This is a genomic window from Pseudomonas sp. PME37.24/025 (assembly GCF_055556615.1).
Window position 1 is genome coordinate 456,729 of the sequence record NZ_JBVHNK010000003.1, and the last position, 56,528, is coordinate 513,256.

Here is a 56,528-nt window from a genome sequence, read left to right on the forward strand (position 1 = left end):
TGGCGAGGCGCAATGCACTGCGCAGCTCTTCGACACCGCTGACCGCCTCGGCCGCGCAGCCCAGGGCCTTGGCCACACCAATGAAGTCCGGGGTGTAGATGTCCACGCCAACCGGCTCGATGTCGCGGTTGACCATGTATTTCTTGATCTCTTCGTAGCCCTGGTTATTCCACAGCAGGACGATCACCGGGGTGCGTGCTTCCACCGCACTGGCCAGTTCCGGCAGGGTGAATTGCAGACCGCCGTCGCCGATCAGGCACACCACCGGAGGGCGTGCGCCGTCTTCGACGCGGCCACCAAGCCAGGCACCAATCGCCGCCGGCAAGGCGTAGCCGAGGGTGCCGTAACCGGTGGACGAGTTGAACCAGCGGCGCGGGCGTTCCGGGTTGAACGTGAGGTTGCCGGTGTACACCGGTTGGGTCGAATCGCCGACGAACACCGCGCTCGGCAATTCGTGCAAAACGGTTTCCAGGAAACGGGTCTGGGCCAGCGTCGGGGCGTCCCAGGTCGCGGCCAGTTCATCGCGCAAACGCGCGGCACGCACCTGGCCCCAATCGTTGCGACGCTCGGCCAGCGACTGGTGGGACAGCGCACTCAGCAAGGCCTGAGCGGCGTTGCGCGAATCGGCGACCAACGCGACTTTCGGCGGGTAATTACGCACGGTCTGGTCGGGGTCGATGTCCACGCGCAGCAGCACGCCGGGAATGTCGAAGCCGCCGGCGAAGGTGACGTCGTAATCGGTTTCGGCCAGTTCGGTGCCGATGGCCAGCACCACGTCGGCCTCGGCGACCAGCGCACGAGTGGCTACCAGGCTTTGGGTCGAGCCGATCAGCAGCGGGTGACTGGATTCGAGCATGCCTTTGGCATTGATGGTCAGGGCCACTGGCGCGTCCAGCAGTTCCGCCAGTTCGGTCAGCTCGGCCGCGGCATCGATGGCGCCGCCACCGGCGAGAATCAATGGGCGCTTGGCACCGGCCAACAAGTCGGTCATGCGGCTGATCGCGCTTGGCGAAGCACCGGCGCGGTCGATGTTCACTGGCACGCTGGCGAGCAAGTCATCGGCCTCTTCGACCAACACGTCCAACGGAATTTCGATATGCACCGGACGCGGACGGCCAGCCTGGAACAGCGCAAAGGCGCGGGCCAACACGCCCGGCAATTCAGCCGCCGACATCAAGGTGTGGGAGAACGCCGCCACGCCGCCGACCAGCGCGCTCTGGTTCGGCAACTCATGCAACTTGCCGCGCCCGCCGCCCAATTGGCTGCGCGATTGCACGCTGGAAATCACCAGCATCGGGATCGAGTCGGCGTAAGCCTGGCCCATGGCGGTGGTGATGTTGGTCATGCCAGGGCCGGTGATGATGAAGCACACGCCCGGTTTGCCGCTGGTGCGCGCATAACCGTCGGCCATGAAACCAGCGCCCTGCTCGTGACGCGGAGTGACGTGGTTGATGCTCGAACGGGCCAGCCCGCGATACAGCTCCACGGTGTGCACCCCGGGAATGCCGAACACCTGCTCGACCCCGTAATCTTCGAGTAACTTGACCAATACTTCGCCGCACGTCGCCATGTCTTTGCCCTTTTTGTTCGTTTGAGACGCCGGGCCTGCGCAGTGTTTATGATGGGTTGGCAGGTCCAGGGATGGCCTCATTGGAACGGGCGACACGTAGCCGCAACAATGGATAAAAAGTCATACTAGCCATGTCCTCACGTCATACCTTGGATCCCAATGAAACGATTGCCTCCCCTGCCGGCGCTGCACACTTTTCTGATCACCGCGCAGTGCTGCAACTTCACCCGGGCCGCCGAACAACTGCACATCACCCAAGGCGCGGTGAGCCGACAGATCGCCGGGCTGGAAGATCATCTGGGTTATGAGCTGTTCATTCGCCAGGCGCGGGGCTTGAGCCTGACTGCCGAAGGTCGGGAATGGCTGCCACGGGTGCAGCAGATTTTTGGCCTGATCGACGAGGCCGTGGAGCAGATCGGCGAGAAGCGCGAAACCCTGCAACTCAAGGCGCCAACCTGCGTGATGCGCTGGCTGTTGCCACGCCTGTTGCAGTGGCAAAAGGAACGCCCGGATGTACCGGTGGAATTGACCACCACGGTGAAACACGGCGTGGATTTCCATCGTGAACAGTTCGATGCGGCGGTGATGTATGGCGCGCCGCCGGACAGCTCACTGGCCTCCCGGCATCTGTTCGATGAGCAACTGACGCCCGTGTGTTCCCGACCGATGCTTGAAGGGCCGATGGCTTTGCAGACACCGGCCGATCTGCAACAGCACTTGTTGCTGCACCCCACCCGCGATGAGCGGGACTGGAACGCCTGGCTGAAGGCTGCCGATATTCGGCTGAGCAATGTCGGCAAAGGTCAGCATTTCGAAACCCTGGACCTGGCGATGTCGATGGCGTCTCAGGGGACAGGTGTAGCGATTGGCGATTGGTCGTTGATCGGCGATGACCTGAGTGCCGGACGGCTGGTCATGCCTTTTGACTTGAAGGTGAAAACCGGGTTGGCGTATTACCTGGTGTTCCCCGAAAAACCGGAACCTTCGCCGAAGTTGCGTGAATTGATGGGGTGGTTGGTGGAGCAAGCGCAAAGTCGCTGAAACCCAAAAAGCATCGCGGGCAAGCCCGCTCCCACAGGATATCCACTGTCCTGTGGGAGCGGGCTTGCCCGCGATGGAGGCCGTACAGTCGACATCAATGTTGAATGTGAGTCCGTCTTCGTCGGATCGCCGCCCGGAGCCGGCTCGCTCCCACAAGTGATCAGTGAACTCAATACCCGACAGTAAACCGCTGACGGGAATGCTTCGGTGTTTCCACTTCATCGATCAGCGCAATCGCGAAGTCAGCAAAGGTAATCCAGCTACGGCCCTCTGCACTCACCAGCAAGTCATCCGTGCCGACCCGAAACGTGCTGGTGCGCTCACCTTCGACAAACTCTGCCGACGGCGACAAGAACGTCCAGTCCAGGTCCTTTTCCTGACGCAAGGTATTCAGGAACGCAGCACCGGCGCTGGCCTCGGCCTTGTATTCCTCCGGGAAACCTTCGCTGTCGATCACCCGAGAGCCATTCGGCAGCAACAGCGAACCGGCACCGCCGACCACCAGCAGCCGTTTTACCCCGGCCTTCTTCACCGGCTCGATGACCGCGCTGGCAGGGATGGTGGAGAAGTGCGCAGCGCTGATCACCGCATCATGCCCGGCCACGGCGGCTTGCAATGCAGCAGCGTCGAGCACGTCCACGTTTTTGCTCACGACCCCGGCACGCGGGCTGATTTTCGAGGTGTCGCGGGCGATGGCAGTGACGCTGTGACCGCGACGCAAGGCTTCTTCCAACAGTTGGCTACCGGCACGACCGGTGGCACCGATGATTGCAATGTTGCTCATGACGTTTCTCCAGTTGGCTTGGGTGAATCTGTATTGATTTGTGTGGCACGGGGCGACACAGAACCTGTGGGAGCGTGGCTTGCCCGCGAAGAACGATGACGCGTAATACCTGAAAAACCGCGGTGCCTTCTTCGCGGGCAAGCCACGCTCCCACAGGATTTTCGTCGCCCCCCTCGCCACTGCTCAGCGAATCACCACTTCATCTCGCCCTTGGCGACTTTGGCGCTCAGCTCCAGCGAGCTTTCTTCGCCCAGGGTCGGGTAGCGTTTTTTCATTGCGCCGATCAGTTCGGCAGCGTCTTTCGCCTTGGCGGTTTCTTCGTCGAACGCCTTGATGTAATCGGCGGTGAACTGCACCGCCGCCAGAGAACGCGCGCTCTCACCGAGGTAGTGACCCGGCACGATGGTGTTCGGCTTCAGCGCTTCGATCGCCTGCAACGTCGTCAGCCAATCGGCATGGGATTGCGCGGTCTGGGTGTCGGCCATCCACACGTGAATGTTTTCAGCGACGACCACGCCACCGACCACAGCCTTGATCGACGGGATCCACACAAAGCTGCGATCCGGCTGCTTGCCGTCCAGGCCGATTACCTGCAATTTCTGCCCTTCCAGCATCAGGCTGTCGCCCTTGAGCACCTGCGGCACGATGGTTTTGTTCGGTACGTCGGCGCCCATTTTCGGACCCCAGAATGCCAGTTTGCCGTCGACGGTTTTTTTGATGTGATCAACCGTCGGTTGCGAGGCCAGCACTTTGGCTTTCGGGAACGCTTTGGTCACGGTGTCGAGGCCGAAGTAGTAATCCGGATCACCATGACTGATGTAGATGGTGGTCAGTTGCTTGCCGCTGGCGCGGATTTTTTCCACCACCTGTTCGGCCTGGCCTTTGCCAAATTGTGCGTCCACCAGAATCGCTTCTTTCTCGCCGCTGACCAGCACCGAGGTCACCGGGAAGATCGCGTTGGTGCCAGGGTTGTAGACGTCCAGCGTCAGGGTGGATGCCGCAGCGGCATGGGCCGCGAAGCCGAGCGTGGCGGTTGCCAGAAGAATGCGTTTGATTGAAGTGAAGCCGATCATCTGTTGCTCCGTTGTCCGAATGCCGTGCTTGGCGATGGGACAGAGCTTAGTTGCCTGGTTCGATACAAAAAATGCGATGCTTGAACATAGTTTGTTTCTGAAAGCGGGCAAATCATGGATCGTCTACAAGCAATGCGGGTGTTCGTCACGGTGGTGGACCTGGGCAGCCAATCGGCCGCCGCCGATCACCTGGACCTGTCACGGCCGGTGGTTTCCCGCTATCTGGCGGAGCTGGAGGATTGGGTCGGCGCACGCCTGATGCACCGCACCACGCGCAAATTGAGCCTGACCGCCGCCGGGACGGAAATTCTGCCTCGCTGTCGGCAGATGCTCGATTTGTCCACCGACATGCAGGCCGCGGTCAGCGAGCCGGACGACGCACCGCGAGGCCTGTTGCGGATCAGCGTCAGCACCTCGTTCGGCCAGGCGCAACTGGCGGACGCCATGGCGGCCTACGTCAAACGTTACCCCGGCGTCAGCATCGATATGCAAATGCTCGACCGCACGGTGAACCTGGTGGATGAACGCATCGACCTGGCCATTCGCACCAGCAATGATCTGGACCCAAACCTCATCGCCCGGCGGCTGACGGTCTGCCGCTCAGTGATCTGCGCTTCCCCCGCGTACCTGCGTGAGCACCCGACACCGCAACGGGTCGAAGACCTCAGCCTGCACAACTGCCTGACCCATTCCTACTTCGGCAAGAGCCTCTGGCATTTCGAACAGGACGGCGAGCCAGTCTCGGTGCCGGTGCAGGGCAACATCAGCGCCAACGAAGCCAGCACGCTGTTGCGCGCGACAATGGCCGGGGCCGGCGTGGCGATGCTGCCCAGCTATCAGGCGGGTGTACATATCCACAGCGGCGAATTGATCCGCTTGCTGCCCCAGGCCGTACCGAGGCAGATGAATATCTATGCGGTGTATGCCTCACGCAAACACATGCCGGCGGCGTTGCGCAGCATGCTGGATTTTCTGGTGTTGAGGTTTCCGGAAGAGCCGGAGTGGGATATCGGTCTGTAAACACCTCTCCTGTGGGAGCTGGCTTGTCGGATCGCCGCACCGCTGCGATGGCGTCGTCACATTCAACAATGATGCTGACTGACAGTCCGCTATCGCTGGCAAGCCAGCTCCCACAGGGGACATCATCGTTCTGAATATCGGGTTACATACAAAACCGGACTTGCTAGCAACTCACCGGCGCTGACCTATGCTCAAAGTAGTACCGAAAGGTATTCGTTCAGAGGTCAACGCCATGAACATCAAAACAAAAAGATACCTCGCCATTTTCATCACTTGTGCGGCGACGCTGGCGCTGTATGGCACAGCCGCCTGGCGTGTCGAGCAGTTACGAAAAGTGCCCCGTGATTACGCGAGCTGCAACCTCGAGCGCTGCATTCCCCACAACGCGACCCTCAACGCCCTCCGGTAACGAACACACACCTGTGGCGAGGGAGCTTGCTCCCGTTGGACTGCGCGCAGTCCCATTCTTTTTGGGGATAAGGGGGGCCGCTTCGCAGCCCAGCGGGAGCAAGCTCCCTCGCCACAGGGGTCAGGCCTCGTTGTCCTGATCGGCATGGTCCTGATCAGCCTTCAAGCGGTCGCGAAAGGCCTTGGGCGATATCCCCACGCGACGCCTGAACAGGCGTGTGAAGTTGGTCGGATCGGAAAACCCCAACACGTCGGACATTTCATAAATGGTCATGCTGGTGTAGGTCAGCAAGCGCTTGGCCTCCAGCAATTGACGCTCATGCATGATCTGCAATGCCGGTTGCCCCGCCAGCTCACGGCATGTGCCGTTGAGATGGGACACGGAAATCCCCAGACGATGAGCCAGGTCCTCGACCTTGACGTGCTGACGATAGGTTTCTTCCACCAGCTGAATAAAGCCGTTGAGATATTCCCGAGCCCGCTGCGGACGCTGAGTGGCGGTTTGGCGCTGAATCACCTGACGGCTGACCCACACCATGATCACGCTGACCAGCGAATGCATGAGCATTTCCCGTGCCGGTTGATGGCCGGTGTATTCGCTTTGCAGCGCTGAAAACAGGCTGTTGAGGTACTCGCTGTCCTTGCCCGCCGGGTAGCTTTCGGCTTGTGCCAATGCGTTCACCGAATGGCCCAGTTGTGCTTGCAGGTGGGCGATCAGCGGCGCGGCCAGCGTAACGACGAACCCTTCGACGTCCTCGGAAAACCGATAACCATGCACCGATAACGGCGGCAGAATCAGGATGGCCGGCTCGGTCAATTGTGAGCGTTTGCCTTCGATCTCAAGCTCTGCCTGGCCTTTGAAGACGAAGAGCAACTGACACAAATCGGCGTGGCGATGGGGTTTGATTTCCCATTGATGTTCGCGGCTGCGTTTGGAAATGGTTTCACAGTGCAACAAGTCAGGGGTCGGCCAGTCCAGGCTTTCACCGTAGAGTTTGAACACCGGAATCGATGGCAGGTCAGGCTTGTTCATCACTTCAATCCAGGCCTCGAGGGTAACGGGGCGATAATCGCACCGATTGGCAGAATGTACAGGTATCGGCTCAGTTTTCCCCTTCAATTGACAGACTCGCAAGTGAAAAATGCAAGTACTCGATCCATAAAAATCATTCACCGGTCTTGGCCGTGTGGAGCTTGCGAGTCATAAAAACAATGAAAACACTGAAAACCCAAGTCGCGATCATCGGTGCCGGCCCCTCTGGCTTGCTGCTCGGCCAATTGCTGCATAACGCCGGCATCGACACCCTGATCCTCGAACGCCAGACCCCGGATTATGTGCTCGGACGCATCCGCGCCGGTGTCCTCGAACAAGGCATGGTAGAGCTGTTGCGTCAGGCCGGGGTGGGTCAGCGCATGGACGCCGAAGGGCTGGTGCATGCAGGCTTCGAACTGGCCCTCGACGGGCGCCGGGTACACATCGATTTGCAGGCGCTGACGGGCGGCAAAACCGTAACGATCTATGGCCAGACCGAGGTCACCCGCGATCTGATGGCCGCTCGTCGGGACGCCGGTGCGCAGACGATCTACGAAGCCAGCAATGTCGTCCCCCACGGCATGAAAACCGCTGAACCCTTTGTCACCTTCGACAAGGACGGCGAAACGTATCGACTCGATTGTGACTACATCGCTGGCTGCGACGGTTTCCATGGCGTGGCGCGGCAGTCGATCCCTGCTGACTGCCTGAAGGTGTTCGAGCGGGTTTATCCGTTCGGCTGGCTGGGGATTCTCGCCGACACGCCGCCGGTGCATGAAGAGTTGGTCTACGCGCGGCATGAACGGGGTTTTGCGCTGTGCAGCATGCGTTCGCCGACACGTACCCGTTACTACCTCCAGGTTCCAGCCCAGGACAAAGTCGAAGACTGGTCCGATCAGCGCTTCTGGGATGAGCTCAAATCCCGCCTGCCGGCCGCCCTCGCCGACACGCTGGTGACCGGCCCGTCAATCGAAAAAAGCATCGCGCCGTTGCGCAGTTTCGTGGTCGAACCGATGCAGTACGGGCGGATGTTCCTGGTCGGCGACGCCGCCCACATCGTCCCGCCCACCGGCGCCAAGGGCCTGAACCTGGCGGCCAGCGACGTCAGTACGTTGTTCAATATTCTGCTGAAGGTTTACCGCGAAGGCCGTGTGGATTTGCTGGAGAAGTATTCCGAGGTCTGCTTGCGGCGGGTGTGGAAAGCCGAGCGGTTTTCCTGGTGGATGACCTCGATGCTGCATCGCTTTGACGAGCACGACGCGTTCAGCCAGCGCATCAGCGAATCGGAGCTGGCCTATTTTGTGGACTCCGAGGCCGGCCGAAAAACCATCGCGGAAAATTACGTTGGGCTTCCATACGAGGCTATCGAATAGCTTCCTACCGACTTACACTGGCGAGCATTCCGGCTCGCCTTGCCACTGCGGGCCCATCACTGCCCGCAGGTTTTACCCGTGACCAATCTCAACCAGCCTGAAACGCCCAAACCGGCCATTCGCAGCGTGCTGATCGCCCTGATGCTGGCGATCTTTCTGGGCGCGCTGGACCAGACCATCGTCGCCGTGTCGATGCCGGCCATTTCCGCGCAATTCAAGGATGTCAGCCTGCTGGCCTGGGTGATTTCCGGGTACATGGTGGCGATGACCGTGGCGGTGCCGATCTACGGCAAACTCGGCGATCTGTATGGCCGCCGCAAGTTGATGCTGTTCGGCATGGGGGTGTTCACCCTGGCGTCGTTGTTCTGCGGCATGGCGCAAAGCATGGAGCAACTGGTGCTGGCGCGGATCCTACAGGGCATCGGCGCCGGCGGGATGATTTCGGTGAGCCAGGCAATCATTGGCGACATCGTTCCACCTCGCGAACGCGGTCGCTATCAGGGTTACTTCAGCAGCATGTACGCAGTGGCCAGCGTGGCCGGCCCGGTTCTCGGTGGCTACATGACCGAATACCTGTCCTGGCGCTGGGTGTTTCTGATCAACCTGCCATTAGGCCTGGGTGCCTGGCTGGTAGCCCACCGCACGCTGGTGGGGCTGCCGGTGCCACAGCGCAAGCCGATCATCGACTACTTCGGCACATTGCTGATGATCATTGGCCTGACGGCGTTGTTGCTGGGCATTACTCAGGTCGGCCAGGGTCATTCGTGGCGCAGCACAGAAGTCTCGGGTTTGCTCGGTTGTGCGGTGGTGGTGCTGGCGGTGTTCGTCTGGCATGAACGGCGGGCGCGGGAACCGTTGCTGCCGATGCATTTGTTCGCCAACCGCAGCGCGATTCTTTGCTGGTGCACGATTTTTTTCACCAGCTTCCAGGCGATTTCCTTGATCGTGCTGATGCCGCTGCGCTTCCAGAGTGTCACCGGCGCCGGGGCCGACAGCGCTGCGCTGCATCTGTTGCCGCTGGCCATGGGTTTGCCGATAGGCGCGTATTTCGCCGGACGCCAGACCTCGGTGAGCGGTCGTTATAAACCGATGATCCTGACTGGCGCCCTGCTAATGCCGTTCTCGATCCTGGGCATGGCGCTCAGTGCGCCTCAGGCGTTTGTGCTGAGCAGCCTGTTCATGTTGCTCAGTGGCATCGCCAGCGGCATGCAGTTCCCGACATCGTTGGTGGGCACGCAAAACTCGGTGGAACAACGGGACATCGGCGTCGCCACCAGCACCACCAATCTATTCCGTTCCCTGGGTGGCGCGGTGGGTGTGGCGTTAATGTCGGCGCTGCTGCTGGCGTTGTTGCAGGATTCGAGTTTCGCTCACTTGGCCGGCTCGTCGTTAATGGCCGAAGGGAGTTCGGGGAATGTCTTGCTCGATGGTTTGAACGCCGCACCGGGGGATGCACAAAACGCCTTGCGCGCTGAGCTGTTGCTGACCTTCCGGCATTTGCTGATGGTCAGTGCGGCGGTGTCGCTGCTGGGGCTGGCGGCGGCGATTGCCATGCCGAACAGAGTGTTGCGGGGGCGGGAGGACACGGTTCGGTAGTGGGACCGAGTCGCCTGCAATCGCGAGCAGGCTCGCTCCCACATTGGATCTCGGCCGTATGCAACATCTGTGACCAATGCAGATTTACTGTGGGAGCGAGCCTGCTCGCGATAGCGGTCTTTCAGTCACCTTGAATCAAGGGCTGTAATACCCCACCGCCACCAGAAAATGCCCGACCTTTTTCAGGTAGGCATGCTTGTCTTCCACTTTTCCAGTCACCGGGTTTTTCCAGCGGTATTCGTATTCACCGTCATCCTGTTTGGCCATCAGCGCCAGAATAGGCTCGCCCACCGGTTTGCCTTCCGGGTCTTTGATCTTGCTGAAATCGGTGTTGATCAGTCGTAGATTGGTGCCATGGGCCACATAACGCCCGGTATCCAGGTCGACGACAAACACGTACAGGTCATCCTGCAAGTAACCGCCCTTGAGGGAGTTGATCGCTGTGAGCGTGCCCTTTTCGTTTTTGGCCAGATCGACCGCTGCTTTATCGAGCAACGCTTGCGCCTGTTGCGGCGAGGCCCGTGGCAGGTAGTAACCGACCGCCAGAATCCGTTGGCCGATGCGCTGATAGAACACATGCTTGCGTTCAACCTTACCGTCGGCCCAGTTCTGCCAGCGGTATTCGGCCTGCTGAATGCCGTTGCCCTCCGGCACTTTCAAGGCGTCCTTGAAGGCTTTTTGCACATCCGGCCCAAGCACCTCGGACACATCACGACCGATCAACGCCGAAGATGGCCCGCCGCTGGCGAGCATCACGCCCTTGGTGTCGACTACGAAGACATAGCGATCCTTGTCGACAAACTCGCCCTGACGGCTGAACGCCGCGAAAGCCTTGTCACCTTGCTCGTGGTAATAGGCCAGGGCTTTTTCCAGCAAGGCTTTGGCGGCCTGGCTGTCAGCGTTTTCCGTCGTGGCGGCGTGAATCGGCCCCAGGCACAGCAAAAGCAACCCGCCCAGCCAGGCTAGCTTGTGAAGAACCCCCATTGCGCATTCCCCGTTCTTATTAGTGTTTCAAGAGCGTAGACGGCTTGGGGCTATGTATGAATATTCAGGAAACGGTGGGGAGGTCTGTGCTTTGAAGGGCCTGTGTGGCGAGGCGCTTTTCTGTGGCGAGGGAGCTTGCTCCCGCTGGGTGGCGCAGCCGCCCCAAACCCATTCAACACAATTCTTCAGGTAATCCGCGGTGTCTGATTTGCGACTGCTGCGCAGCCGAGCGGGAGCAAGCTCCCTCGCCACAAAAGCCCCACACCACGGCCCCACTCCCCACAGGCCCCATCACTGCATCGGGCTATTGAGGCCGGGCACGCAGCTGTTGCTGCAGATTCTGAATCTGCGCCTGCAGGGTGTTGATGTTGCGGGTGACCTGGCCGCGGAAGGCGTCGAACTCAGCAATGTTGGTGCCACCTTGTGCGGCGGCCGGGCGGTTGTCCTGCTGGCTTTTGAGCACGATCATGTCTTGCTCCAGGCGCTCGATGGCGGCGCTCGGGTTGTTTTGTTTCTTCAGCGCGACGATGTCAGCGCCCAGGCTTTTGAGTTGGGCGTCGAACTTGCTGGTATCGTCCGGCGCGTTCTTCAATGCGGCCAGTTCGCCGCTCAAGGCTTTGACCTGGGCCTGCAACTGAGCATTGGCGGTTTGTTGTTCGGTGGCTTGCGCGGTCATTTGCGCCAGGCGCTTGTCCAGATCGGAGGTCTGGCCGAGTACGCCTTGCTGCTGTTTGCTCTGGTCCTGAAGCTTGCTTTCCAGCTGCTTGCTCTGGTCCTGGAGTTTGCCTTCGAGCTGTTTGATTTGCAGCTTCAACGCTTCACTGCCGGTGTTGACGTTGGACTGGCTGGCCACGACCTTGCCGGAAATATCCTGCAAGCGCCCCGCCGCTTCCTCACTGATGCGCGCGAAACTTTCCTGGGTCGCCACCAGTTGCTGTTCCATCAGCGAGATCTGCTGAAAACTCCACCAGGCAAGGCCGGCGAAGGCAAAGAACAACGCGCCGACCAATGCCCACAGAGGGCCAGTGCTCGGGCCTTTGACCTTCACCACCGGCGTGGTGCGCGAATGCACGGAAGTGCGAGCGGTGGTCGGAAAATCATCGTCATCGAGGCTGTCGGCGCGCAGGCTCGGGACATCGTCGAAGTCGTCGTTGGCATCGTTACGCATGGGCATTAGGGTCAACCTTTGTGGAACGCGGTGATGGCTTGATGCGGCGAAGTATAACCCCCGCTGCCGCACCGGTTGACCCTGAACCCCGAACTCGGTTCAGTAAGGGCCACCCTTGTGTGTCAGCGAATGTCCTGAGCCTTCCACCAGCCGCAGAATTCATCGAGGGCGGTCCAGAGGCTGACTTTCGGATCGTAGTCCAGATAATGCCGCGCGCGGCTGATGTCCAGGGTGAAGTTTTTGTTCATGACCTGCATGCCCAGCCGCGACAACGTCGGCTCGGGACGACCTGGCCACAGCTTGCACACGCCCTCGTTGAGCGCGGCAAGGCTGTAGGCCAAACCGTAGGAACGGTAGCGGGTAACCTGTGGGACATCCATTTGGCGCATCACGTAATTGACCACATCCCACAACGGAACGGGCGCTCCGTTGCTGATGTTGTAAGCCTTGCCCAAGGCCGAACCGCTGGCCAGCAAGCTGCTGAGCAACGCTTCATTGAGGTTTTGCACGCTGGTGAAATCGACCTTGTTCAGGCCATTGCCGATAATCGCCAACCGCCCCTTGCGCTGCATCTTCAGCAGTCTGGGGAAAATGCTCATGTCGCCGGCGCCCGTCACGAAGCGCGGGCGCAGGGCAAGGGTTTCGAGGCCGAATTCCTGCGCACCGAAGACTTTTTGCTCGGCCAGGTATTTGGTCGCGGCATAGGGATGTTTGAAACGCTTGGGCACCTGGTCTTCGGTCAACCCCAGACGATCGCGGCCATCGAAGTAGATCGAGGGCGAGGACAAGTGCACCAGGCGCCGCACCCGCTGTTTCAGACAGGCCTCGACCACGTTCTCGGTGACCTCGACGTTGCCTTGATGAAAGTCCTGATACCGCCCCCACAAACCGACAGCGCCGGCGCAATGGACCACGGCTTCGACGTCTGAACACAGGTCGCGCGCCAGTTGCGGGTCGCTCAAGTCGCCCTGAATGAACTCGGCGCCACGGCGCACCAGATGCTCGACGCTCTCGGCCCGGCGACCATTGACCCGCACGTCCAGGCCCTGCTCCAGGGCGAAACGCGCAAAGCGTCCACCAATGAAGCCGCTTGCGCCGGTGACCAGAATCTTCATGAATTGCTCCGAATATTTCGTTTTGCGTTTTGCGCTTTGCATATTGCGTAGGGCGTAGGGCGTGAGGTCTTGACGCTGCCCGTCAGTCCAACGGCACCAGCCATTGCTTCGACGAGCGCACCAATTGATCGGTGAGTAACCCCAACAGCTGACCGCCGTTGCGCCAATGATGCCAGTACAGCGGCACATCGATCGGCTTATCTGGCAAAAGCTCCTGCAATTGGCCGCGTTCCAGTTGCTCGCGCACCTGCAATTCAGGCACCAGGCCCCAGCCAAGCCCTGCTTCCGTGAGACGAAGAAACCCTTCGGACGATGGGCATAAATGGTGTTCGAAACCGCCATCCACACCGACGGATGCGAGGTAGCGATGCTGTAGGAAATCGTCCGGGCCAAATACCAGAGCCGGGGTTTTGGCCAATTGATCGGCGCGTACACCTTCGGGAAAATGCCGGGCAATGAACGCCGGACTCGCCATCGCACGGTAGCGCATCGCCCCCAACAGAACGCTGCGCGCACCGGCCACCGGCCGCTCACTGGCACAGACACACCCCGCCACCTCGCCTGCGCGCATGCGTTTAAGGCCGACGGTCTGGTCTTCTACCACCAAGTCGAGCAACAGATGTTGTTCCGCACAAAAGTCCCCCACCGCCTCGGCCCACCAAGTGGCAAGGCTGTCGGCATTCAGAGCGATACGCAGGCGTTCCGGCAGGCCTTCTTCGTCCAGCGCCGGGACCAACGTTTGTAGATCACGCTCAAGCAATCGCACCTGCTGCACATGGTTGAGCAATCGCCGGCCAATCTCCGTCGGCGCTGGAGGTGTGACCCGCACCAGCACCGGTTGGCCGACCCGTGCCTCCAACAGTTTTATCCGTTGGGAGATGGCCGATTGAGACAAACCCAGCACCTGCGCGGCGCGTTCGAATCCGGCCTGTTCGATTACGGCGGCGAGCGCGGAAAGTAATTTGTAGTCGAACATCAGTTTTCCTAATGGGCGATCAGCACTATTGGTTTTTCTTATACAGCCTTCAACCGGAGAATGGCCAGCAAGAACTCTTGAACAAGGATCACCGACATGGCTGGCGAAACGTCATTGGCAACCCTGCTGCGCAGCATGAGCCCGCAACTCAACGATGGCGAATACGTGTTCTGCACGTTGCGCGACGGCAAGCTGCCCGCCGGCCTTGAGATTGTCGGCAGTTTTCGCGAGCGGGAAGGCCTGACAGTCATTCTGGAACGTTCCCACGCCCAGAAGGCCGGTTTCAGCTTCGACTATGTCGCTGCCTGGATCACCTTGAACGTGCACTCGGCCCTTGAAGCCGTCGGCCTGACCGCCGCGTTCGCCACGGCACTGGGCAAGGCCGGCATCAGTTGCAACGTGATCGCCGGGTATTACCACGACCATTTGTTCGTCGGCCAGGCCGATGCCGAACGCGCCCTGCAAGTACTGCGGGATCTGGCGACCAACGCGGAGTAAAACGTATGTGGCAAAGCTATATGAACGGCCTGTTGGTGGCCGCGGGGCTGATCATGGCGATCGGCACCCAGAATGCGTTTGTGCTGGCGCAGAGCCTTCGGCGCGAACATCACCTGCCGGTGGCGGCGCTTTGTGTCATCTGCGATGCGTTGCTGGTGGCTGCCGGGGTATTCGGCCTGGCGACAGTGCTGGCGCAAAACCCGACTCTATTGGCCATCGCCCGTTGGGGTGGCGCGGCGTTTTTGCTGTGGTACGGCAGCCTGGCGCTGCGTCGGGCCTGCTCGAAACAAAGCCTGCAACAGGGTGAAAATCAGACGGTCCGTTCATTGCGGGCGGTGCTGCTGAGTGCGTTGGCGGTGACGCTGCTCAACCCGCACGTTTATCTGGACACCGTGTTGCTGATCGGTTCTCTCGGCGCACAACAAACCGAGCCCGGTGCTTATGTGGTGGGCGCGGCCAGTGCGTCATTGTTGTGGTTTTTCACTTTGGCCCTTGGCGCGGCATGGCTCGCACCGTGGCTGGCGCGGCCAAGCACCTGGCGAATCCTCGACTTGTTGGTCGCCGTCATGATGTTCACCGTAGCGTTCCAGTTAATCATCGCTTCATGATTTATTCCAAAAGGCTCTGGAACCTCTATTCCACACAGTTGTTGCGTGGTTATGCCGCACCCCCGGTGCTATGATCCGATCCCTGCGCCGCAAAGAGTACAAACTCCCCGGCGCATGTCTGGCCGCCCGTGATCGGCCTTGCGCTCACCGCAACTGACCTGATTAGGAGAATCATCATGGCTTTCGAATTGCCGCCGCTGCCTTACGCACACGATGCCCTGCAGCCGCACATTTCAGAGGAAACTCTGCAGTACCACCACGACAAGCACCACAACACCTATGTCGTGAACCTGAACAACCTGGTGCCAGGCACCGAGTTCGAAGGCAAGACCCTGGAAGAAATCGTCAAGACTTCCTCGGGCGGTATCTTCAACAACGCCGCTCAGGTCTGGAACCACACTTTCTACTGGAACTGCCTGGCGCCAAACGCCGGCGGTCAACCAACCGGCGCGCTGGCTGATGCCATCAACGCAGCGTTCGGTTCGTTCGACAAGTTCAAGGAAGAGTTCAGCAAAACCTCCATCGGCACCTTCGGTTCCGGTTGGGGCTGGCTGGTGAAAAAGGCTGACGGTTCTCTGGCCCTGGCCAGCACCATCGGCGCCGGCAACCCTCTGACCAGCGGCGACACCCCGCTGCTGACCTGCGACGTCTGGGAACACGCTTACTACATCGACTACCGCAACCTTCGTCCGAAGTACGTCGAAGCGTTCTGGAACCTGGTCAACTGGAAATTCGTGGCTGAGCAGTTCGAAGGCAAAACCTTCACCGCTTAAGCTTCGCGCCAGTCAAGAAACCCGGCTTTTGCCGGGTTTTTTTATGGGCTGGGGAAATGGGTACATCCCTACAGCCGCCTTCGCGGTCAGCCTCGCTCCTACAGGGGAGCTGTCATACACAAAATCTGTGTACGACCAAATCCTGTGGGAGCGGGCTTGCACGCGAAGAACGATAACGCGGTCCATACCATTTCATAGTTGGATTGGGGGCTCCCATTCCGGGAACATTCCCACAACGCGAGAGGCATTCGCCCTCTTGCCCCCACATCACAGCCGTCTAACATCAACCACAAGGAAAAATTGTCCCGTTCCCCTCAAGTTGAGGGCCTCAACAACCGACACAGTACTAATAGGGCAAATACTCCAAACAACAGCATATCGGCCAAGCTACCGGCAAAATCCCCTGGGTTGGAATGTCCCTTTGACTGACATCACGGGATTGCCAATACTCATGGCAACTTGACGCTACCCGCACGGAACAAGGAATAACCCTTTGAAGCTGGAACTCAAGAACAGCTTGTCGGTGAAGTTGCTCCGGGTCGTGCTCCTGTCGGCATTGATCGTCGGCGTAGTCTTGAGCTGCGCGCAGATCGTTTTCGATGCCTATAAAACACGTCAGGCCGTAGCCAGCGATGCCCAGCGCATCCTCGACATGTTCCGCGACCCCTCGACCCAGGCCGTCTACAGCCTGGACCGGGAAATGGGCATGCAGGTGATCGAAGGCCTGTTTCAGGACGACGCCGTGCGCATGGCCTCCATCGGCCACCCTAACGAAGCCATGCTTGCGCAAAAAACCCGTGAACTGCAGCACTCCAACAGCCGCTGGCTGACTGACCTGATCCTCGGCAACGAACGTACCTTCACCACCCAACTGGTGGGCCGCGGGCCCTACAGCGAGTACTACGGCGACCTGAGCATTACCCTCGACACGGCCACCTACGGCAAGGGCTTCATTGTCAGCTCGGTGATCATCTTCATCTCTGGAGTATTGCGCGCCCTGGCCATGGCCCTGGTGCTGTATCTGGTCTATCACTGGTTGCTGACCAAACCGCTGTCGCGGATTATCGAGCACCTGACCGAAATCAACCCGGACCGGCCCAGCGCCCACAAGATTCCGCAGCTCAAGGGTCATGAGAGAAACGAGCTGGGCGTCTGGATCAACACTGCCAACCAGTTGCTCGAATCCATCGAACGCAACACTCACCTGCGCCACGAAGCGGAAAACAGCCTGCTGCGCATGGCCCAGTACGACTTCCTCACCGGTTTGCCGAACCGCCAGCAATTGCAGCAACAACTGGACAAAATCCTCGTCGACGCCGGCAAATTGCAGCGTCGGGTTGCGGTGCTGTGTGTCGGGCTCGATGACTTCAAAGGCATCAACGAACAGTTCAGCTATCAGACCGGCGACCAGTTGCTGCTGGCCCTGGCCGATCGCCTGCGGGCTCACAGCGGTCGCCTCGGTGCCCTCGCCCGTTTGGGTGGCGACCAGTTCGCACTGGTCCAGGCCGACATCGAACAACCCTATGAAGCGGCCGAACTGGCCCAAAGCATTCTTGATGATCTGGAAGCGGCGTTCGCCCTCGATCATCAGGAAATCCGCCTGCGCGCCACCATCGGCATCACCCTGTTCCCCGAGGACGGTGACAGCACCGAGAAGTTGCTGCAAAAAGCCGAGCAGACCATGACCCTGGCCAAGACTCGCTCGCGCAATCGCTATCAGTTCTATATCGCCAGCGTCGACACAGAAATGCGTCGGCGCCGCGAGTTGGAAAAAGACCTGCGCGATGCCTTGATCCGCGACCAGTTCTACCTCGTTTATCAACCGCAGATCAGCTACCGCGATCATAGCGTGGTGGGCGTCGAGGCGTTGATTCGCTGGCAGCACCCCGAACACGGGCTGGTGCCGCCGGACCTGTTTATCCCGCTGGCCGAGCAGAACGGCACCATCATCGCCATCGGCGAATGGGTGCTGGATCAGGCCTGCAAACAATTGCGCGAATGGCACGATCAGGGTTTCGACCTGCGCATGGCGGTGAACCTGTCCACCGTGCAATTGCACCACGCCGAGTTGCCGCGGGTGGTCAATAACCTGCTGCAGATGTACCGCCTGCCACCGCGCAGCCTGGAGCTGGAAGTCACCGAAACCGGCCTGATGGAAGACATCAGCACCGCCGCCCAGCACTTGTTGAGCCTGCGTCGCTCCGGCGCGCTGATCGCCATCGACGACTTCGGCACCGGTTATTCATCACTGAGCTATTTGAAAAGCCTGCCGCTGGACAAGATCAAAATCGACAAGAGCTTCGTTCAGGACCTGCTCGATGACGACGACGATGCGACCATCGTTCGCGCCATCATCCAGTTGGGCAAGAGCCTGGGCATGCAGGTGATCGCCGAAGGCGTGGAAACCGCCGAGCAAGAGGCCTACATCATCTCCGAAGGCTGCCATGAAGGTCAGGGCTATCACTACAGCAAACCGCTGCCGGCACGGGAGTTGAGCGCCTACCTCAAACAGGCGCAGCGCAGTAACGCGGCCATCCTCTGAAACAGCCTTTGAAGGAGCTGGCGAAGCCCTGTGGCGAGGGAGCTTGCTCCCGTTCGGCTGCGCAGCAGTCGCAATCAGGTTGACGCGATACTTCTGGCAGAACCGGGTTGCAGAATTTGGGACAGCTTCGCCGTCCAGCGGGAGCAAGCTCCCACTCCACAGTGCTGCGCCAGCTGCTATAGATCATATTCCTGGCATTCAGCCGCGCGAATAAGAAATATTTACAAGCACAACCCTTTACACATAATGCGAAAGATTTGCATTATGTCGCAGTTTTGCGCGCCCCCCGCGCGTCCATCAATCACCGAAGCAGGATGTTCGCCATGATTCGTATGCCTCTGGCCACCGCCAGTCTGCTGGCCATCGCTATTTCCCTCGCCGGTTGCGGCGAAGGCAAAGACAAGGCTGCCGCTCCACAAGCGCCGACCCCGGCCGCCAGCACCGCTGCCCCGGCTGCGCCTGCTGCTACCGGTAAAGTCGATGAAGCCGCCGCCAAGGCTGTGGTCGCGCACTACGCCGACATCGTCTTCGCCGTTTACAGCGATGCCGAATCCACCGCGAAAACCCTGCAAACCGCCGTCGACACATTCCTCGCCAAGCCGAACGCCGACACCCTGAAAGCCGCCAAGGCTGCCTGGATCGCGGCCCGCGTGCCTTACCTGCAGAGCGAAGTGTTCCGCTTCGGCAACACCATCATCGACGACTGGGAAGGTCAGGTGAACGCCTGGCCACTGGACGAAGGCTTGATCGACTACGTCGACAAATCCTACGAACACGCACTGGGTAACCCGGGCGCCACCGCCAACATCATCGCCAACACTAAAGTTCAGGTCGGCGAAGACAAGGTCGATGTGAAAGACATCACCCCGGAAAAACTCGCCAGCCTGAACGAGCTGGGCGGTTCCGAGGCCAACGTCGCCACCGGCTACCACGCCATCGAATTCCTGCTCTGGGGCCAGGACCTGAACGGCACCGGCCCTGGCGCCGGCAACCGTCCGGCTACCGACTACCTGCAAGGCAAAGGCGCTACTGGCGGTCACAACGATCGTCGTCGTGCTTACCTGAAATCCGTGACCCAACTGTTGGTCAACGACCTGCAAGAAATGGTCGGTAACTGGAAGCCGAACGTGGCCGACAACTACCGCGCCACCCTGGAAGCGGAACCGGCTGAAACCGGCCTGCGCAAAATGCTGTTCGGCATGGGCAGCCTGTCCTTGGGCGAACTGGCGGGCGAGCGCATGAAGGTTTCCCTGGAAGCCAACTCCCCGGAAGACGAACAGGATTGCTTCAGCGACAACACCCACAACTCGCACTTCTACGACGCCAAAGGCGTGCGTAACGTGTACCTGGGCGAATACACCCGCGTCGATGGCACCAAAATGACCGGCGCCAGCCTGTCGTCGCTGGTCGCCAAAGCCGACCCGGCAGCCGACACCGCGCTGAAAGCCGACCTGGCCGCCACCGAAGCCAAACTTCAGGTCATGGTCGATCACGCCAACAAGGGTGAGCACTATGACCAACTGATCGCTGCGGGCAACACTGCTGGCAACCAGATCGTGCGCGACGCCATCGCTTCGCTGGTCAAGCAGACCGGTTCGATCGAAGCGGCCGCTGGCAAACTGGGCATCAGCGACCTGAACCCGGACAACGCTGATCACGAGTTCTGATCAACGCTGGCTGAGTGAAAAAGGCGACCTGGTCGCCTTTTTCATGCCTGATTTTTGAGTGATGCTGACGGCCTCATCGCGGGCAAGCCACGCTCCCACAGGTTCAGTGCAAGAGCCTGTGGGAGCGGGCTTGCCCGCGATGGCCTCGACACGGTCTCAAGTCAATCCCCGCCTCAGATCAACCAAACGATAATTCCTCTTATTCAAACTCCCCTGCCCTGTTAGACTTTGCGCCCTTGTTTTGCTCGTCTTGCAGGATGTCCGATGCCCTCGCTGCCTCTTCGCTTGTCCGCTCTGTTGCTGGCCCTGGGCCTGAGTGCCTGCGATGACGCCCCGCGTTTTACCCAGGCCGAACCCGGTGAAGCCCGGTCCGGCGGCAGTGCGACGGTGCGCAAGACCGATCAGAACGCATTCTCCCTGCCGTCCGCCAATCTGCCACCGTCACGGCGCGTCGATTTCAGTGTCGGCAACAGTTTCTTTCGCAGCCCTTGGGTGATTGCCCCATCGACCACCACCGCCCGCGATGGCCTTGGCCCGTTGTTCAATACCAACGCCTGCCAGAACTGCCACATCAAGGACGGGCGTGGTCACCCGCCCGCACCCGATGCACCGAATGCGGTGTCGATGCTGGTGCGTCTGTCGATCCCTGATGCGCCGGCCTACGCCAAGGCCATCGAACAACTGGGCGTGGTGCCGGAGCCGGTCTACGGCGGGCAGTTCCAGGACATGTCGGTGCCCGGCGTCGTCCCGGAAGGCAAGGTGCGCGTCGATTACACAGCGGTCCCGGTGCGTTTCAAGGACGGCAGCGAAGTCGAGTTGCGCAAGCCGACCCTGCAGATCACTCAACTCGGCTACGGTCCGATGCATCCCGATACGCGTTTCTCGGCGCGCATCGCACCGCCGATGATTGGCCTGGGCTTGCTTGAAGCGATCCCCGACGAGGCCATTCTGGCTAACGCCGAGGCTCAGGCGCGCGAGAAGAACGGCATCGCCGGACGACCGAACCGGGTCTGGGACGACGCGCAGCAGAAAACCGTCCTCGGGCGATTTGGCTGGAAGGCCGGGCAACCGAACCTCAATCAACAAAATGTTCACGCGTTCTCTGGTGATATGGGCCTCACGACCAGCCTGAGAACCGTTGATGACTGCACCGACGCGCAAACCGCTTGCAAGCAGGCGCCCAACGGCAATGGCCCGGATGGCGAGCCGGAAGTCAGCGATAACATTCTGCGGCTGGTGCTGTTCTACAGCCGTAATCTCGCGGTGCCGGCCCGTCGCGATGTCGGCGCGCCACAAGTGCTGGCCGGCAAGAATCTGTTTTTCCAGGCGGGGTGCCAGTCCTGCCATACCCCGAAATACACCACCGCCGCCAATGCCGCGGAACCTGAATTGGCCAATCAAGTGATTCGCCCTTACAGCGACCTGCTGCTGCATGACATGGGCGACGGCCTGGCCGACAACCGCAGCGAATTCCAGGCCAGCGGCCGCGACTGGCGCACGCCGCCGTTGTGGGGCATCGGCCTGACACAAGCGGTCAGCGGCCACACCCAGTTTTTGCATGACGGCCGCGCCCGTAACGTGCTCGAAGCCGTGCTCTGGCATGGCGGCGAGGCAAAGGCGGCGCAGCAACAGGTTTTGTCTTTCAATGCCGAGCAGCGCGCGGCGTTGCTGGCGTTTTTGAATTCCCTTTAATGCGTTTTCCTTAAGCGGGAGCCCGACATGTTCCGTCCCAAATTGTTGTTCACCAGCCTTGCCGCCCTCGCCCTGGGTGCCTGTTCGCCCCAGGATCCGCAAGCGGTCACATCGGCGGCCATCGCCAAGCAAGTCATTCTGCCGACCTACAGCCGCTGGGTCGAAGCCGACCGGCAACTGGCGGTCAGCGCCCTGGCCTTCTGCCAAGGCAAGGAAAACCTCGAAACCGCCCGCGCCGACTTCCTGCACGCGCAGAAAGCCTGGGCCGAGTTGCAACCGCTGCTGATCGGGCCGTTGGCCGAGGGCAACCGTTCGTGGCAGGTGCAGTTCTGGCCGGACAAGAAAAACCTCGTGGGCCGTCAGGTCGAGCAACTGGTCACCGCGCAACCGCAGATCGATGCCGCCGCCCTGACCAAGTCCAGCGTTGTGGTGCAAGGCCTCTCGGCCTATGAATACATCCTGTTCGACAGCAAGATCGACATGGCCGACAGCACGCAGAAAGCCAAATACTGCCCGCTGCTGACCGCCATTGGCGAACGTCAGAAACAACTGGCCGAAGAGATCCTGTCGCGCTGGAACACCAACGACGGCATGCTCGCGCAGATGAGCAAATTCCCGAACCAGCGCTACGCCGACTCCCACGAAGCGATCGCCGATCTGCTGCGCGTGCAAGTGACGGCGCTGGACACCCTGAAGAAAAAACTCGGCACGCCGATGGGCCGTCAGAGCAAAGGCACGCCACAGCCGTTCCAGGCCGATGCCTGGCGCAGCCAATCGTCGCTGAAAAGCCTGGAAGCGAGCCTGAGCGCGGCGCAAACCGTCTGGGTGGGTGTCGACAACAAAGGCCTGCGCGGTCTGTTGCCGAGCGAGCAGAAACCCTTGGCTGACAAGATCGACGCGGCCTACGCAGCGTCCCTGAAACTGCTCGCCAGCAACCAGCGCTCGCTGACCGACATGCTCACTGACGATGCCGGGCGCCAGCAGCTCAACGCGATCTACGACAGCCTCAACGTTGTCCATCGCCTGCACGAAGGCGAACTGGCCAAGGCGCTGGGCATCCAACTGGGCTTCAACGCCAACGACGGTGACTGATGAGGGCAAGTGCCATGCTGCGACGCCAGGCTCTGACGTTAGGGAGTTTGCTGCTGGGTGCGGTGACACTGGGCGGCTGGACGCTGTTCAAGCAAAAAGACAAAAGCCCGCTGCTGCTCTCGGCGCGGGACGACGCTGACGGCAAGCACTACGCCGTCGGTTATCGGCTGGACGGCACCCGGGTGTTTGCCACCCAGGTCGGCCAGCGTTGCCACGACATCATCAACCACCCGACGCTGCCGATAGCGCTGTTCGTCGCTCGGCGTCCGGGTACCGAGAGTTACCTGATCGACCTGCGCGACGGCACGCTGCTGCAAACCGTGGTCTCGCAGCCGAACCGGCACTTCTACGGTCACGCAGTGATTCACCAGAGCGGCGATTGGCTGTATGCCACCGAGAACGACACCTCCAATCCGGGCCGTGGCCTGCTCGGCGTGTATAAGTTCGAAGGTGAGCGACTGGTGCACAGCGGCGAGCTTTCCACCCACGGTGTCGGCCCGCATCAGGTGTCGTGGATGCCCGATGGCGAGACACTGATTGTGGCCAACGGCGGCATTCGCACCGAGGCCGAAAGCCGGGTCGAGATGAACCTCAACGCGATGGAGCCAAGCCTGGTGTTGATGCAGCGCGATGGCACTTTGTTGAGCAAGGAAACACTGGCCCAGCAGATGAACAGCGTGCGGCATTTGGGCGTCGCCAGCGATGGCACCATCGTCGCCGGCCAGCAGTTCATGGGCGATGCTCATGAGTCATCGGAGCTGCTGGCGATCAAGCGTCCCGGCCAACCGTTCGTGGCGTTCCCAGTGCCCGAGCATCAGTTGCAGGCCATGGGGCATTACACCGCCAGCGTCGCCGTACACAGCGAACTGCGTCTGGTTGCCCTGACCGCGCCGCGGGGAAACCGCTTTTTTATCTGGGACCTGGACAGCGGTGAAGTACGCCTGGACGCGCCACTTCCCGACTGCGCCGGCGTCGGCGCCGTGGCCGATGGTTTTGTCGTGACCTCGGGCCAAGGCCGTTGCCGGTACTACGATTGCCGCCAGACAACCCTTGTTGCAAAACCTCTGGAGTTGCCTGCCGGGCTCTGGGACAACCATCTTCACTTGATCTGACTTCATCCTCCCTTGTAGGAGCGAAGCTTGCTCGCGAAAGCGGTGCGTCAGCCAACTAATGTACTGACCGATACACCGCTTTCGCGAGCAAGCTTCGCTTCTGCAGGGTTTGCGCCATTCTGTAATAACTGCCAGTTGGAATCCCCCTCACACTCGGAGTAATGTTCCCGCCTGTCTCACCTGATTTTCTCCAAGGAACTGGAAATATGCTGCGTCGCCGCATGCTGATCATGTTGGGTGTTGTTCTGCTAATCGTGCTGGTCCTGGCCGGTTACAAAGCCTTCTCCATCTATACGATGATGCAGGGCTTCTCCGCGCCGAAACCGCCGATAAGTGTCGCGGTGGCCACCGCCACTGAACGTCCGTGGCAAAGCCGTTTGCCAACGGTCGGCACCCTCACCGCGCTGCAAGGGGTCGACCTGAGTCTGGAGATCGCCGGCACCGTCAAGGAAGTGCAGTTCGAGTCCGGGCAGAAGGTCAAGGCCGGTCAACCGATCCTGCAACTCGAGACCTCCGTTGAAACTGCCCTGCTGGCAACCGCTCAAGCAGACCTGGGACTGGCGCAACTGGATTATGGTCGCGGCAGCCAATTGGTGGGCAGCCAGGCCATTTCCAAAGGCGAGTTCGACCGACTCTCGGCGGTGTTGCAAAAGAGCCGGGCCACGGTCAATCAGCTCAAGGCGGCCCTGGAGAGAAGGCGCATCCTCGCCCCGTTCAGCGGGACCATCGGCATTCGACAGGTAGACGTCGGCGACTACGTGGCCAGCGGCACGATGATCGCCACCCTGCAAGACATCAGCAGCCTCTACGTCGACTTCTTTGTGCCCGAACAGTCGGTGCCGAAAATCGCCCTCGGCCAACCGGTACAAGTCATTGTCTCGGCCTACCCGACGGAGAGTTTCCCCGGGACCATCAGTGCGATCAACCCGAAGGTCGAGAGCAGCACCCGCAACGTGCTGGTGCGCGCAACCCTGGCCAACCCCGATGACAAACTGCTGCCGGGGATGTTCGCCAGCCTGCAGGTGATATTGCCTGATCCGCAGCCACGCATCGTCGTGCCGGAAAGCGCGATCACCTACACCCTTTATGGCAACTCGCTGTACGTCGTCGCACAGAAAAAGGCCGAGGACGGCAGTCTCGAAAAAGACGACAAGGGCCAACCGATCCTGATCGCCGAGCGGCGCTTCATCGAAACCGGCGAGCGTCGCGACGGAATGGTCATGATCACCAAAGGCGTGCAGAACGGCGAAAAAGTGGTCACGGGGGGTCAGATCAAACTGGACCACGGCGCGCACATTGCCATCAGCGACGACAAGACCCTAGCCGAGAAGAGCAGTCAGCCGCGCGCTGACTGATCAAGGAATCCCCATGGCTTTTACCGACCCGTTCATCCGCCGCCCGGTGCTCGCCACCGTGGTCAGCCTGTTGATTGTGCTGCTGGGCTTCCAGGCCTGGAGCAAGTTGCCGCTGCGCCAATACCCGCAAATGGAAAACGCCCTGATCACGGTGACCACCGCTTACCCCGGGGCCAACGCCGAAACCATCCAGGGTTACATCACCCAACCGATGCAGCAGAGCCTGGCCAGTGCCGAAGGCATCGACTACATGACCTCGGTCAGTCGCCAGAACTTCTCGGTGATCTCGATCTACGCGCGCATCGGCTCCAACAGCGACCGCCTGTTCACCGAGCTGTTGGCCAAGGCCAACGAGGTCAAGAACCAGCTGCCCCAGGACGCCGAAGACCCGGTGCTGAGCAAGGAAGCCGCCGACGCCTCGGCGCTGATGTACATCAGTTTCTTCAGCAAGGAGCTGAGCAATCCGCAGATTACCGACTACCTGTCGCGGGTCATCCAGCCGAAACTGGCGACCTTGCCGGGCATGGCCGAAGCCGAGATTCTCGGCAATCAGGTATTCGCCATGCGCCTATGGCTGGACCCGGTGAAACTCGCCGGTTTCGGCCTGAGCGCCAGCGACGTGACCAACGCCGTGCGCCAGTACAACTTCCTCTCCGCCGCCGGCGAAGTGAAAGGCGAGTACGTGGTCACCAGCATCAACGCCAACACCGAACTCAAATCCGCCGAAGCCTTTGGCGCGATCCCGCTCAAGGTCGAGGGCGACAGTCGCGTACTGCTGCGGGACGTGGCGCGGGTCGAGATGGGCGCGGAGAACTACAACTCTGTCAGTTCCTTCGGCGGCACGCCCTCGGTGTACATCGGCATCAAGGCCACGCCAGGCGCCAACCCGTTGGACGTGATCAGGGAAGTGCGCAAGATCATGCCGGAGCTGGAAGCTCAGCTGCCGCCGAACCTGAAAGGTGAAATCGCCTACGACGCCACGCTGTTCATCCAGGCCTCCATCGACGAAGTGGTGAAAACCCTGTTCGAAGCGGTGCTGATCGTGATCGTGGTGGTGTTCCTGTTCCTCGGCGCATTGCGCTCGGTGGTGATCCCGGTGGTCACCATTCCGCTGTCGATGATCGGCGTGATGTTCTTCATGCAGATGATGGGCTACTCGATCAACCTGCTGACCTTGCTGGCGATGGTATTGGCCATCGGGCTGGTGGTGGACGACGCCATCGTGGTGGTGGAAAACATCCATCGGCACATTGAAGAAGGCAAGACACCGCTGGATGCCGCGCTTGAAGGCGCTGCGGAAATCGCCATGCCGGTGGTGTCGATGACCATTACCCTGGCGGCGGTCTATGCGCCGATCGGCTTCCTGACCGGCCTGACGGGGGCACTGTTCAAGGAATTCGCCCTGACCCTGGCCGGGGCGGTGGTGATTTCCGGCGTTGTTGCCCTGACACTGTCGCCGATGATGTGTGCCCTGCTGCTGCGCCATGATGAAAACCCTACCGGCCTGGCCCATCGCCTGGACGTGATCTTCGAAGGCCTCAAGCGCCGTTACCAGAGTGTGCTTCATGGCACCCTCAACACCCGGCCGGTGGTGCTGGTGTTCGCGGTAATCGTGCTCTGCCTGATTCCTGTGCTGCTCAAATTCACCCAGTCGGAACTGGCGCCGGACGAAGACCAGGGCGTCATCTTCATGATGGCCAATGCCCCTCAACCGGCCAACCTCGACTACCTGAACACCTACACCGACGAGTTCCTCGCGATTTTCAAGGAGTTCCCCGAGTACTACTCCTCGTTCCAGATCAATGGCTTCAACGGCGTACAATCGGGGATCGGCGGCTTCCTGCTCAAACCCTGGAACGAACGCGAGCGGACCCAAATGCAGATCCTGCCCGAGGTCCAGGGCAAACTGGCAAGCATTCCGGGCTTGCAGATTTTCGGCTTCAACCTGCCTTCCCTGCCAGGCACCGGCGAAGGCTTGCCGTTTCAATTCGTGATCAACTCGGCCAACAGCTATGAGTCATTGTTGGAAGTGACGGACCGGGTGAAAAAAAGAGCGATGGAATCCGGCAAGTTTGCCTTTGTCGACGTCGACCTTGCCTTCGACAAACCCGAAGTCGTGGTGGATATCGATCGCGCCAAGGCTGCACAGATGGGTGTGTCGATGCAGGACCTGGGTGGCACCCTCGCGACGTTGCTGGGTGAGGCGGAGATTAACCGCTTCACCATCGAAGGTCGCAGCTACAAAGTCATTGCGCAGGTGGAACGCCCCTTCCGGGATAATCCCGACTGGCTGAACCATTATTACGTCAAGAACACCAAGGGCGAGTTGCTGCCCCTGTCGACCCTGATCACCGTGACCGACCGGGCGCGCCCGCGCCAGTTGAACCAGTTCCAGCAACTCAATTCGGCCATTCTTTCCGGGGTCCCGCTGGTCAGCATGGGTGAAGCCATCGACACCGTGCGCCAGATCGCCCGGGAAGAAGCGCCGGCGGGATTCGCCGTCGACTATGCCGGTGCGTCACGGCAATACGTTCAGGAAGGCAGCGCGCTGTGGGTCACCTTTGCCCTGGCGTTGGCGATTATCTTCCTGGTGCTGGCGGCCCAGTTCGAAAGTTTCCGCGATCCGCTGGTGATTCTGGTCACCGTGCCGCTGTCGATCTGTGGCGCGTTGATCCCGTTGTTCCTTGGCTGGTCAAGCATGAACATCTATACCCAAGTGGGATTGGTGACGTTGATCGGGTTGATCAGCAAGCACGGGATCCTGATCGTCGAATTCGCCAACCAGTTACGCAAGGAGAAGGGCCTGTCGCCTCGTGAAGCAGTGGAAGAAGCGGCGGCCATTCGCCTGCGTCCGGTATTGATGACCACGGCGGCAATGGTATTCGGCATGGTGCCGTTGATCATCGCCACGGGTGCGGGTGCCGTCAGTCGGTTCGACATTGGCACGGTGATCGCGACGGGGATGTCGATCGGGACGCTGTTTACGTTGTTCGTGTTGCCGTGCATCTACACGTTGCTGGCCAAGCCCGACAAGCCCTGAAGAGCACAACATATCCCTGTGGGAGTCTGCTCGCGATAGCGGTATATCAGGCACCTCAATGCTGACTGGGCCACCGCTATCGCGAGCAGGCTCGCTCCCACAATGGATCGCGCAAGACTTGAGCCATCGGACACAAAAAAGGCCTCGCATCTGCGAGGCCTTTTATTTGGGCTTCAATTTGTTCAACTCTGTGGCCTCAGTCCCTGAGAAAGTCCGAACATGAACAGTAACAAGTCATGATCGGGTTGAGTGGCCACGGGTGCTTTGGCAACCCGGGGCAACGGACAATGCGCGTCACCGTGCACGGAGCTGAGGACTTGAGTGCGGGGCTGCTCCCAGGCCGCCACCGCCAATGAAGCAACTGCCAAGGCTCCGGCTAAAAACAAACCTCGTGCAATTTCGAGTTTCATTGTTATAAGCCTTTGATAGCGCTGCCAAACGCCGTTTTATAAAAGTAGACGACTTTTTTCCAGTCTGTATCGCTGAACGACGAGTGGCGAGGAAAGTCGGTTTTTTTTATCCATTCATCGCTCAGGTTCCAGAAGGAGTCGAAATGATCCTGGGGAGCGACTTCGGTTTCTGCTGCACCTTGCACTGCCATCCCATTACCTCTTCTTGCGTAACACGTAGACTCGCCACATGGAGTAAAGCGGTAAAAAATCCAGTTGCTTCTGGATACGGAAACCCGCCTGCTCAAACTCCTTTTCAACCGTGGCAGCCGGTAACACAAATCGATTCTGGTAACCTTCCTGCCCACGCCTTTTCTCGGCGCGCTTGCGTTTCCAGGCCTTGAAATTGCCGTCCACCCACAACGAAACAATCACGCTGTCGCGGGTGACGCGCTCGAATTCGCGCAGGATGGCCAGTCGATGCTCGGCTTCACCGATGTGATGGAGCAAACGCATGCAGAAAATGCTGTCGACGGCGTTATCGGGCAAGGCAATGTCGAATGCAGAAGCGTGCAAGGGTTGTACCCGTTTTACCACGTCGGCGGGTTGCGCCTGCATGGCAGTTTTCAACATCGACTGCGAGTTGTCGGCGCCGATGATGACACGGTTGTGTTTTTCCGCCAGCAGCGGCCAGAAACGCCCCGCGCCGCAGGGCAAATCGAGGACTAGCCCAGGCTCACCCGCCAGCGTCAGCGCTTTTCGCGCCAGTTGCTCGCCACGCCAATGGGATAGGCGACGGCCGAGACCTTCCTGATGCTTGCGCAGAGATTTCCGGGCGTGTTGATCGTCTTGATCGTCGTATTTCTCGGAAAAATCGAGCTTGATCGGGTCGGCCATCGCTGCAATCTCCTGAACATCTGATGACCACTACCTTAGGTAGCGCAGTGTCAGCGTCAGGTCGTGCCGTTGTGAAAAATTTGTCATGCAACCCCCGGAATTACTTCAGGGTTTTACAAGGCCGAATTCAGGATCACAGCCTTCGGCAGCGCCCACAGGCGCGTAGGAGCTGCCGAAGGCTGCGATCTTTTCGTTTTTTGGTTCGGTCAGATCAAATCCGGGACGGACTCAACACCACCTGAAAACGGCAGCCGTTGGGTTCCATGTTCGTCAGGCTGACGCTCCAGCCCTGGTTCTCGCAGATCCGCTGCACCAGCGACAGCCCCAGCCCCAGCCCTTCACCGCGTTTTTCGTTGCCACGCACGAAAGGCTCGAACATCGCCTCGCGTTTTTCCTCGGGAATGCCCACACCACTGTCGTCGACCACGAACCCCGTATCCGTCAGGGCCAAACGGATAAATCCACGCTCGGTGTAATGCAGCGCATTACGCAACAGGTTGCCCATCACCGCATGCAGAAGGGTCGCGTTATAGCGGGTGTCCGGCGGATTGCCCGGCTCAAAGTTCAGCGTCAGGCCTTTGGCTTCGATTGGCTCGCGCCATTGGCTGAGCAGCCCGTCGGCTACCTGGCTCAGGGTCTGCTGGGGAGCCATGCTGGCGTCTTCATGTTGAGCACGCGCCAGCATCAGGAAAGTTTGCACCAGCTCGCGCATCTCGGCACACGCACGGGCAATTCGCTCGACCTGGGCACGACCGCGCTGATCGATACCAGGGTTTTCCAGCAATAGCTCACAGGAACTGGCCAACACCATCAACGGCGTGCGCAGCTCATGGCTGACGTCACTGGTGAACAATCGCTCGCGGGTCAACGCCTGACGCAAGCGCCCGAGGGTGGCGTCGAACGCCACAGCCAGTTCGCCTACTTCATCAGCAGCATAATCCGGCGCCAGTGGCGGTGCCAGGCCCAACAATTGATCCCGATGACGCACCTGACGGGCCAAACGCACCACTGGCGCCATCACCTTGCGCGCCAGCACCCAGCCGAGAAACACCGCCAGTGCCAGACTCAGCACGAAGCCCACCAGCACCACAGCAAACAGCACCCGTTCACGCTCTTCAAAATCGCTCTGGTCTTGCAACAGCACGTAACGCCGACCGTCAACGATTTCGACCATCGCGTGATACGACAGCTGCTCGCGAAAGACTTCATGAAAGCCCGAGTCCAGGTGCCGCAAATCCTTGGGCAAGTCAAAGTCGCCCGGCCCGCCGCTGAAATAGAACAACTGGTCCGGCTCGGGGCGGTGGCTCCAGTCCGAGACACTGTCCATCAGCAGCAGACGTTGCAAATCACCGCCCAGACCTGCCGAGATCAGTTTCTCTTCCACCAGGTGCACGGTCGCGATAATGCCGATGGCGAAGGCCCCCGCCACCAGTGCGCTCATCAACGCAAAGGCGATGATGATCCGTTGAGCAAGGCTCTGCTTAAACTCCATCACGGCCCTCGGCCAAGCGATAACCGACACCATGCACCGTATGCAGCAAGGGCTTGGCAAACGGTTTGTCGATCACTTGGCGCAGTTGATGGACGTGGCTGCGCAGGCTGTCGCTGTCCGGGCAGTCATCCCCCCACAAGGCCTCTTCGAGCACCTCACGGCGTAACACATGGGGGCTTTTCTGCATCAACACGGCCAGCAACTTCAGGCCCACAGGGTTGAGTTTCAGCAGACGCCCTTCGCGCGTCACTTCCAGCGTATCGAGGTCGTAGCTCAGATCACCAACTTGCAAGGATCGGCGACCGCCTCCCTGGGTTCGGCGCATGACTGCTTCGATACGCGCTGCCAGTTCGGACAAGGCAAAGGGCTTGATCAGGTAGTCGTCGGCACCAGACTTGAAGCCTTGCAAACGGTCGTCCAGTTGATCGCGGGCGGTGAGCATGATCACTGGTGTGTCGCGGCGGGCGTCTTCGCGCAGGCGTTTGCACAGGGTATAGCCGTCGATGCCGGGCAGCATGATGTCGAGCACGATCAAGTCGTAATGCTCGGTGGCGGCCAGGTGCAGGCCCGACAAACCGTCCTGCGCGCAATCCACGGTGTAACCCTTGAGCCCCAGATAATCGGCCAGATTGGCCAGGATATCGCGGTTATCTTCAACCAATAGAATTCGCATCGGCACCTCCTTCGTACACAACGGCTGTCTTGGCGCGCAGCTTAAGGCCAAGTGTGGCTCAGGGATAGGGTGGCGGGCCTTAGAATCAACTCGTTCAACCAAACTATGGGGATAACAAGTTTTTCACTATCGATTCACAAGCTGACTACAGTGATCGGGGGAGAATCTCGCGCAATTGATAGTAGGGAATGTAATCCAATGGACTTCTTCAAGACTGCGCCAATGCGCTTTCTGCTGCTCGTGACCAGCGTCTGGCTGGTGATTTTCTTCCTGACCCGAACGGTTCTGTTGCTCACTCACCTGGATGAAGCCGGTAGCGGATTCTTGTCAGTGTTCGGCGTCGGCCTGCTTTACGACCTGGGCTTTATTGCCTATGCAGCGCTGCCGATGGGCCTCTACTTGCTGCTCTGCCCGCCGGCCTTGTGGCGCCGCCGTGGCCACCGCTGGGTTCTTCAGGGACTGCTGACCGTCAGCCTGTTCGCCATGTTGTTCACTTCCGTGGCCGAATGGCTGTTTTGGGATGAATTCGGTGTGCGCTTTAACTTCATCGCCGTCGATTACCTCGTGTACTCCGACGAAGTGCTGAACAACCTGCTGGAGTCCTACCCGATCGGTACACTGCTGAGCATCCTCGCAGTGTTGGCCATCGCCCTGAGTTTTGCGTTGCGCAAACCTTTCAATGCCGCGCTGGACGCTCCATTGGCACCACTGCGCGGGCGCCTGTTGAATGCACTGGGTCTGTTGATCGTCGCGGGGCTGAGCCTGCAACTGCTCAGTCAGGATTCACCGCGCGCCCAAGGCGGTAACGCCTATCAGAACGAACTGGCGAGCAATGGGCCGTATCAGTTCTTTGCTGCATTCCGCAACAATGAACTGGATTACCCACAGTTCTACAGCAGCCTGCCGCCGGCAGTCGTAGCACGGCAGATTCGCGCTGAATTAAGCGAACCCAACGCACGCTTCATCGGCGAAGATCCGCAGGACATTCGCCGGATGATCGACAACCCGGGAACTGTGCGTAAACCCAACATTGTGCTGGTGACCATTGAAAGCTTCAGCGCCAAGTACTTGGGCAGCAACGGCAACGACCGTAACCTGACACCCAACCTTGATGCCTTGCGCAAGCAGAGCCTGTACTTCAATAACTTCTACGCCACCGGCACCCGCACCGATCGCGGTCTTGAGGCGATTACCCTGGCGATCCCGCCAACCCCTGGGCGTTCGATCGTCAAGCGTGTGGGTCGCGAAAGCGGTTTCGCCAGCCTCGGCCAGCAACTCAGCGCCGAGGGTTACGACAGTGTATTCGTCTATGGCGGACGCGGTTACTTCGACAACATGAACGCGTTCTTCAGTGGCAACGGCTATCGTGTCGTCGATCAGAGCAGCGTCGATGAGTCAGAGATTCACTTCAAGAACGCCTGGGGCATGGCTGACGAAGACCTCTATAACCAGACCCTGAAACTGGCTGACGCCGACTACGCCAGACAACAGCCGTTTCTGCTGCAACTGATGACCACCTCCAACCATCGTCCTTATACCTACCCGGACAACCGGATCGATATCAAATCCGGCAACGGTCGCGACGGCGCGGTGAAGTACACCGACTACGCCATTGGTCAGTTCCTCGATCAGGCGCGCAAAAAGCCGTGGTTCGACAATACAATCTTCGTCTTCGTCGCCGACCACACGGCCGGTAGCGCTGGCAAGGAAGACTTGCCGATCAGCAACTACCAGATTCCGTTGTTCATCTATGCACCGAAACTCATCGACGCTCGGGAAACCGCACAACTGGCCAGCCAGATTGACTTGGCGCCGACCTTGTTGGGTCTGCTGAACCTGGACTATCAATCGACCTTCTTCGGCCGCAACTTGCTGCAGGACAATCCACTGCCGCCCCGCGTGGTCGTTGGCAATTACCAGCATCTGGGCTTGTTCGACGGCAAGAATTTGGCGATTCTGAGTCCTCGCCAAGGGCTGCGCCTGCATGATGAAGCTCTGACCGAGAGTCGCGAGTCCCGGGCCACCGTCAGCGATCCGTTGATTGCCCGCGCCATCACCTATTACCAAACCGCCAGTTATGGCTTCAAGCAACAGCTGCTTGGCTGGAAAGCGCCCAAGGAGGGTGCCGAGCAAATCAGCGTACGTTAACCGAATAGCCCCGGGCTGATGCCCCGGGGCTTTTTCCTTCGTTCAGGATCCACCATGTCATCAACTGCTGTCCGTCCCGAGTCTCGCCCGCTCAACTTTTGGCTATGCCTGGGAGTGCCCGCCATTGCGGCGATCACCCTGCTGTTGCTCGAACTGACGTCCCTGGACATGGACCTTGCCAGGCTGTTCTACGACCCGGTTGCCGGGGCGTTCATCGGCCGGCACAGTTACTTCCTGGAAGACATCCTGCATGACCGGGCCAAGCAACTGGTCATCGCCTTTTCGGTGTTCGCCATCCTGGGCTTCATTGGCTCCTTTTTCATGGACCGGCTCAAACCGTTCAAGCGTGAACTGGGTTGCCTGGTGTTGTCTCTGGCGCTGGCGACGTCGTTCGTCACTCCGGTCAAAGCCGTGACCGCAGTGCAATGCCCATGGAGTCTGGAGCAATTCGGCGGGCACGAAACCTACAGCGAACTGCTCAGCCCTCGCCCGCACACCGACAAGCCGGGCCGCTGCTGGCCCGGTGGTCATGCGGCGACTGGCTTCACATTGTTTGCGCTGTTTTTCGTGTTGCGCGACCGTCGTCCGCGTCTGGCGCGCAAGGCGTTTGTCTTCGCCTTCGCGTTGGGCTCGGTGTTCTCCATCAGCCGGATGATGCAGGGCGCGCATTTCTTTTCGCACAACGTGTGGACGGCGATTTTCTGCTGGCTGATTTGTCTGGGGGCGTATTACTTCATCCTCTATCGACCGGCCTCCAAGGCTGAGCGAGTAGCCAACGCGGAACCTGTCAGCGTCTGAGCTGACGCCTTCGCGGGCAAGCCTCGCTCCTACAGGTTTAACGCAATCCACTGTGGGAGCGTGGCTTGCCCGCGATGGGCGCGACTCGGTCTCCAGACCTACCAAAATGAAGACAATAAAAAACCCCGCCTGCTTAGCGCAGACGGGGTTTTTATGTACGGGGTGAGGCTGGCTTACATCATGCCGCCCATGCCGCCCATACCGCCCATGTCTGGCATGCCGCCGCCAGCTGGACCGTCTTCCTTGATCTCGGCGATCATGGCTTCGGTGGTGATCATCAGGCTGGCAATCGACGACGCCGCTTGCAGAGCCGAACGAGTCACTTTGGCCGGGTCCAGGATACCCATTTCGATCATGTCGCCGTATTCGCCGGTAGCAGCGTTGTAACCGTAGTTACCCGAACCCTGCTTGACCTTGTCGACTACTACGCTTGGCTCGTCGCCGGAGTTGGCAACGATCTGACGCAGCGGCGCTTCAACAGCGCGACGCAGCAACTGGATGCCAACGTTCTGGTCATCGTTGTCGCCTTTCAGCTCGGAGATAGCCTGCAGAGCGCGAACCAGTGCCACGCCGCCGCCAGGTACCACGCCTTCTTCAACGGCTGCACGGGTAGCGTGCAGGGCGTCTTCAACGCGGGCTTTCTTCTCTTTCATTTCAACTTCGGAACCGGCGCCAACCTTGATCACTGCAACGCCGCCGGACAGCTTGGCCAGACGCTCTTGCAGTTTTTCACGGTCGTAGTCGGACGAAGTGTCAGCCACTTGCTGACGGATCTGCAGAACGCGAGCCTGGATGTCAGCCTCAACGCCGGCACCGTCGATCACGGTGGTGTTCTCTTTGGACAGGATCACGCGCTTGGCATTACCCAGGTGTTCCAGGGTAGTGCTTTCCAGGCTCAGGCCGATCTCTTCGGAGATAACGGTACCGCCAGTCAGAACAGCGATGTCCTGCAGCATGGCCTTGCGACGGTCGCCGAAGCCTGGAGCCTTGACGGCTGCGACTTTAACGATACCGCGCATGTTGTTCACAACCAGAGTCGCCAGGGCTTCGCCTTCAACGTCTTCGGCAACGATCAGCAATGGACGGCCGGCTTTGGCAACGGCTTCCAGTACTGGCAGCATTTCGCGGATGTTCGAGATCTTTTTGTCTACCAGCAGGATCAGCGGACCGTCGAGTTCGGCGGTCATGGTTTCCGGCTTGTTGACGAAGTACGGGGACAGGTAGCCACGGTCGAACTGCATGCCTTCAACAACCGACAGTTCGTTTTCCAGGCCCGAGCCTTCCTCAACGGTGATCACGCCTTCTTTACCGACTTTTTCCATGGCTTCGGCAATGATGTCGCCGATGGAGCTGTCGGAGTTGGCCGAGATGGTGCCAACCTGAGCGATGGCCTTGGTGTCAGCGCAAGGCTTGGACAGGGCTTTCAGCTCTTTGACGATTGCGATGGTCGCTTTGTCGATACCGCGCTTCAGGTCCATCGGGTTCATGCCGGCAGCGACGGCTTTCAGGCCTTCGTTGACGATCGATTGAGCCAGAACGGTAGCGGTGGTGGTGCCGTCGCCTGCGTCATCGTTGGCACGGGAGGCAACGTCTTTGACCAGCTGCGCGCCCATGTTTTCGAAGCGATCTTTCAGCTCGATTTCTTTGGCAACGGAAACGCCGTCCTTGGTGATGGTCGGAGCGCCGAAGCTCTTCTCGATGATCACGTTACGGCCTTTAGGGCCCAGGGTCGCTTTTACTGCGTCAGCCAGGACGTTGACACCGGCGAGCATTTTCTTGCGGGCGGAATCGCCGAATTTAACTTCTTTAGCAGCCATGATCGATATTCCTTAAATACTTTGTAGTAGCGGGAAAATGAGCGGGGAATCAGCCTTCGATAACGGCGAGGATTTCGTTCTCGCTCATTACCAGCAGGTCTTCGCCGTCGACTTTCACAGTGTTGCTGCCGGAGTAAGGACCGAACACAACCTTGTCGCCAACCTTGACGGCCAGTGCACGCACTTCACCGCTATCCAGCACTTTGCCGGTACCGACAGCGAGGATCTCGCCGCTGTTGGCTTTTTCAGCAGCCGAACCTGGCAGGACGATACCGCCAGCGGTTTTCTTTTCTTCTTCGCTGCGACGGATGACGACGCGGTCATGCAGAGGACGAAGCTTCATTGTCGATCTCTCCTAATTGTGGTTTTCATCGGCCGGTGTATTCCCGGCGGGTTTAACAAATCCGGCGGTGCCGGGTGCGGTTCGTCAAGCGAACCGCGGAAGTCTGTCTGGCATGATTGCCAGAAACCTTGCGGTGACCGTTACATAAGGGCGCATAAGCTTATTACAAGGGCCGGGATCGAAATTTTTTACATCGATGACCCGAAATGAACACGGCACCCGAAGGTGCCGTGTAGGTGAAACGATTTACTTGGAGTCGCGGTGTTCGAACTCGCCTTCGATCACGTTGGGCTCTCGGCCCAGTGGCTGCCGCGGCGCAGGACCGCCACGTGGCTGAAGGTCGTCGGCGAACGCACGCTGACGGATCGCCGCTTCTTCGGCGCGCTGGCGCATTTTATTGGCCAGCAAACGACGAGAGATCGGCAGCAGCATGATCAAGCCCAGCACGTCAGTGACGAAGCCCGGCAGGATCAACAGACCGCCAGCCAGGGCCAGCATCAGGCCTTCGAGCATGGTCTGAGCCGGCAGCTCGCCGCGGTTCAGGCTTTCACGGGCGCGCAGTGCAGTTGCCAGACCGGCGATACGCAGCACGAACACGCCGAGCATCGAGCCGAGAATGATCAGCAGCAGGGCCGGGAAAAACCCGATCGCCCCGCTAACCTTGACGAATACGAACAGCTCCAACACCGGGAACAGTACAAAGAGCAATAAAAAAGGGCGCATCAAATGGTTCCTCAACGCAAGAATGCCTTGCCAGTCTTCCCTAGATGACGTCGCCGTTTCGTGAATTCAAGCGTCGGCCACTTCATTTTTCGGCCAATGCTCGGCGTGAGCCAGGAAAACCAAGGCTTCCCGGACTTGTGTCGGCGTATTACAGGGCGTTTGAAACGGCAGCCAGTAGAGCCCCTGACCGATGCGCAAGTGCATGCCTTCGGTGTCGATGCCGGCCAATTGCGCGGGGGCGGTTTTCGGCAGACCCGCCAGGTCCACGTAATGGGCGATGGCTTTGGCGTGATCGGCATTCATGTGCTCGACCATGCTGACTTCGGCCTTGCCGGCGAACGGGTTGGCGAGGGTCAACTGATCGAGCCAGTGAATCGCGCCGAAGCCGCCGATGTAGCGGTGACGTACCGGTTTGAGCACCCAGAAATCGAAATCATGGGCCTTGTGATAGTTCTGCGAATCGGGGAAATAACGGTAGTAACGCTCGGCGGCCGCTTCGATGGCTGCGGGGTCTTGAAGCTTTTCTGCCTCGGCGAGGTAGGTCAGGCGACCAACGGCTTGTACGTCTTCGGCTTCACGCTCACCCACCAACAGCGAACATTTCGGATCTTTCTGCAGGTTGTGAGTGTGCTGAGCGATGCGGCTGATAAGGATCAGCGGCCGGCCCTGCTCATCCAGGCAGTAGGGAACCACGGAGCCAAACGGAAAACCGGGCATCGCTTTGGAGTGCGTCGAGAGTACTCCACGGTATTCCTTGAGAAGCAATTCTCGGGCATGCTTAGCCACTACAACGCTCAATTTATGACTCCTTATATAGAATCCGTCAAAAAAACGGACAGGCGTCTGGGTAAAAGTTCCAGCACGCCATAGGGGCAGTTCTCATGTGCAGCCAAGCCATATCAGGCTCAGATCGAGAGGCCCTCTAGAATAGAAGGAAAACCACTCCGATCTGCTATGGGGCTATGAGAATGCAACTCACTGACAAAGTAATCATTATCACCGGCGGTTGCCAGGGTTTAGGCCGTTCCATGGCCGAGTATCTCGCAGGCAAAGGCGCGAAGCTGGCGCTGGTGGACCTGAACCAGGAAAAACTCGACGCCGCCGTCGCCGCTTGCAAGGCCAAAGGTGTCGAGGCCCGCGCCTACCTGTGCAACGTCGCCGATGAAGAGCAAGTGACCCACATGGTCACCCAGGTGGCCGACGATTTCGGCGCGATCCATGGCCTGATCAACAACGCCGGCATTCTGCGCGACGGCCTGCTGCTGAAGGTCAAGGACGGCGAAATGACCAAGATGAGCCTGGCCCAATGGCAGGCGGTGATCGACGTCAATCTGACCGGCGTATTCCTGTGCACCCGTGAAGTCGCGGCAAAAATGGTCGAGCTGAACAACAGCGGCGCGATCATCAATATCTCGTCGATTTCGCGCGCCGGCAACATTGGCCAGACCAACTACTCCGCCGCCAAGGCCGGTGTCGCTGCGGCGACCGTGACCTGGGCCAAGGAACTGGCACGTTATGGCATTCGCGTGGCGGGCATTGCGCCGGGCTTCATCGAAACCGAGATGACCCTGAGCATGAAGCCCGAAGCGCTGGAGAAAATGACGTCGGGAATTCCGCTCAAGCGCATGGGTAAACCTGAAGAGATCGCCCAGTCGGCGGCCTACATTTTCGAGAACGACTACTACACCGGTCGGATTCTGGAATTGGATGGCGGGTTGCGGATTTAAGGTTGGCACCGAACCTGTGGCAAGCATGCTCTCTGTGGCGAGGGAGCTTGCTCCCGCTCGGCTGCGCAGCAGTCGTAAAAACCGTCAACCGAGTTTCACCTGATAAACCACGGTTGCTGATTTTAGGGCGGCTTCGCCACCCAGCGGGAGCAAGCTCCCTCGCCACAAAAGCGAAGCTTGCCCCTTGCCCAATCAATCGTCGCTGACGGTGATGTTCGGCATCGCCGGCGTTGCCGCTTCCTGCAACACAATCCGCGCGCCGACATGGCGGGCCAGCTCCTGGTAAACCATCGCAATCTGGCTGTCGGGCTCGGCGATCACCGTTGGCTTGCCGCCATCGGCCTGTTCGCGAATAAGCATCGACAGTGGCAACGAAGCCAACAGTTCGACACCGTACTGGTTGGCCAGCTTCACACCGCCACCCTCACCGAACAGATGCTCGGCATGCCCGCAGTTGGAGCAGATGTGCACGGCCATGTTTTCCACCACGCCCAGCACCGGGATGTTGACCTTGCGGAACATCTCCACGCCCTTGCGCGCGTCCAACAATGCCAGATCCTGCGGGGTAGTCACGATTACCGCACCGGCCACCGGGACTTTCTGCGCCAGGGTCAACTGGATATCGCCGGTACCTGGCGGCATGTCGATAACCAGATAATCCAGATCGCCCCAGGCCGTTTGCGTGACCAGTTGCAACAGGGCGCCGGACACCATCGGCCCGCGCCAGACCATCGGCGTGTTGTCGTCGGTCAGGAAGGCCATGGACATTACTTCGACGCCATGGGATTCAATCGGAATGAACCACTTCTGATCCTTGACCTTTGGTCGGGTGCCTTCAGGGATGCCGAACATGATGCCTTGGCTCGGGCCATAGATATCCGCGTCGAGAATCCCGACTTTGGCGCCTTCACGGGCCAGCGCCAACGCGAGGTTGGCAGCGGTGGTGGATTTGCCCACGCCACCCTTGCCGGATGCCACGGCCACGACGTTCTTGACGTTGGCCAACCCTGGAATCTGGGCCTGAGCCTTGTGCGCGGCGATCACGCTGGTGATCTCGACGCGCGCGGTGACGACGCCGTCCAGGCCTTCGATGGCCAGTTGCAGCAATTGCGCCCAGCCGCTCTTGAACAAACCGGCGGCATAACCCAGCTCCAGCTGGACGCTGACGCGATCACCCTGGATGTCGATGCTGCGCACGCATCCGGCGCTGACCGGGTCCTGGTTCAGGTAAGGGTCGGTGTACTGGCGAAGGACGGCTTCCACCGCTGCGCGATTGACGGCGCTCATGGGCAACTCCGATAGCAAGACTGGAAAATCAGGCGGGTATCCTAACCGTTCTACATCATAGACGGCATGCCCCACGATGATTTGTGACAAACACATCCCTGTGGCGAGGGAGCTTGCTCCCGCTCGGCTGCGCAGCAGCCGCAATCACGTTGATGCGTTCCTTCTGTCGGAACCGGGTTGCAGAGGTTGGGGCGGCTTCGCCACCCAGCGGGAGCAAGCTCCCTCGCCACAAAAGCCCTCTTGCACCCAGCAAACTCATCACCACTTTTTTCAGGGTCGATGCATCCGGAAACAGGCCCGAAGGGTGAAAAATATGCGCCAGCGCTTTATAGTGGCCGACCTCCGTTTCATCAAGTAGCCGAGCCCCATGTCCGAGCCACGCAAGATCCTCGTCACCAGCGCCCTGCCCTATGCCAATGGTTCGATCCACCTCGGCCATATGCTGGAATACATCCAGACCGATATGTGGGTGCGCTTCCAGAAGCATCGCGGTAACCAATGCATTTATGTCTGCGCCGACGACGCCCACGGTTCGGCCATCATGCTGCGCGCGGAAAAGGAAGGCATCACCCCGGAACAACTGATCGCCAACGTCCAGGCTGAACACAGCGCCGACTTTGCCGAGTTCCTGGTGGACTTCGACAACTTCCACTCCACTCACGCTGAAGAAAACCGTGAGCTGTCGAGCCAGATCTACCTGAAGCTGCGCGACGCCGGGCACATCGCCCAGCGTTCGATCACCCAGTACTTCGACCCGGAAAAGAAAATGTTCTTGGCCGACCGCTTCATCAAGGGCACCTGCCCGAAATGCGGTACCGAAGACCAGTACGGCGACAACTGCGAGAAATGCGGTGCGACCTACGCGCCGACCGACCTCAAAGATCCGAAGTCGGCAATCTCCGGCGCCACGCCGGTGCTCAAGGATTCCCAGCACTTTTTCTTCAAGCTGCCGGACTTCCAGGAAATGCTGCAAGCCTGGACCCGCAGCGGCACGTTGCAAGAAGCCGTGGCCAACAAGATCGCCGAATGGCTGGATGCCGGCCTGCAACAGTGGGACATTTCCCGCGATGCGCCGTACTTCGGTTTCGAGATTCCCGACGAGCCAGGCAAATATTTCTACGTGTGGCTGGATGCGCCAATCGGCTACATGGCCAGCTTCAAGAACCTCTGCGCCCGCCGTCCGGAACTGGACTTCGACGCGTTCTGGGGCAAGGATTCCACCGCCGAGTTGTACCATTTCATCGGCAAGGACATCGTCAACTTCCACGCCCTGTTCTGGCCAGCCATGCTTGAAGGCGCCGGTTTCCGCAAACCGACCGGCATCAACGTACACGGCTACCTGACCGTCAACGGCCAGAAGATGTCCAAGTCCCGCGGCACTTTCGTCAAGGCACGGACTTACCTGGATCACCTGTCGCCGGAATACCTGCGCTACTACTACGCCGCCAAGCTGAGCCGTGGCGTCGATGACCTGGACCTGAACCTCGAAGACTTCGTGCAGAAGGTCAACTCCGACCTGGTCGGCAAAGTCGTCAACATCGCCAGCCGTTGCGCCGGATTCATCCATAAAGGCAACGCCGGTGTACTGGTAGCCGGTAACGCCGCGCCGGAACTGACCGATGCCTTCCTGGCCGCAACGCCAAGCATTGCCGAAGCCTATGAAGCTCGCGACTTTGCCCGCGCCATGCGCGAAATCATGGGCCTGGCCGACCGCGCCAACGCCTGGATCGCCGACAAGGCGCCGTGGTCGCTGAACAAACAGGAAGGCAAGCAGGATGAAGTCCAGGCCATTTGCGCCTTGGGTATCAACCTGTTCCGCCAGTTGGTCATTTTCCTCAAACCAGTGCTGCCGCTGCTGGCCGCCGATGCCGAGGCGTTCCTGAATGTCGCACCGCTGACCTGGAACGACCACGCCACCTTGCTCAGCAACCATCAGCTGAACGAATTCAAACCGCTGATGACCCGCATCGACCCGGTAAAAGTGCAAGCCATGACCGACGCCTCGAAAGAAGACCTGACCGCCAGCGCAACCGACACCGGCCAAGCGGCACCCGTCGGCAATGGTGAACTGGCCAAGGATCCGCTGTCGCCAGAGATCGAGTTCGACACCTTCGCCGCTGTAGACCTGCGCGTGGCGCTGATCATCAAGGCCGAAGCCGTGGAAGGCGCCGACAAGCTGCTGCGCCTGACCCTGGACATCGGTGATGAGCAACGCAACGTGTTCTCCGGGATCAAGAGCGCTTACCCGGACCCGTCCAAGCTCAATGGTCGCCTGACCATGATGATCGCCAACCTCAAGCCCCGCAAAATGAAATTCGGGATCTCCGAAGGCATGGTGATGGCGGCAGGTCCTGGCGGGGAAGAAATCTACCTGCTGAGCCCCGACAGCGGCGCCAAGCCGGGTCAGCGCATCAAGTAAAACCCTGCGGTAAACCGATCCCACAGTCGTGCCCGGCGCGACTGTGGGATTTTCATGTCTGGCCCACCCTCCTTCCTTGCCGGATAATGCCTAACCTTGTTAGACAGGCCTCCTTTTGCCGGCACGATCATGACCGAACTGCTTCTTACGCTTATCAGCGCTGCCCTGATCAACAACCTCGTGTTGCACTGGCCGCTGGGCGTCGATCCGGTGCTGGGCAGCGAGCGGCCACAGGTCCACGCACTGGGCATCGCGACGACGTGTCTGATGCTGATCGTCGGCACGATTGGCTATGCGTTCTATCATTGGCTACTGGTGCCGTTGGGGCTGACGTCGCTGCGTCTGTTCGTGTTCCTGCCGTTGAGCGTTCTGCTGATCGGCCCGCTGCTTAAGCTGCTTTCACGTTTATTGGCGAAGCATTCATTCGATGGCCTCTGGCCCCTGCTGCTGGGGAATGCCGGGGTGCTTGGGCTGACGTTGCTCAACGCTCAAGACGACAAGGGAATTTTCCACGCCATAGCCCTGAGCCTTGGCGCCGGGCTGGGTTTCTGGCTGGTGCTGAGTCTGTTCAGCGACTTGCGCCAGCGCACACTCGACAACGATATCCCCCTGCCCTTTCGCGGCCTGCCGATCGAATTGATCGGCGCCGGATTGATCGCGGTGGTTTTTCTCGGATTCAGCGGGCTGATCAAAACATGAGTCTGATTCAACGCATCGACGCCCTCTTGCCGCAGACCCAATGCGGCAAGTGTGGCCACCCCGGATGCAAACCCTACGCCGAAGGCATCGCCAGCGGCGAGCCGATCAACAAGTGCCCACCGGGCGGCAGCGAAACCATCGCGGCCCTGGCCGACTTGCTGAAAGTGCCGGTGCTGGAACTGGACGTCAGTCGCGGTTCGGCACCGGCGCAGATCGCTTATATCCGTGAAGCCGAATGCATCGGTTGCACCAAGTGCATTCAGGCCTGTCCGGTCGACGCCATTGTCGGAGCGGCGAAATTCATGCACACGGTCATCGTCGACGAATGCACCGGTTGCGACCTTTGCGTGGCGCCCTGCCCGGTGGATTGCATCGAGATGCATCCGTTACCGCTGGCCACGGTGCTGCCGATTGTCGGCGGGCTGGCGTTCAGCCCGGAGGAACAACAGGCCCGGGCCGCCAAGCGCAATCACGCGCGACGCCGTTTCGAACAGCGCAATGCCCGACTGCATCGCGAAGAGCAACAGAAACTCGCCGAACGCCAGGCCCGTGCCCAACGTGCTGTGCAGCCCAGCGAAGTGACGCTCGACCCGGTTCAGGCCGCACTCGAGCGCGTCCGCGCACAGAAGGCCGCCAATGCCGATGCGGCACTGAAAAAGGCCAAGGTCGATCTGGCAATGAGTCGGGCGCAATTGAACAAATCGCTGAAGGCTTTCGGGCATCCGCCAACCTTCGAACAGCAATCGCAGCTGATCGTGCTGCAACAGCAGTTCGAAGCCGCCGAACAGGCGCTGGCGCAACTGGAGAGCAGCGCACCGCCGGTTTCTGCACCACCTGCCCCGGCAAAAGATGCCGAGCTGAAACGGGCGAAGATCCAGCTGGCCATGCGCCGCGCCGAACTCAAGAAAGCTCAAACAAGCGAGGCGCCGGCCGAACAGATCGAAGCATTGCAACATGCGCTCAGCGAAGCCGAGCGTCAGGTGGATGCCTATGTCACCCCTTGAATCGGTGGACGATCGCCTTCAGCAGGCCATGAAGCTGGTCTTGCTGGCCACTGTGCCGGGGATGCTGATGTTGTTTTGGCTGTACGGCTGGGGCGTATTGATCAACCTGATTCTGACGGTGGCTACTGCACTGGCCGTGGAAGCGGCGGTGTTGCAGCTGCGCAAGCAACCGGTAAAACCGACGTTGAGCGATGGCAGCGCCCTTGTCAGTGCAACTCTGTTGGCACTGGCCTTGCCGCCTTATTGCCCGTGGTGGCTGACAGTCAGTGCTGCGGCGTTCGGACTGTTTTTCGGCAAGCACTTGTATGGCGGCGTCGGCAAGAATCCGTTCAATCCGGCGATGCTCGGTTTCGCGCTGGTCCTGGTGATGTTTCCCCAGCAAATGACCCATTGGCCGGCGTCCCATGGCATGGATTTGTTCGGTGGGTTGCAACAGGTGTTCGGCTTCAGCTTCGGTCAGACACCCGATGCGTGGGCTCAGGCCACGGCGCTGGACAGTCTGCGCATCAACAAAAGCCTGACCATGGAAGAACTGTTCGCCGGCAATCCGGCATTCGGCCGTTTTGGCGGCCGAGGTGTGGAATGGGTCAACCTGGCGTTTCTGGCTGGCGGTGCGTTTCTGCTGCAGCGGCGGGTATTCAGTTGGCATGCACCGGTCGGCATGCTCGCCAGCCTGTTCATCATCAGCCTGTTATGCTGGAACGGAACGGGCTCCGACTCTCATGGCTCGCCACTGTTTCATCTGCTCACCGGCGCGAGCATGCTGGGTGCCTTCTTCATCGTGACAGAACCAATATCCGGTGCGAAAAGCCCCACTGCCCGATTACTGTTCGGCGCAGGCGTGGGGTTACTGACTTATCTGATTCGGACATGGGGCGGGTATCCGGACGGCGTGGCCTTTGCGGTTCTGCTGATGAACCTCTGTGTACCGGCGCTGGAGCGGTTTGCCGCCTCCAGACAGGAACAGGTTGCCCCATGAACCGAGCGACGAGCGTTGTGATTCTGGTAGTGCTGGCAGGCCTGGGGATGGGCGCGACTTACCTCGTGCAGCACACCAGCGCCGCGCGCATCGCCGCCGAGCAACGCCTGATCGACAGCCGTCAGTTATTGGATCTGCTACCACCCGACAGTTACGACAATCAGCCATTGGAACACCCCCTCAGCCTCGAAAGCACTCGCATGGCCAACAGCACACTGCTGGGGGGCTACCTGGTCTCCAAGGCCGGCCAACCGAGCGCTGTGTTGCTGCGCAGCCAGACACTGGGCTACGCCGGCGCCATCGATTTGCTGATCGCCATCGACCCCCAGGGCAAGTTAGTGGGGGTCAAAACCCTCAAGCAATCGGAAACCCCGGGGCTGGGAGGCAAGCTCGCCGACTGGCCCAATGCCTGGCTTCAGGTGTTTACCGGCAAGTCGCTAACCGACCCCGATGACAATGGCTGGGCCTTGAAAAAGGACCAAGGGCAATTCGATCAGATCGCGGGCGCGACCATCACCTCAAGAGCGGTGATCAATGCCACCCATGACGCGCTGCGCTACTTCGACGAACACCGGCAACCGCTGATCGGGAGCAGCGCTCATGAATAAGTCATCGCCCCTGCAGAACTCGCTGATGCTTACGCCGTTGATCGGCGTCACTGATTCATTGGTAACGGCCCTGGGACTGTGGCTGATGTTCGCCCTGGTGCTGAGTGCTTACGGTGTGAGCATGGGCGCGTTGCGCTCGCGACTGATTCCGGCAATGCATTTGCTGGCCTGCCTGCTGCTGGCTGCCACGCTGACCAGTTGCGCGGAACTTGCCATGCAAGCCTGGTCGCTTCAATGGCACCAGCATCTGGGTTTCTACACAGGATTGATCGCCTTGCAATGCGTCGTGCTGGAACACAACGGTTTTTTCCTGAGGCCACCGAGTGATCGCCTGCGTCAGTGTGGCCTGTTCGGCGCCCTGATGATGAGCTTGGGCCTGCTTCGCGAGTTCATCGGCAACGGGACACTCGCTAGCCATCTGTCCTGGATGGCCGGTGCCGTGCAACCAGACTGGCAAGGCTGGACACTGATCGCCGACGGTGGCCTGCATCTGGCCACGCTGGCCCCTGGCGGGTTTATTCTGCTGGGACTGTTGATCGCCGCACATCAAGCCTGGACCCGCTGCCCGGCTGCCCCACATTGACCGCCTTCGAGGAAACGCATCGCCCATGAATGCCGCAAAACGTCTTGAAATTTTCCGCAGGTTTCACGAAGACAACCCTGAACCGAAGACCGAACTGGCCTATTCCTCGGCGTTCGAATTGCTGATCGCCGTGATTCTCTCGGCGCAGTCGACCGATGTCGGCGTGAACAAGGCCACCGCCAAACTGTTCCCGGTGGCCAATACGCCAGCGGCGATCCATGCTTTGGGCGTCGAAGGGCTGTCGGAGTACATCAAGACCATCGGCCTGTTCAACAGCAAAGCGAAAAACGTGATCGAAACCTGTCGCTTGCTGGTGGAGCGCCATGGAGGCGAAGTGCCGCAGACCCGCGAGGCACTGGAGGCATTGCCCGGCGTCGGTCGCAAGACCGCCAACGTGGTGCTCAATACCGCCTTTCGTCAGCTGACCATGGCCGTGGACACTCACATTTTCCGGGTCAGTAACCGTACCGGCATTGCTCCGGGCAAGAACGTGGTTGAGGTGGAGCAAAAACTGATGAAATTCGTGCCGAAGGAATATCTGCTCGACGCTCATCACTGGCTGATTCTTCATGGGCGTTACGTTTGCCTGGCCCGCAAGCCGCGGTGTGGCAGCTGCCGGATCGAGGATTTGTGCGAATACAAGCAAAAGACCTCGGACGATTGAGGCGCTATTAGTTTTTTTGATTGATCGATTGAAAAAATCTTTTTTACCCGCCGGGAAATTGTCGATATAAGGAGCGCCAAAGGGCAGCCTTAGCCTGGAGTTAACCTTATGAGCACTGGCAAAGAGCAATTGGACGTAGAAGACGACTTCACCCCCGTTGAGGCCGATGACGCAGAACCGGTAGTGGAAGTGGCGAAGACCAACCTGAGCAAACGCCGCACCATCGACAATCTGCTGGAGGAGCGCCGACTGCAGAAGCAATTGGCCGATTACGATTTTGACCTGTGACACTTAAAAGCCTCCCGAAACGGAGGCTTTTTACTAAGTGCCGACCCCTGATAAATGCCCGTTCATCGCGCCTCGTCAAACGCTGGCAGCGTCATACCAGGCCATTGCGTTGGGCCAATTCGATCAGGTCGACCAGTGAGCGAGCATTGAGCTTTAATAGAAGACGTGTCTTGTAAGTACTGACGGTTTTATTGCTGAGAAACATTCCATCGGCGATCTCCTTGTTTGTCTTTCCTCGAGCCAACTGTTGCAAGACCATCATTTCCCGCCCGGACAAACGATCCACCATATCAGCTTCACTGACGTTCCCAAGACTGGAGCGCACGGTATGCAGAGCCTGATTAGGAAAGTAACTGTAACCTGACAGCACCGCTTTTATTGCACTGAGCAACTCAGTGAGATCCTGTTGTTTGCAGACATATCCGGCGGCACCCGATTGCATGCAACGCATGGAAAAGTGCCCTGGCGCCTGGGACGTCAATATCAGTACTTTAAGAGGCATCGCCGTCGACGTCAGGCGCGCGATAACCTCTAACCCATCCAGCTTTGGTATCCCAATATCCAATATAACAATATCCGGCATAAGATCACGGGCAAGTTGCAATGCGTCCACACCATTATCTGTTTCTGCAATGACTTCGTAGCCATGACGTTCCATTAGCATACGTACCGCAAGACGAATGACGGGGTGATCATCCACGATCAGCACTTTATTCATGGGCAAGTCCAATTTTCGCTGTTCGAATTTTTAGAGCCCGCACCATAGCCTAGTCGTTTCACCCATGGCATGCCGTCACCTCCGGCCACTCGCAGCGAGAGACATGGCCTACAAACAACGCGGATTTCTCCTACAAAAATTCATTGCCACACGAAGAGCCAGAGACTTTACTGGCCCAATGTCGCTCAACGCTTCGACATTTTTTTGTATCGCTTTACAACAAAAAAAACACAAAAACAGGGTTTGATGCCGATAATCCAACACACATCGACTATTGAGCTACCCTTAAAAGTAACGGGCATTTTCCAATACTCTTCGCGACCCGACTCAAATAACAAAGAAGAAACTCACACACCGTAACATTTCACTAATAACACACCCCTACAAACCTAAAAAAACAAGTAGCCACACACGCCCCTTCACAACAACACAGTTACTATAACAGCCTCCATTATTGGAGCAAAAAAAAGAGTTCACCATAACAGCAGAAAAACCTAATATATTAGTTATTATCAATCCCACAAACCCATCGAGAAAACACATACTTCATGAGCAGAAAACATGATAAAACTCAGAAAAAAAATCACCAACCCGATGACAATCATTGCAATCTTTGCAGCATTATCTGAAACTTCGGCCGCTGTATCTCTCCCCTTTCTTGATAACGAGGAGAGAGCGCTCTATGTCTGGTTTCTGATTAGTTTCCCCTTTTATTTACTTTTTCTTTTCTTTGCCACACTCAACTTCAACTATCGGTCGCTTTACGCGCCCTCCGATTTCGAGAAGGAAGAACATTTCATAAAAGTCATGGACAACGCTGATCACTCGGAAAACAACCCATCCGGGGTAACGCACGAACGCTCGGCGCCACACCATGTGCGCCTGCCTGTTCCCCTAAAGGATCTGCACATCGTTGATGCGCGGTGGATACACAAAAAAATGGCGTTAATCGCCTTGGTGGAAAGTATTCAGCATCCTCCGGATAATCCTGCACAAGTGATTGTATTTCTCACGTGTACCGACTCGGATAAATTACTGAAGGACAATACACTCAAACACTGGAAACAAATAAAGAAACAGAACAGCTCAACATTCTGTATTTCCTACAACTTGAGTTCACAGGGCGTGACGGTTGTGGGCTAGGTATTGAATGGCCACACATCAGAAGACAGTCCTTGAAGCTAGATCAAGGACAGGAAGCAGAAGGAACGGTTAGCAGAAACAAGAAGAAAGCGAATACGCATTATGCAGCAGCCCCCCTTTCAGATTTGTGGCCTTGTCATCAACAAGGCCACAAATCCATTACCGCCTCAAAAGTCTCAGAAAAGCTTGCGACCTTTGTTCGCCGCGATGCGCATGCGCAAGGCGTTGAGCTTGATGAAGCCCGCCGCGTCGGCCTGGTTGTAGGCGCCGCCATCTTCCTCGAAGGTCGCGATGTTGGCGTCGAACAACGACTCGTCGGACTTGCGACCAGTGACGATCACATTGCCCTTGTACAGCTTCAGGCGCACTACGCCGTTCACATGAGCCTGGGAAGCGTCGATCATCTGTTGCAGCATCAGACGCTCTGGGCTCCACCAGTAACCGGTGTAGATCAAGCTGGCGTATTTAGGCATCAGCTCGTCTTTGAGGTGAGCCACTTCGCGGTCCAGGGTGATCGATTCGATCGCACGGTGAGCGCGCAGCATGATGGTGCCGCCAGGGGTTTCGTAACAGCCACGGGACTTCATGCCCACGTAACGGTTCTCGACGATGTCGAGACGGCCGATACCGTGTTCGCCACCGATACGGTTCAAGGTCGCCAGCACGGTGGCCGGGGTCATTTCGACGCCGTCCAGTGCGACGATATCGCCGTTGCGGTAGGTCAGTTCCAGGTACTGCGGTTTGTCAGGAGCGTTCTCCGGGGAGACGGTCCATTTCCACATGTCTTCTTCGTGCTCGGTCCAGGTGTCTTCCAGCACGCCGCCTTCATAGGAGATGTGCAGCAGGTTGGCATCCATCGAGTACGGGGATTTTTTCTTGCCGTGACGCTCGATCGGGATCGCGTGCTTCTCGGCGTAATCCATCAGCTTCTCGCGGGACAACAGGTCCCATTCGCGCCACGGAGCGATCACTTTTACGCCTGGCTTCAATGCGTAGGCGCCCAGTTCGAAACGAACCTGGTCGTTGCCCTTGCCGGTCGCGCCGTGGGAAATGGCGTCAGCGCCGGTTTCATTGGCGATTTCGATCAAGCGCTTGGCGATCAACGGACGAGCGATGGAAGTACCCAGCAGGTACTCGCCTTCGTAAACGGTGTTGGCGCGGAACATCGGGAACACGAAATCGCGCACGAATTCTTCGCGCAGATCGTCGATGTAGATTTCTTTTACGCCCATGGCCTGTGCCTTGGCGCGGGCCGGTTCGACCTCTTCGCCCTGACCCAGGTCAGCGGTGAAGGTCACTACTTCACAGTTATAAGTATCCTGCAGCCACTTGAGGATCACCGAAGTGTCCAGGCCGCCGGAATACGCCAGAACGACCTTGTTTACGTCCGCCATGCCATCACTCCACGGGGTTCTACGGAAAGCCGTCAAGTCTACCGCTCATGCAGGACAATTTACAGAGGCGCGACAGCTTATGACGACGAAGCGACAGATTATGTCGAGCGAGCGACGATTTCAGCAGGTTCAGGAGGTCTTCGGGCTGCCCACGGAAGCAGTGGCTTGAGGCGCCGGTTTCTCGGTCGGCGCTACCCGTTCAAGGCGTACGGCTACCCGGCGGTTCTTCGCCCGGTTGGCGGCATTGTTGTTCGGCGCCAAAGGATAGCGCTCACCGTGAAAACGCAAGGTGATCTGCGATTCCTGAATACCATTGGCCTTGAAGAAATCCATCACGGCCAGCGCCCTGCGTCGTGACAGTTCACGGTTGGTCAGGCGATTGCCGCTGTTGTCGGAATGGCCGTCGAGCTCAATGTGGTTGACCGTCGGATCGGCTTTCATGAATTCCAGCATGACCTGCAAATGAGCCTTGGCTTGAGCGTCGAGATCGATGCCCTCCCCTGGAAAGCCGACTTCGGACTGCTTCACCTGCTCGAAATTCTGCGGCAGCAACTTGGCCACGCAACCCTGATAGTCACTGTAGGCCTTGCTGAACTTGACCGGCAGCAGACGGACTTCAGATACCCGACCGTCGCCCGAGGAGTGTCGAACCACCGGGCTGCGACCATCCATCAAACCGCTTATCAGGCGCCCGGCCTGAACTTGCGTGCTGTTGAACAGTACGCTGCCACTGCCGATTCGCACCGAGCCCAGGTTGATGTCACCACGTCCCGGTTGCCAGGGCGCAGCGGCCGCAAGCAGTGTTGCCGAACCGCCACCGATCATCGAGTTGTAGGCCTTCAAGCGAAATGTCGCCTGTTCGCCGGCGCGACGTACGAACTCACCCGAGCCGAAATCAGTGATCGGTTGAGCCAGGCGGCATTCGAACTTGTCACCTTCGACCGTCCACTCGATGCTCTCCAGACGGGTCTGGAAAGTGAGCGCCATCGCAGGAAGGCTGGCAAACACACTGAGCAAGGCTAAATAACGCTGGCGCACGGGAGGCTCCACTGGCTTCTGCAACAAAAAGACCAACACACATATTTACGGCATACGTGTTGGATATCGGAAGCTTGCCGTAAAACTTGATAGCGAGTGCCTGGAAGAGTCTTTTCCGGTAGCATTCCCCTGAGTTTGACCCGCCTGGAATCCCCTCATGTCCGACCGCCTGACCCTGCTGCGTCCCGACGACTGGCATATTCATCTTCGCGATGGTGCTGTATTGACCAATACCGTCGCGGATGTCGCGCGCACCTTTGGTCGCGCCATTATCATGCCCAACCTGGTGCCTCCGGTGCGCAACGCTGCTGAAGCCAATGGCTATCGCCAGCGAATTCTCGCTGCACGCCCGGCCGGCAGCCGTTTCGAACCGCTGATGGTTCTGTACCTGACCGACCGCACCCAGCCCGAAGAAATACGTGAAGCCAAGGCCAGCGGTTTCGTTCACGCCGCCAAGTTGTACCCGGCCGGCGCGACTACCAACTCGGACTCTGGCGTTACCAGCATCGACAAGATTTTCCCTGCACTGGAGGCCATGGCCGAAGTCGGGATGCCTTTGTTGGTTCACGGTGAAGTCACTCGTGGCGATGTCGACGTTTTCGATCGCGAAAAAATCTTCATCGACGAGCACATGCGTCGAGTGGTCGAGCGCTTCCCGACCCTTAAAGTGGTGTTCGAACACATCACTACCGCCGACGCCGTGCAGTTCGTCAACGAGGCTTCGGCCAACGTCGGCGCAACCATCACCGCGCACCACCTGCTGTACAACCGCAACCACATGCTGGTGGGCGGGATTCGGCCGCATTTCTACTGCCTGCCGATCCTCAAGCGCAATACCCACCAGGAAGCCCTGCTCGACGCCGCCACCAGTGGCAGCGACAAGTTCTTCCTCGGCACCGACTCGGCGCCCCATGCCCAGCACGCCAAGGAAGCGGCTTGCGGCTGTGCCGGTTGCTACACCGCTTATGCCGCGATCGAGATGTATGCCGAAGCTTTTGAACAGCGCAATGCGCTGGACAAGCTCGAAGCCTTCGCCAGCCTCAATGGCCCGCGTTTTTACGGCCTGCCGGCGAACACCGATCGCATCACCCTGGTCCGCGATGAGTGGACCGCCCCAACCAGCCTGCCGTTTGGCGAGCTGACCGTAATCCCGCTGCGCGCCGGTGAAAAACTGCGCTGGCGCCTGCTGGAGGAACACGCGTGAGTGAAGACCATTACGACGACGAACAGGACGGTAATGGCGGCGGAGGCGGTTCCCGTCATCCAATGGCAGCCAGGTTCCGTGGTTACCTGCCAGTCGTCGTCGACGTAGAAACCGGAGGCTTCAACTCGGCCACCGATGCCCTGCTGGAAATCGCCGCCACCGTGATCGGCATGGATGAAAAAGGCTTCGTGTACCCTGAGCACACCTACTTCTTCCGGGTCGAACCGTTTGAAGGTGCGAACATTGAAGCGGCAGCCCTGGAATTTACCGGGATCAAGCTCGATCACCCGTTGCGCATGGCCGTGAGTGAAGAAGCGGCCCTGACCGATATCTTCCGCGGTGTGCGTAAGGCTCTAAAGGCCAATGGTTGCAAACGGGCGATTCTGGTCGGGCACAACAGCAGTTTCGATCTGGGCTTTCTCAACGCCGCTGTCGCGCGCCTGGACATGAAACGCAACCCGTTTCACCCGTTCTCCAGCTTCGACACAGCAACCCTCGCCGGTCTGGCCTACGGTCAAACTGTATTGGCCAAGGCCTGCCAGGCAGCGGATATCGACTTCGACGGTCGCGAGGCCCACTCGGCCCGCTACGACACCGAGAAGACGGCTGACCTGTTCTGCGGCATCGTCAATCGCTGGAAACAAATGGGCGGCTGGGAAGACTACAACGACTGATGCCAGTCGCCGCTTTATCCCGCCCATAAAAAAACCGGCCTTATCAGCCGGTTTTTTTATGCCTCGAACGTGCCTTACAGCGCAGCAGCGTTCTCGGTCAGGTAAGCCGCAACACCTTCGGTGGAAGCGGTCATGCCTTTGTCGCCTTTTTTCCAGTTGGCAGGGCAAACTTCGCCGTGCTCTTCGTGGAATTGCAGAGCGTCGACCAGACGGATCAGCTCTTCGATGTTACGGCCCAGCGGCAGGTCGTTGATGATCTGCGAGCGGACAACGCCTTTGTCGTCGATCAGGAATGCGCCACGGAAAGCCACACCGCCTTCGGACTCAACGTCGTAGGCCTTGGCGATTTCGTGCTTCAGGTCGGCTGCCATGGTGTAGCGAACTTCGCCGATGCCACCATTGTTGACCGGGGTGTTGCGCCAGGCGTTGTGGGTGAAGTGCGAGTCGATCGAAACGGCTACCACTTCCACGTTGCGTGCCTTGAAGTCAGACATGCGGTTGTCCAGAGCGATCAGCTCGGACGGGCAAACGAAGGTGAAGTCCAGCGGGTAGAAGAACACCAGGCCGTATTTGCCTTTGATGGCCGAGGACAGGGTGAAGCTGTCTACGATTTCGCCATTGCCGAGTACGGCCGGTACGGTGAAGTCAGGGGCTTGTTTGCCTACGAGTACGCTCATTGGATATCTCCTGGTGTAATAACGGTGAAGTACAGGGTTCGCATCAGCCTGCCACCCTCAGGCGACAGCCCTGTGACACGATCCCCCTTCGCAAAGGCCGACCATCATACACCGCGTTTTTGGCCTGTCCTCAACGGTTTTTTCTGCCAGATGAAAGGCCGCTGTTATATTTTCTTCAGGAAAGGTCTTAGAAGACGCCGTTCGTCAGTCGCACGCCTTTATGAGGAAAAGCTTTCAGAAACCACTTTGACAATCATTCTCGTTAACATTAAGATCCATCGCAATTGAGTCACAACCAGCGACGGTTCTCACTTATGTATGTCTGCCTCTGCACTGGCGTCACCGACGGTCAAATCCGCGATGCAATCTATGAAGGTTGCTGCAGCTATCGGGAAGTACGTCAGGCCACCGGCGTTGCCAGCCAATGCGGTAAATGCGCCTGCCTTGCCAAGGAAGTGGTCCGTGAAACCCTGGGCAAACTGCAATCGGCCCAGGCGGCGATCCCCTTCCCCGCAGAATTTACCGCCGCATAACTACCGTATTTCAAAGAACCGGACTTGATGTCCGGTTTTTTTATGTCTGCAAATCAATCGCTTAGATGCCAGACGCGGAACAAAAACATTCTTATTCCGATTAATTTTCATTTAAGTTTCAATAACTTAGGTTTGACACCCTTAATTACGCGGCTCAAACTCTGCCTCATAGACAGCCAATACAGGGCAGGACCCCATCATGAAAGGCGACACCACAGTCATCCAGCATCTCAACAAGATCCTTGCCAATGAACTGGTCGCGATCAATCAATACTTTTTGCATGCGCGCATGTATGAAGATTGGGGCCTGAACAAGCTCGGCAAGCACGAGTACCACGAATCCATCGACGAGATGAAGCACGCGGACAAGCTGATCAAGCGCATCCTGTTCCTTGAAGGTCTGCCGAACGTCCAGGACCTGGGCAAACTGCACATCGGCGAACACACCAAGGAAATGCTTGAGTGCGACCTGAAGATCGAACGCGACGGCCATGCCGATCTGAAAGTCGCTATCGCTCACTGCGAAACTGTCGGTGACTTCGGTAGCCGTGAACTGCTCGAAGACATTCTTGAATCCGAAGAAGAACATATCGATTGGCTGGAAACCCAACTGGGCCTGATCGATAAAGTCGGTCTTGAGAACTATCTGCAATCGCAGATGGGCGAAGAGTAAATGCTACGCCGCTAATCGCGATGCAATAAAAAGCCCCGCTCTCTTTTAAAGAGGCGGGGCTTTTTTATGTTTGCTCTTGTACCGGATCAGGCTTCGGTCTTGCCAGCTGCGGCTTTTTCGACAGCAGCTTTGATCGTCGCTTGCAACGAACCGTCAGCAGACATTTCGGTCATGATGTCGCTACCGCCGACCAGCTCACCACCGACCCACAATTGCGGAAAGGTTGGCCAGTTGGCGTACTTTGGCAGGTTGGCGCGGATTTCCGGGTTCTGCAGGATGTCCACATAGGCAAACTTTTCGCCACAAGCCATAACAGCCTGAGCGGCTTTCGCGGAGAACCCACACTGTGGTGCATTCGGCGAGCCTTTCATGTAAAGCAGAATGGTGTTGTTGGCAATCTGCTCTTTAATCGTTTC

The 56,528-nt window shown here is 59.0% G+C and carries 53 protein-coding genes and 1 pseudogene (2 of these 54 cut by a window edge); 31 read left to right on the top strand and 23 right to left on the bottom strand.

Annotation, left to right across the window (positions count from 1 at the left end; all coding sequences use genetic code 11):
* Positions 1-1,570: the 5' portion of a 5-guanidino-2-oxopentanoate decarboxylase gene (locus tag ACZ3HH_RS08090; RefSeq protein ID WP_465803880.1), read on the bottom strand. The gene continues 68 nt to the left of window position 1, outside the view; the window shows 1,570 of its 1,638 coding nt (coding positions 1-1,570); its start codon is at positions 1,568-1,570; the stop codon falls past the left edge of the window.
* Between the two features lie 159 nt (positions 1,571-1,729).
* Between ACZ3HH_RS08090 and ACZ3HH_RS08095 the strand changes: the two genes are divergently transcribed.
* Positions 1,730-2,611: a LysR substrate-binding domain-containing protein gene (locus tag ACZ3HH_RS08095; protein ID WP_465803882.1), complete on the top strand. Its 882-nt coding sequence runs from the start codon at positions 1,730-1,732 to the stop codon at positions 2,609-2,611.
* 169 nt (positions 2,612-2,780) lie between these two features.
* Here ACZ3HH_RS08095 and ACZ3HH_RS08100 read toward each other — a convergent pair whose 3' ends face one another.
* Together ACZ3HH_RS08100 and ACZ3HH_RS08105 are read right to left on the bottom strand one after the other, a co-directional pair.
* Positions 2,781-3,395 (bottom strand): NAD(P)-dependent oxidoreductase, encoded by a 615-nt coding sequence (locus tag ACZ3HH_RS08100; RefSeq protein ID WP_465803884.1) that lies wholly within the window; start codon positions 3,393-3,395, stop codon positions 2,781-2,783.
* Positions 3,396-3,586: 191 nt separating this feature from the next.
* Positions 3,587-4,468, bottom strand: coding sequence for an MBL fold metallo-hydrolase (locus ACZ3HH_RS08105; protein ID WP_465803885.1), 882 nt, complete (start codon positions 4,466-4,468; stop codon positions 3,587-3,589).
* A 114-nt stretch (positions 4,469-4,582) separates the two neighbouring features.
* On the opposite strand from ACZ3HH_RS08105, the gene ACZ3HH_RS08110 reads away from it, so the two are divergent.
* Both ACZ3HH_RS08110 and ACZ3HH_RS08115 read left to right on the top strand, forming a co-directional pair.
* Complete coding sequence (locus ACZ3HH_RS08110) at positions 4,583-5,488, top strand: LysR family transcriptional regulator (RefSeq protein ID WP_465803887.1); 906 nt, start codon at positions 4,583-4,585, stop codon at positions 5,486-5,488.
* Positions 5,489-5,675: 187 nt separating this feature from the next.
* Positions 5,676-5,897, top strand: a complete 222-nt coding sequence (locus ACZ3HH_RS08115; RefSeq protein ID WP_465804054.1) for a hypothetical protein — start codon at positions 5,676-5,678, stop codon at positions 5,895-5,897.
* Between the two features lie 120 nt (positions 5,898-6,017).
* On the opposite strand, the gene ACZ3HH_RS08120 is transcribed toward ACZ3HH_RS08115, so the two are convergent.
* Entirely contained in the window at positions 6,018-6,929 is a 912-nt protein-coding gene (locus tag ACZ3HH_RS08120) for a helix-turn-helix domain-containing protein (protein WP_465803888.1), read from the bottom strand.
* Between the two features lie 188 nt (positions 6,930-7,117).
* On the opposite strand from ACZ3HH_RS08120, the gene pobA reads away from it, so the two are divergent.
* On the top strand, positions 7,118-8,302 hold the full coding sequence (gene pobA / locus ACZ3HH_RS08125) for a 4-hydroxybenzoate 3-monooxygenase (protein WP_465804046.1): 1,185 nt from the start codon (positions 7,118-7,120) through the stop codon (positions 8,300-8,302).
* A gap of 78 nt (positions 8,303-8,380) precedes the next feature.
* A complete protein-coding gene (locus tag ACZ3HH_RS08130; protein WP_465803889.1) occupies positions 8,381-9,898 on the top strand; it encodes an MDR family MFS transporter in 1,518 nt (505 codons plus the stop codon).
* 135 nt (positions 9,899-10,033) lie between these two features.
* Here the strand turns inward: ACZ3HH_RS08130 and ACZ3HH_RS08135 are convergent, their stop codons facing one another.
* The 4 genes from ACZ3HH_RS08135 to ACZ3HH_RS08150 all read right to left on the bottom strand — a co-directional run bounded on the left by ACZ3HH_RS08135 (position 10,034) and on the right by ACZ3HH_RS08150 (position 14,141).
* Positions 10,034-10,882, bottom strand: coding sequence for a cache domain-containing protein (locus tag ACZ3HH_RS08135; protein ID WP_465803891.1), 849 nt, complete (start codon positions 10,880-10,882; stop codon positions 10,034-10,036).
* Positions 10,883-11,186: 304 nt separating this feature from the next.
* Positions 11,187-12,056, bottom strand: coding sequence for an ATPase (locus tag ACZ3HH_RS08140; RefSeq protein ID WP_465803892.1), 870 nt, complete (start codon positions 12,054-12,056; stop codon positions 11,187-11,189).
* 116 nt (positions 12,057-12,172) lie between these two features.
* Positions 12,173-13,165, bottom strand: coding sequence for an NAD-dependent epimerase/dehydratase family protein (locus ACZ3HH_RS08145; RefSeq protein WP_465803893.1), 993 nt, complete (start codon positions 13,163-13,165; stop codon positions 12,173-12,175).
* Positions 13,166-13,247: 82 nt separating this feature from the next.
* On the bottom strand, positions 13,248-14,141 hold the full coding sequence (locus tag ACZ3HH_RS08150; protein ID WP_465803894.1) for a LysR family transcriptional regulator ArgP: 894 nt from the start codon (positions 14,139-14,141) through the stop codon (positions 13,248-13,250).
* A 96-nt stretch (positions 14,142-14,237) separates the two neighbouring features.
* Between ACZ3HH_RS08150 and ACZ3HH_RS08155 the strand changes: the two genes are divergently transcribed.
* The 10 genes from ACZ3HH_RS08155 to ACZ3HH_RS08200 all read left to right on the top strand — a co-directional run bounded on the left by ACZ3HH_RS08155 (position 14,238) and on the right by ACZ3HH_RS08200 (position 28,520).
* Entirely contained in the window at positions 14,238-14,639 is a 402-nt protein-coding gene (locus ACZ3HH_RS08155) for an ACT domain-containing protein (protein ID WP_465803896.1), read from the top strand.
* 5 nt (positions 14,640-14,644) lie between these two features.
* Positions 14,645-15,247: a LysE/ArgO family amino acid transporter gene (locus tag ACZ3HH_RS08160; RefSeq protein WP_465803897.1), complete on the top strand. Its 603-nt coding sequence runs from the start codon at positions 14,645-14,647 to the stop codon at positions 15,245-15,247.
* Between the two features lie 176 nt (positions 15,248-15,423).
* On the top strand, positions 15,424-16,020 hold the full coding sequence (locus tag ACZ3HH_RS08165; RefSeq protein WP_007898423.1) for a superoxide dismutase: 597 nt from the start codon (positions 15,424-15,426) through the stop codon (positions 16,018-16,020).
* Positions 16,021-16,513: 493 nt separating this feature from the next.
* Complete coding sequence (locus ACZ3HH_RS08170) at positions 16,514-18,562, top strand: putative bifunctional diguanylate cyclase/phosphodiesterase (RefSeq protein WP_465803899.1); 2,049 nt, start codon at positions 16,514-16,516, stop codon at positions 18,560-18,562.
* Between the two features lie 323 nt (positions 18,563-18,885).
* Entirely contained in the window at positions 18,886-20,229 is a 1,344-nt protein-coding gene (locus tag ACZ3HH_RS08175) for an imelysin family protein (protein WP_465803901.1), read from the top strand.
* 264 nt (positions 20,230-20,493) lie between these two features.
* Positions 20,494-21,921, top strand: a complete 1,428-nt coding sequence (locus tag ACZ3HH_RS08180) for a di-heme oxidoreductase family protein (protein ID WP_465803902.1) — start codon at positions 20,494-20,496, stop codon at positions 21,919-21,921.
* Positions 21,922-21,948: 27 nt separating this feature from the next.
* Positions 21,949-23,013, top strand: coding sequence for an imelysin family protein (locus tag ACZ3HH_RS08185; protein ID WP_465803904.1), 1,065 nt, complete (start codon positions 21,949-21,951; stop codon positions 23,011-23,013).
* 14 nt (positions 23,014-23,027) lie between these two features.
* Positions 23,028-24,125, top strand: a complete 1,098-nt coding sequence (locus ACZ3HH_RS08190) for a DUF1513 domain-containing protein (protein ID WP_465803905.1) — start codon at positions 23,028-23,030, stop codon at positions 24,123-24,125.
* A 206-nt stretch (positions 24,126-24,331) separates the two neighbouring features.
* Positions 24,332-25,480: an efflux RND transporter periplasmic adaptor subunit gene (locus tag ACZ3HH_RS08195; RefSeq protein WP_465803906.1), complete on the top strand. Its 1,149-nt coding sequence runs from the start codon at positions 24,332-24,334 to the stop codon at positions 25,478-25,480.
* Positions 25,481-25,493: 13 nt separating this feature from the next.
* Positions 25,494-28,520, top strand: a complete 3,027-nt coding sequence (locus ACZ3HH_RS08200) for a multidrug efflux RND transporter permease subunit (protein ID WP_465803908.1) — start codon at positions 25,494-25,496, stop codon at positions 28,518-28,520.
* A gap of 182 nt (positions 28,521-28,702) precedes the next feature.
* Here the strand turns inward: ACZ3HH_RS08200 and ACZ3HH_RS08205 are convergent, their stop codons facing one another.
* From ACZ3HH_RS08205 to colR, 5 genes and pseudogenes are all read right to left on the bottom strand, one after another.
* On the bottom strand, positions 28,703-28,930 hold the full coding sequence (locus ACZ3HH_RS08205) for a hypothetical protein (protein ID WP_026331876.1): 228 nt from the start codon (positions 28,928-28,930) through the stop codon (positions 28,703-28,705).
* Positions 28,931-28,932: 2 nt separating this feature from the next.
* A pseudogene (locus ACZ3HH_RS08210) lies at positions 28,933-29,019 on the bottom strand (lipopolysaccharide kinase InaA family protein); the annotation flags it as partial.
* A 106-nt stretch (positions 29,020-29,125) separates the two neighbouring features.
* Positions 29,126-29,806: a class I SAM-dependent methyltransferase gene (locus tag ACZ3HH_RS08215; protein ID WP_465803910.1), complete on the bottom strand. Its 681-nt coding sequence runs from the start codon at positions 29,804-29,806 to the stop codon at positions 29,126-29,128.
* Positions 29,807-30,017: 211 nt separating this feature from the next.
* Positions 30,018-31,298 carry a sensor histidine kinase gene (locus tag ACZ3HH_RS08220; RefSeq protein WP_465803912.1) on the bottom strand — a complete coding sequence of 427 codons (1,281 nt, stop codon included), beginning with the start codon at positions 31,296-31,298 and terminating at the stop codon, positions 30,018-30,020.
* Positions 31,288-31,971, bottom strand: a complete 684-nt coding sequence (gene colR / locus ACZ3HH_RS08225) for a two-component system response regulator ColR (RefSeq protein ID WP_123358022.1) — start codon at positions 31,969-31,971, stop codon at positions 31,288-31,290. Before colR ends, ACZ3HH_RS08220 begins: the two co-directional genes overlap by 11 nt.
* Positions 31,972-32,169: 198 nt before the next feature.
* On the opposite strand from colR, the gene ACZ3HH_RS08230 reads away from it, so the two are divergent.
* Positions 32,170-34,119, top strand: coding sequence for an LTA synthase family protein (locus tag ACZ3HH_RS08230; protein ID WP_465803913.1), 1,950 nt, complete (start codon positions 32,170-32,172; stop codon positions 34,117-34,119).
* Between the two features lie 54 nt (positions 34,120-34,173).
* Positions 34,174-34,917 carry a phosphatase PAP2 family protein gene (locus ACZ3HH_RS08235; RefSeq protein WP_465803915.1) on the top strand — a complete coding sequence of 248 codons (744 nt, stop codon included), beginning with the start codon at positions 34,174-34,176 and terminating at the stop codon, positions 34,915-34,917.
* Positions 34,918-35,090: 173 nt separating this feature from the next.
* Here ACZ3HH_RS08235 and groL read toward each other — a convergent pair whose 3' ends face one another.
* The 4 genes from groL to ACZ3HH_RS08255 form a co-directional block, all read right to left on the bottom strand.
* Entirely contained in the window at positions 35,091-36,734 is a 1,644-nt protein-coding gene (gene groL, locus ACZ3HH_RS08240) for a chaperonin GroEL (RefSeq protein ID WP_008155543.1), read from the bottom strand.
* Positions 36,735-36,783: 49 nt separating this feature from the next.
* On the bottom strand, positions 36,784-37,077 hold the full coding sequence (locus ACZ3HH_RS08245) for a co-chaperone GroES (protein ID WP_090180803.1): 294 nt from the start codon (positions 37,075-37,077) through the stop codon (positions 36,784-36,786).
* Between the two features lie 246 nt (positions 37,078-37,323).
* Positions 37,324-37,800 (bottom strand): FxsA family protein, encoded by a 477-nt coding sequence (locus tag ACZ3HH_RS08250; RefSeq protein WP_465803916.1) that lies wholly within the window; start codon positions 37,798-37,800, stop codon positions 37,324-37,326.
* A 66-nt stretch (positions 37,801-37,866) separates the two neighbouring features.
* Positions 37,867-38,598: a HugZ family pyridoxamine 5'-phosphate oxidase gene (locus ACZ3HH_RS08255; RefSeq protein ID WP_465803918.1), complete on the bottom strand. Its 732-nt coding sequence runs from the start codon at positions 38,596-38,598 to the stop codon at positions 37,867-37,869.
* A gap of 170 nt (positions 38,599-38,768) precedes the next feature.
* On the opposite strand from ACZ3HH_RS08255, the gene ACZ3HH_RS08260 reads away from it, so the two are divergent.
* On the top strand, positions 38,769-39,527 hold the full coding sequence (locus ACZ3HH_RS08260) for an SDR family oxidoreductase (protein WP_465803919.1): 759 nt from the start codon (positions 38,769-38,771) through the stop codon (positions 39,525-39,527).
* 192 nt (positions 39,528-39,719) lie between these two features.
* Here ACZ3HH_RS08260 and apbC read toward each other — a convergent pair whose 3' ends face one another.
* A complete protein-coding gene (apbC, locus tag ACZ3HH_RS08265; RefSeq protein ID WP_008069516.1) occupies positions 39,720-40,814 on the bottom strand; it encodes an iron-sulfur cluster carrier protein ApbC in 1,095 nt (364 codons plus the stop codon).
* 367 nt (positions 40,815-41,181) lie between these two features.
* Between apbC and metG the strand changes: the two genes are divergently transcribed.
* The 8 genes from metG to ACZ3HH_RS08305 all read left to right on the top strand — a co-directional run bounded on the left by metG (position 41,182) and on the right by ACZ3HH_RS08305 (position 48,058).
* Positions 41,182-43,233 (top strand): methionine--tRNA ligase, encoded by a 2,052-nt coding sequence (gene metG, locus ACZ3HH_RS08270; RefSeq protein ID WP_465803920.1) that lies wholly within the window; start codon positions 41,182-41,184, stop codon positions 43,231-43,233.
* 129 nt (positions 43,234-43,362) lie between these two features.
* Positions 43,363-43,932, top strand: a complete 570-nt coding sequence (locus tag ACZ3HH_RS08275; RefSeq protein WP_465803922.1) for an Rnf-Nqr domain containing protein — start codon at positions 43,363-43,365, stop codon at positions 43,930-43,932.
* Positions 43,929-44,936 carry an electron transport complex subunit RsxB gene (gene rsxB / locus ACZ3HH_RS08280; RefSeq protein ID WP_465803923.1) on the top strand — a complete coding sequence of 336 codons (1,008 nt, stop codon included), beginning with the start codon at positions 43,929-43,931 and terminating at the stop codon, positions 44,934-44,936. The genes ACZ3HH_RS08275 and rsxB overlap by 4 nt, the downstream gene beginning before the upstream one ends.
* The gene (locus ACZ3HH_RS08285) at positions 44,923-45,915 is read left to right on the top strand and encodes an RnfABCDGE type electron transport complex subunit D (protein ID WP_465803924.1); all 993 of its coding nucleotides are present in this window, start codon (positions 44,923-44,925) and stop codon (positions 45,913-45,915) included. The genes rsxB and ACZ3HH_RS08285 overlap by 14 nt, the downstream gene beginning before the upstream one ends.
* On the top strand, positions 45,912-46,523 hold the full coding sequence (locus ACZ3HH_RS08290; RefSeq protein ID WP_465803925.1) for an RnfABCDGE type electron transport complex subunit G: 612 nt from the start codon (positions 45,912-45,914) through the stop codon (positions 46,521-46,523). Before ACZ3HH_RS08285 ends, ACZ3HH_RS08290 begins: the two co-directional genes overlap by 4 nt.
* A complete protein-coding gene (locus ACZ3HH_RS08295; protein WP_465803927.1) occupies positions 46,516-47,106 on the top strand; it encodes an Rnf-Nqr domain containing protein in 591 nt (196 codons plus the stop codon). Before ACZ3HH_RS08290 ends, ACZ3HH_RS08295 begins: the two co-directional genes overlap by 8 nt.
* Before the next feature lie 25 nt (positions 47,107-47,131).
* Positions 47,132-47,770 carry an endonuclease III gene (gene nth / locus ACZ3HH_RS08300; RefSeq protein WP_253553524.1) on the top strand — a complete coding sequence of 213 codons (639 nt, stop codon included), beginning with the start codon at positions 47,132-47,134 and terminating at the stop codon, positions 47,768-47,770.
* A gap of 108 nt (positions 47,771-47,878) precedes the next feature.
* Positions 47,879-48,058, top strand: a complete 180-nt coding sequence (locus ACZ3HH_RS08305) for a PA3496 family putative envelope integrity protein (RefSeq protein WP_007898493.1) — start codon at positions 47,879-47,881, stop codon at positions 48,056-48,058.
* Between the two features lie 91 nt (positions 48,059-48,149).
* Here the strand turns inward: ACZ3HH_RS08305 and ACZ3HH_RS08310 are convergent, their stop codons facing one another.
* Positions 48,150-48,776: a response regulator gene (locus ACZ3HH_RS08310; RefSeq protein ID WP_465803929.1), complete on the bottom strand. Its 627-nt coding sequence runs from the start codon at positions 48,774-48,776 to the stop codon at positions 48,150-48,152.
* A 561-nt stretch (positions 48,777-49,337) separates the two neighbouring features.
* On the opposite strand from ACZ3HH_RS08310, the gene ACZ3HH_RS08315 reads away from it, so the two are divergent.
* Positions 49,338-49,919 (top strand): hypothetical protein, encoded by a 582-nt coding sequence (locus ACZ3HH_RS08315; RefSeq protein ID WP_465803931.1) that lies wholly within the window; start codon positions 49,338-49,340, stop codon positions 49,917-49,919.
* 176 nt (positions 49,920-50,095) lie between these two features.
* Here the strand turns inward: ACZ3HH_RS08315 and ACZ3HH_RS08320 are convergent, their stop codons facing one another.
* Together ACZ3HH_RS08320 and ACZ3HH_RS08325 are read right to left on the bottom strand one after the other, a co-directional pair.
* A complete protein-coding gene (locus ACZ3HH_RS08320) occupies positions 50,096-51,313 on the bottom strand; it encodes an argininosuccinate synthase (protein ID WP_017738284.1) in 1,218 nt (405 codons plus the stop codon).
* A gap of 129 nt (positions 51,314-51,442) precedes the next feature.
* A complete protein-coding gene (locus tag ACZ3HH_RS08325) occupies positions 51,443-52,351 on the bottom strand; it encodes a flagellar protein MotY (protein ID WP_465803933.1) in 909 nt (302 codons plus the stop codon).
* 157 nt (positions 52,352-52,508) lie between these two features.
* On the opposite strand from ACZ3HH_RS08325, the gene pyrC reads away from it, so the two are divergent.
* Together pyrC and rnt are read left to right on the top strand one after the other, a co-directional pair.
* Entirely contained in the window at positions 52,509-53,555 is a 1,047-nt protein-coding gene (gene pyrC, locus ACZ3HH_RS08330; protein WP_465803935.1) for a dihydroorotase, read from the top strand.
* Positions 53,552-54,229, top strand: coding sequence for a ribonuclease T (gene rnt / locus ACZ3HH_RS08335; protein WP_465803936.1), 678 nt, complete (start codon positions 53,552-53,554; stop codon positions 54,227-54,229). Before pyrC ends, rnt begins: the two co-directional genes overlap by 4 nt.
* A gap of 74 nt (positions 54,230-54,303) precedes the next feature.
* On the opposite strand, the gene ACZ3HH_RS08340 is transcribed toward rnt, so the two are convergent.
* A complete protein-coding gene (locus ACZ3HH_RS08340) occupies positions 54,304-54,906 on the bottom strand; it encodes a peroxiredoxin (RefSeq protein ID WP_007898510.1) in 603 nt (200 codons plus the stop codon).
* A 314-nt stretch (positions 54,907-55,220) separates the two neighbouring features.
* On the opposite strand from ACZ3HH_RS08340, the gene ACZ3HH_RS08345 reads away from it, so the two are divergent.
* Both ACZ3HH_RS08345 and bfr read left to right on the top strand, forming a co-directional pair.
* Entirely contained in the window at positions 55,221-55,439 is a 219-nt protein-coding gene (locus tag ACZ3HH_RS08345) for a bacterioferritin-associated ferredoxin (RefSeq protein ID WP_367372759.1), read from the top strand.
* A gap of 199 nt (positions 55,440-55,638) precedes the next feature.
* A complete protein-coding gene (gene bfr, locus ACZ3HH_RS08350; RefSeq protein WP_465803938.1) occupies positions 55,639-56,112 on the top strand; it encodes a bacterioferritin in 474 nt (157 codons plus the stop codon).
* An 86-nt stretch (positions 56,113-56,198) separates the two neighbouring features.
* Here the strand turns inward: bfr and grxD are convergent, their stop codons facing one another.
* Positions 56,199-56,528 carry the 3' portion of a Grx4 family monothiol glutaredoxin gene (gene grxD / locus ACZ3HH_RS08355; RefSeq protein WP_046047090.1) on the bottom strand. 12 nt of this gene lie beyond the right edge of the window, so 330 of the gene's 342 nt are visible here — the last part of the coding sequence; the start codon falls outside the window, past its right edge; it ends in the stop codon at positions 56,199-56,201.

Excerpts from the sequence above, each read along its gene's own strand:
- ACZ3HH_RS08095 (WP_465803882.1), top strand. The coding sequence starts at position 1,730 with ATGAAACGATTGCCTCCCCTGCCGGCGCTGCACACTTTTCTGATCACC.
- ACZ3HH_RS08100 (WP_465803884.1), bottom strand. The coding sequence starts at position 3,395 with ATGAGCAACATTGCAATCATCGGTGCCACCGGTCGTGCCGGTAGCCAA.
- ACZ3HH_RS08105 (WP_465803885.1), bottom strand. The coding sequence starts at position 4,468 with ATGATCGGCTTCACTTCAATCAAACGCATTCTTCTGGCAACCGCCACG.
- ACZ3HH_RS08110 (WP_465803887.1), top strand. The coding sequence starts at position 4,583 with ATGGATCGTCTACAAGCAATGCGGGTGTTCGTCACGGTGGTGGACCTG.
- ACZ3HH_RS08115 (WP_465804054.1), top strand. The coding sequence starts at position 5,676 with ATGCTCAAAGTAGTACCGAAAGGTATTCGTTCAGAGGTCAACGCCATG.
- ACZ3HH_RS08120 (WP_465803888.1), bottom strand. The coding sequence starts at position 6,929 with ATGAACAAGCCTGACCTGCCATCGATTCCGGTGTTCAAACTCTACGGT.
- ACZ3HH_RS08135 (WP_465803891.1), bottom strand. The coding sequence starts at position 10,882 with ATGGGGGTTCTTCACAAGCTAGCCTGGCTGGGCGGGTTGCTTTTGCTG.
- ACZ3HH_RS08140 (WP_465803892.1), bottom strand. The coding sequence starts at position 12,056 with ATGCCCATGCGTAACGATGCCAACGACGACTTCGACGATGTCCCGAGC.
- ACZ3HH_RS08145 (WP_465803893.1), bottom strand. The coding sequence starts at position 13,165 with ATGAAGATTCTGGTCACCGGCGCAAGCGGCTTCATTGGTGGACGCTTT.
- ACZ3HH_RS08150 (WP_465803894.1), bottom strand. The coding sequence starts at position 14,141 with ATGTTCGACTACAAATTACTTTCCGCGCTCGCCGCCGTAATCGAACAG.
- ACZ3HH_RS08155 (WP_465803896.1), top strand. The coding sequence starts at position 14,238 with ATGGCTGGCGAAACGTCATTGGCAACCCTGCTGCGCAGCATGAGCCCG.
- ACZ3HH_RS08160 (WP_465803897.1), top strand. The coding sequence starts at position 14,645 with ATGTGGCAAAGCTATATGAACGGCCTGTTGGTGGCCGCGGGGCTGATC.
- ACZ3HH_RS08165 (WP_007898423.1), top strand. The coding sequence starts at position 15,424 with ATGGCTTTCGAATTGCCGCCGCTGCCTTACGCACACGATGCCCTGCAG.
- ACZ3HH_RS08175 (WP_465803901.1), top strand. The coding sequence starts at position 18,886 with ATGATTCGTATGCCTCTGGCCACCGCCAGTCTGCTGGCCATCGCTATT.
- ACZ3HH_RS08180 (WP_465803902.1), top strand. The coding sequence starts at position 20,494 with ATGCCCTCGCTGCCTCTTCGCTTGTCCGCTCTGTTGCTGGCCCTGGGC.
- ACZ3HH_RS08185 (WP_465803904.1), top strand. The coding sequence starts at position 21,949 with ATGTTCCGTCCCAAATTGTTGTTCACCAGCCTTGCCGCCCTCGCCCTG.
- ACZ3HH_RS08190 (WP_465803905.1), top strand. The coding sequence starts at position 23,028 with ATGCTGCGACGCCAGGCTCTGACGTTAGGGAGTTTGCTGCTGGGTGCG.
- ACZ3HH_RS08195 (WP_465803906.1), top strand. The coding sequence starts at position 24,332 with ATGCTGCGTCGCCGCATGCTGATCATGTTGGGTGTTGTTCTGCTAATC.
- ACZ3HH_RS08200 (WP_465803908.1), top strand. The coding sequence starts at position 25,494 with ATGGCTTTTACCGACCCGTTCATCCGCCGCCCGGTGCTCGCCACCGTG.
- ACZ3HH_RS08205 (WP_026331876.1), bottom strand. The coding sequence starts at position 28,930 with ATGAAACTCGAAATTGCACGAGGTTTGTTTTTAGCCGGAGCCTTGGCA.
- ACZ3HH_RS08215 (WP_465803910.1), bottom strand. The coding sequence starts at position 29,806 with ATGGCCGACCCGATCAAGCTCGATTTTTCCGAGAAATACGACGATCAA.
- ACZ3HH_RS08220 (WP_465803912.1), bottom strand. The coding sequence starts at position 31,298 with ATGGAGTTTAAGCAGAGCCTTGCTCAACGGATCATCATCGCCTTTGCG.
- colR (WP_123358022.1), bottom strand. The coding sequence starts at position 31,971 with ATGCGAATTCTATTGGTTGAAGATAACCGCGATATCCTGGCCAATCTG.
- ACZ3HH_RS08230 (WP_465803913.1), top strand. The coding sequence starts at position 32,170 with ATGGACTTCTTCAAGACTGCGCCAATGCGCTTTCTGCTGCTCGTGACC.
- ACZ3HH_RS08235 (WP_465803915.1), top strand. The coding sequence starts at position 34,174 with ATGTCATCAACTGCTGTCCGTCCCGAGTCTCGCCCGCTCAACTTTTGG.
- groL (WP_008155543.1), bottom strand. The coding sequence starts at position 36,734 with ATGGCTGCTAAAGAAGTTAAATTCGGCGATTCCGCCCGCAAGAAAATG.
- ACZ3HH_RS08245 (WP_090180803.1), bottom strand. The coding sequence starts at position 37,077 with ATGAAGCTTCGTCCTCTGCATGACCGCGTCGTCATCCGTCGCAGCGAA.
- ACZ3HH_RS08250 (WP_465803916.1), bottom strand. The coding sequence starts at position 37,800 with ATGCGCCCTTTTTTATTGCTCTTTGTACTGTTCCCGGTGTTGGAGCTG.
- ACZ3HH_RS08260 (WP_465803919.1), top strand. The coding sequence starts at position 38,769 with ATGCAACTCACTGACAAAGTAATCATTATCACCGGCGGTTGCCAGGGT.
- apbC (WP_008069516.1), bottom strand. The coding sequence starts at position 40,814 with ATGAGCGCCGTCAATCGCGCAGCGGTGGAAGCCGTCCTTCGCCAGTAC.
- metG (WP_465803920.1), top strand. The coding sequence starts at position 41,182 with ATGTCCGAGCCACGCAAGATCCTCGTCACCAGCGCCCTGCCCTATGCC.
- ACZ3HH_RS08275 (WP_465803922.1), top strand. The coding sequence starts at position 43,363 with ATGACCGAACTGCTTCTTACGCTTATCAGCGCTGCCCTGATCAACAAC.
- rsxB (WP_465803923.1), top strand. The coding sequence starts at position 43,929 with ATGAGTCTGATTCAACGCATCGACGCCCTCTTGCCGCAGACCCAATGC.
- ACZ3HH_RS08285 (WP_465803924.1), top strand. The coding sequence starts at position 44,923 with ATGTCACCCCTTGAATCGGTGGACGATCGCCTTCAGCAGGCCATGAAG.
- ACZ3HH_RS08290 (WP_465803925.1), top strand. The coding sequence starts at position 45,912 with ATGAACCGAGCGACGAGCGTTGTGATTCTGGTAGTGCTGGCAGGCCTG.
- ACZ3HH_RS08295 (WP_465803927.1), top strand. The coding sequence starts at position 46,516 with ATGAATAAGTCATCGCCCCTGCAGAACTCGCTGATGCTTACGCCGTTG.
- nth (WP_253553524.1), top strand. The coding sequence starts at position 47,132 with ATGAATGCCGCAAAACGTCTTGAAATTTTCCGCAGGTTTCACGAAGAC.
- ACZ3HH_RS08305 (WP_007898493.1), top strand. The coding sequence starts at position 47,879 with ATGAGCACTGGCAAAGAGCAATTGGACGTAGAAGACGACTTCACCCCC.
- ACZ3HH_RS08310 (WP_465803929.1), bottom strand. The coding sequence starts at position 48,776 with ATGAATAAAGTGCTGATCGTGGATGATCACCCCGTCATTCGTCTTGCG.
- ACZ3HH_RS08315 (WP_465803931.1), top strand. The coding sequence starts at position 49,338 with ATGATAAAACTCAGAAAAAAAATCACCAACCCGATGACAATCATTGCA.
- ACZ3HH_RS08320 (WP_017738284.1), bottom strand. The coding sequence starts at position 51,313 with ATGGCGGACGTAAACAAGGTCGTTCTGGCGTATTCCGGCGGCCTGGAC.
- pyrC (WP_465803935.1), top strand. The coding sequence starts at position 52,509 with ATGTCCGACCGCCTGACCCTGCTGCGTCCCGACGACTGGCATATTCAT.
- ACZ3HH_RS08340 (WP_007898510.1), bottom strand. The coding sequence starts at position 54,906 with ATGAGCGTACTCGTAGGCAAACAAGCCCCTGACTTCACCGTACCGGCC.
- ACZ3HH_RS08345 (WP_367372759.1), top strand. The coding sequence starts at position 55,221 with ATGTATGTCTGCCTCTGCACTGGCGTCACCGACGGTCAAATCCGCGAT.
- bfr (WP_465803938.1), top strand. The coding sequence starts at position 55,639 with ATGAAAGGCGACACCACAGTCATCCAGCATCTCAACAAGATCCTTGCC.